Consider the following 56,753-nt stretch of genomic DNA (forward strand, 5'->3'; position numbering starts at 1 on the left):
TTCGAAGCCATCCTGTCCTATGCCGTCACCGATCGATTCAGCGTCGGCGTCGGTGGGCGCTATTGGTACTTCGCGACCAACAGCGCCAGTACGATCTTCCCCGGCGAGACGGCCGTCGCGCCGATGCAGTTCTATTCCGAGCGCTACGGCGGCTTCGTGCAGACCTCGTACAAGTTCGGCGATGTCGAGACGGCAGAGGCCGCCTCGCGCGGCATCGCCAAGGCGCCGCCGCAGACCGCGCCGGTGAATTGGACCGGACTCTACGTCGGCGCAAGCGTCGGCTCGGGCTGGGGCCGTACCACCTACGCCGATCCTTTTCCGACCGCTCCGACGGGCGATCGGGTCGACATGGGCGGTGCATTGCTCGGCGGCCAGATCGGCGCGAACTATCAGTTCGGCGATCTGGTCACCGGCGCCGAAGCCTCGGCGAACTGGGCGAACATCAGCGGCACCAATACGTGCTTCGGCGTGTATCCGGATCCGGTAACGGCCGGCTTCAACTGCGGCAGCAGGATCGATGCGATCGGCGCCTTCACGGCTCGCGGCGGCTACGCGTTCGATCGCACGCTGCTCTATGTCAAGGGCGGTGCGGCGTGGGACCGTCAGCAGGATCAGTTCAACACCATCGGCGTCGGCGGGTCGATCCTCACCAACACCAGAACCAATTGGGGCTGGACGGTCGGCGGCGGTCTCGAATACGCGCTGGCGCCGGCGTGGTCGATGGCGCTCGAATACAAGTACTTCGATTTCGGTGCGTCGTCGGTGTTCAGCACCTCGGCTCCGCCGGCATTGGCCGGCGTCAATCTCGCGCCGCAAAACAATCGGCTGCAGACCGTATCGCTCGGCGTCAATTACAAGCTGGGCGACTGGATGTCAGCGTTCCGCGACTAGAGCGGGCAGGCGACGCCCTGAGTTCGAGCGGGCCGCGCCGGCCGGTCCGCCGGTTGATCGGATCGAGGGGCGCGCGGAACGGGCGCGTCCGGCGCGGTTGTGGCGTGGCCGCCGAACCGCTACAACCGGGCCTCATCCGCGACGACGTCGATCTTCCCGAAGGACAATCCGATGCGTTTCGCTTTTCCCGCCGGCGCTCCGCTGGCTTTCGCCGTCGTCGCCGCTGTGTCGGTGGCCGTGGCTACCTTGCCGAGTACACCCGCCATGTCCGAACCCGCCAACATCGTCACCACGCCGTCGGGCCTCAAGGTCGAGGACACCAAGGTCGGCACCGGCGCAACGCCGACGCGCGGCCAGATCTGCGTGATGCACTACACCGGCTGGCTGTATCAGAACGGCGCCAAGGGCGCGAAATTCGACTCGTCGGTCGACCGCAACGAGCCGTTCGAATTCCCGATCGGCATGGGCCGCGTCATCAAGGGCTGGGACGAGGGTGTCGCCAGCATGAAGGTCGGCGGCAAGCGCACGCTGATCATCCCGCCGGAGCTCGGCTATGGCGCGCGCGGCGCCGGCGGCGTGATCCCGCCGAATGCGACGCTGATCTTCGAGGTCGAATTGCTCGGCGTGAAGGGCTGACGTGATTGATCGTCGATGCAGCCGCTCGCGCCTGCGGGCGGCTGCATCGACGCGTTCGGCTCACGGCCGTCCGCAATACACCAGGATGCTGCTGGCGGTGGTGCCGCAGGTGGCGGTGAGGGCGCCTTTCTCCACCCGCAGCGTATCGGCGAAGCGGCCCTTGGTGCCGCTGACGCAGATTGCCGACAGCAGCGTGTCGCCAGCCTCACACGACGTCGGACAGCCGTCCGCGGCGCAGCTCGACGAGGTGAGAGTCTTCACCGGGCTGACGGCGGCCTGAGCCACCACGCCCTCAGATGGATCGCCGGCGACGGTCTCCTCATGCTTCGAGTTCTTGGCGGCGAAAATGATCACGGCGGCAGCGACGAGCGCCACGGCCAAGGTCGGAATTTTCATGGGCAACCTCATTCCTCGAAATGGCGTCAGGCCGAAACAAATTCAGCATAGTCCGGCGTCGAGGAATTGGAACTGATCGCTATCAAACGCGCCACATCACAACGACTGAACTACCTAGCGGTAATATTGTCCGCGCTGCGCGCGATTGGCATCTGGACTCGCCGACGGTCGTCATGGTGTTGCGGGGTCGCTTCGTGTTGAATGCCTGCGAATCCGATGTTGCGAGATGAATAGTCAGCCCGATACCTCCGAAGTAAATTTACCTCACCATTTGTCGTTGGATCGCATCGCGCATGTGACGTTGCGCGTCGGGGCGATCCTGGCGCAGAGCGGCGCATCGGTGCGCGTGGTGCATGAGGGCGCGCAGATGATCGCCAGCGGCCTCGGCGTCGAGGTGATGGGGATGCGCTCGGGCTACGCCTCGTTCGAAATCACGCTGGAGCGCGGCCGCACCACGATCACGCGCATGATGCAGATCGGGCCGCACGGGGTGAACCACCGGCTCGACTTCGCAGTGCGCGATCTGGTGGTGCGCGCATCGCGCGGCGGCATGACGCCCGAGGACATCGAACGCGAACTCGACCGCCTGCTGCGCGACACGCCGCGGCATCCGTGGTGGCTGGTGGCGGTCGCGACCGGTGCGGCCTGCGCCGCGTTCGGGAGGCTGCTCGGCGCCGACTGGCCGTCCTTCGTGCCGATGCTGGCTGCGGCGAGCATCGGGCAGGGGCTGCGGCACTGGCTGCTCGGCCGCCGCACCAATGTGTTCGTCGTTGCGGCGATCATCGGCTGCGTCGCCGCTTCGCTGGGCGGTCTCGGTGCCCGGCTCGCCGGCAGTGGCACCGTGCAGCTCGCGATGATGGCCTCGATCCTGCTGCTGGTGCCTGGCGTGCCCTCGACCAATGCGCAGACCGACGTGCTCGACGGCTATCCGACCATGGGCAGCGCGCGCGCCGTGTGGGTGATCATGATCATGGTGTTCGCGGTGACCGGTCTGTGGCTCGCCGAATTCGTCTTGAGGATTCCGACGTGACCCAGGATCTCGCCGCGATGCTTCCGTATCTGGCGCATCAGGCCGCGTTCGGCGCGGTTGCCGCGGCCGGCTTCGGCGTGCTGTTCAATTTCGGCGGCCGGCCGCTGGTCTGGTGCGCGATCGCCGGCGCGCTGGCGCTCGCCATCCGCACCGTCAGCCAGAAATCCGGCGTGAGCCTGGAGGCGGCGACGTTTCTCGCCGCGGCCGGCACCTCCTGCGCGGCGATCCTGCTGCGGCGCTGGCTCGGCCCGGCCTGCAATGCGATTGCGCTGGCCGGATGCATCCCGATGGTGCCCGGCGCGTTCTTCGGTCAGGCGATGCTCGGCTACATGTCGGTCGCGGCCGACACCTCGGGGCACTCGATGAGCCAGCTTGTCGCGTCTGCGCAGGCGTTCATTCGCGTGGTGTCGATCGTCGGCGCGATCGGAGCGGGGCTGGCGATCCCGGCCTATTTGTTGCGGAGCCGGCAGTTCTGAGCAAGGGTGCGCCCCTGCCGCCGGGCCGGTTCCGAAAGTGAATTCATGAAGATTGCCTTCGCCATCGTCACCCTGTTTTCGGCCGGAGGTCTGCAGCGCGACTGCATGGCCCTGGCCGCGCGTCTGGCGGAACGCGGCCATGACGTGACGATCTTCGCCGAGCGCCAGAAGGGCGAGATCCCGGCCGGGCTGAAGGTCGAGCTGCTGCGCAATCTTGCGCTCAGCAATCACCGCCGCGATCTGAAATTCGCCGAGGCGGTGGTGCGGCGCTGCGCCGGGCAGTTCGACAGGCTGGTCGGCTTCGGCAAGCTGCTCGACCTCGATGTGATCTACTGCGCCGATCCGTGCCTTGCGGTGCGCCGCGTCGGCTGGCTGGCAGGCCTCGGTTCCCGCCGGCGGACGCAGCTGCGGCTCGAGGCGTCGAGCTTCAAGCAGGGGCAGAAAACCACCTGCCTGCTGCTGAGCGCCAACCAGGCGCGCGACTTCCGCGCCGCGTGGTCGACCGAGCCGCGGCGGATCGAAGTGTTGCCGCCGACCATCGATCGCGCCCGGCGGCATCCGGAGTTTCGCACCGATGGCACGCGCGAGCGGCTGCGCGACAGCCTCGGCATCGGCGAGGAGACCTTGCTATGGCTGGCGATCGCCAACCAGCCGAACGTGAAGGGGCTGGACCGTACGCTGGTTGCGATGAAGGGCATCCCGCAGGCCCGCCTCGCGATCGCCGGCATTCAGCCGAACAGCAAGCAGGCCGGGCAGGTGCGCGGCTGGGCGCGCGGCGTCGGCGTCGCGGATCGTGTCGAGATGCTCGGCTACCGCGCCGACATTCCCGAACTGATGGCCGCGGCCGATCTGCTCGTGCATCCGGCGCGCTACGACACCACGGGCACCGTGATCGTCGAGAGCCTGATCAACGGCCTGCCGGTGATCACCACGGCCGAATGCGGCTATGCGCCTCATGTAACCAAAGCCGATGCCGGCATGGTAATCCCGAGCCCGTTCGACCAGGAGGCGCTGACTGCGGCACTCGGCGCGGCGATGTCGGCGGGCAAGCGCAACCGCTGGAGCCGCAACGGCATCGCCTATGGCGCCGCCGAGCAACTCTACGACGGGCTCGATCGCGCCGCGGACCTCATCGAAAATCCGCGGCCCGCTGCAGCCACCTCATCATCCAGTTAGCAGCGGGGGCTCCCACCGCTGCGTCCAGAGCTTCAGCGCTAATCAGCCTGTTGCGGCCGCTGCGCACATATCTGCTCAGCTCAACTTGCGATACGTCACATGCGCGGTGGCGAAGGGCAGGCCGGCACGGCCGGCGCTGCCGCGCACCATGCAGCCCGTGGCGTCGATCCGATAGAACCAGTCGTCGAAATTCAGCTTGGTGGTCGATCCATCCTTCTGCGGCGTTTCACGCGTGTACTGCCAATGGAAGGCGCAGCCGGCCTGTTCGCCGCTGGCCTCACCGTCCAGTCGCGGCTCGGTGCCGCTGTATTTTCCGGGCCCGAGCTTGCGGATCGTCCATTGCAGCGTATCGACGTGGCCGTCGTCGAACCGATAGGTCTCGGTGAAATGCACCGCCTGGGTGGCGGCGTCCCATTTGCCTTCGGCCGTGATCGTGGCGCGCTTCTGCAGCCCGCCGATCAGGCTCTCCAGCACGCCCCAGCCTTCCAGACGGCCGTTGAAGAACTCTTCCGGCAGAAATTCCGGCGACGTGTTTTTGAAATCGTCGATCGACATGGTGGACTCCTTTGATCTGGAGGAGGAAGCCGCTGCAACCCGCGCTGTTCCGAACCGGAACGAAGAGATCAAGCGCGGCTTGCTGCCACGGGGACCGGCAAGCGCGCCGTCTCCCGCTGCCGATCTCTCACGCCGAATGAGGCCCCGATGTCCGAAGCCGTCGCTTACTTGCCGATCGATACCTTGAAGCCGGTGGCGGACGATGTGTGGATCGTCGACAGCGGTCCGCTCAGCGCGATGGGGCTGGAAGTGCCGGTGCGGATGACCGTGATCCGGCTGCGATCGGGAGCGATCTGGCTGCACTCGCCCACGACGTATTCGGATCGGCTGAAAGCCGAGATCGAGCGTCTCGGGCCGATCACGCATCTCGTCGCGCCCAACATCGCGCACTGGATGTACGTGAAGGACTGGAAGCAGCGCTGCCCGGGCGCCCGGACGTGGGCGGTCCCCGGCCTGAGGACACGCGCGCCGGTCATCAAATCGGGCGTGGTGCTGGACGAGGATCTGGCGTCGCCGCCGCCGGCCGCATGGGCGGCCGATGTGGAGCAGTTTCTGATCACCGGCGGCTTCGGCGTCAACGAGGCGGTGTTCTTTCATCGCGCGACGCAGACGCTGATCCTCACCGACTTCGTCGAGAACCTCGAGCCCGCGAAACTGGGGCCTATCGCGGGTCCGCTGGCGCGGCTGGCGGGCGCGACGGCGCCGGACGGCATGGCCCCGGCGCACTACCGGTTCGCGATGAACCGGCGGCGCGACGACGCCAAGGCGGCCGCGCGCCGGCTGCTGGCCTGGACGCCGCAGCGGGTGATCTTCGCCCATGGCAGCTGGTACGAGACAGACGGTACCGAGCGCCTGCGCCATTCGCTGCGCTGGCTGTTGGACTGACGCGTCCGCGGGAGAGGTCACCGCGACCTCGACTAACGACGGTCTCATCGCTGGAGGAGGCCGGGCGTGATGTGGACAACGCAAAAGACATTTGATCCTGCGTCTCAGACGCGGCTTCTGCCGTCGGCGAGGTCTTGAATTCCCTCTGAAAGGTTGCGCTCTGGGGCACCGTATATGGGGGACTAACGATGCGCCTATGGGTTGGCGCGGTTTCGGCCGCGTTGCTGCTGTCGGGCTGTGCGTCGGTGACGCGCGGCACCACGGAAAACATTTCGATCGCGACCACGCCCTCCGGCGCGCTGGCCAATGTCGCAGGAACCGATGCCCCGTTTTCCTGCGTCACGCCGTGCGCCGTCGAAGTCAGCCGCAGCGCGGACATCGTGGTCAGCCTCAGCAAGGCCGGCTACGAGCCGCAGGTCATCCCGCTCACCCGCGAAATCTCCGGCGGCGGCGGGGCCGGCTTTGCGGGCAACCTGCTGCTCGGCGGTGTCGTCGGCATGGGCGTCGACGCCGCCACGGGGGCGGCGATGGATCACAAGCCGAACCCGGTGGTGGTGACGCTGCAGCCGGTGCCTGCGGCGCCGGCGGTTGCTGCGCCGGCGGTGAGACATCGGAAGCCGAAGGTGCCGGTGAGCTGAAGCGGCGCTGGCTCGATCCTAATCTATCGAGCCGCGATTGCGAGCGAGGTCAAAGTCCGTCGGTTTTGCTGGCCTCAAAAGCGGGGTGAGCCTTTTTGTGTGACTTGAACGGTGGGCCAGCTGACTCGAAGAATCGCAAATTTTGCGAAGCGCGAAGAGAACTATGCCCCCTGATCTCGTCCGGCGTATATATCGGTCCCGATCATCTCGGAAAACTCCCTTACGAATTCGAAATCGTTGGTCGATGAGATGATGAACCGGCTTGCCATAAAGGCTTGGCCGGAGTTTTCACTCTGGACCATTTCGTCGGTCAGTGGGATTGACGACAGGCAACTGTCAAACTTTTTGATAGCCCTCCAATATCGGCGTTCGTGGCAGAACATGATGATGTCGGGTGCCAAAGGATAAACCGCATAGGTACCATCCGACACGAAACCTGCTTTAAGCCACATAGAATTGTCTTTGGTCCTGAAGGCGACCGGATTGTCAGATGTGATGAGCGGCGTTGAGGTATTGTTTCTTGCAAACATCCATATAGCGTTTTCGATGTGACGAGCGATGCCCTCAACGAGATCTAGATCCCACATGAGGTCCGTATGTAGATTTGCCTTTTCTTCTGCGGAGAGCGGCTTATCCGGATGTTCCGCATGGTACATGGCGCAGAGGATGTCGCGCGTATCGGAGGTCCTCAAGAACTGCACAGCCATAAAGCGAGCGATGATTTCTCGATTGGGTTTGGGAATTGGAATTTTTGCTCCAAGCTTAAGGCCGCGCAGCCAATCAAGCCACTGGTCGGTGATCAAAGACACTTGGCCTTCCATTTCCGCGAGCTGCTTTTCCATGACAAATGGGTCATGTCCCAGCCTTTCATATTTATGCAGCCTATAGAAATCGGTCTCTACGGCGATTGAATCTGGTGTCGATTGAAATATTCGATCGGTAGTCTTGTCCCAAATCCAAAGCCGCCCATTGGCATCAGCAAACCGTCTTTGATGGAATTGCGGCACATAATGGTGTCGGCGCGGATCGTTCATTTGCTACCTTGGTAGGAACAAGGACGTAGTATCGGGGTGCGGCGTTAAATTGTGGCGTGTGTTATTCTATATTCGCGACCTTAGGGATGGGGAGTATTTTCAATGCCGCGGCCAAATTATTCGAAAACCATTCTCTGCCTTGCCAATTCCCGCAGACCGGGTGGGGCTTGTTTTGCTGGCAAGGAATTAGAGGTCGGTAAATTGGGCCATTGGGTGCGGCCAATCGATGCTAAGCGTTCAAACGCCATCGCGGAGCGAGATGCCAAATATGCGGACGGTGTCTCAGCGGATCTCCTCGATATCGTGCGCATGCCGATGAGCGCTGCAGCTCCGAGCGATCATCAGACCGAGAACCATCAAATCGACCCCGGATTTTATTGGACCAAGAAGGGACGCGCCACCTGGGAGCAGATCATCGAAGCGACGGATAAGGTCGCGGGACCGTTATGGTCGGATGGCGATCACAGCTTTCACGGATTAAATGACAAAGTCAATGAAGAGACGGCGAAGACGCTTGACGGGTCTCTGCTTCTTATCAAGCCGTCACAGCTTGAACTCGTGGTTGGTGAAGAATCGAAGTTCGGCGGCGGAACGGCGCGAAAAGTGCGAGCCAAATTCAAGCTGAACGGAACCGATTACAACTTCGTCGTGACCGATCCTTGGATCGAGACAAAATATCTTGCAAAACCAGACGGTTCATACGCTGTGGACGGATCGCGTCTCTGTGTTAGTCTGGCTGAGATCCTCAACGGCTCGGCCACGAAACTGGTGGCAGCCGTCATCACACCCGACCGGATATAGGCTAAGCATGGTCGACGCGGTATATACGATTGGGCATTCGACCCACACGATCGAGAAGCTGATTGCCATGCTTAAGGAGCATGGCATCACGGCAATCGGCGATGTGCGTTCGCGGCCTTACAGCCGCATGAACCCTCAGTTCAACCGTGAGCCATTAAAGAAAGCCTTGCGCGAAACGGACATCGCCTATGTGTTTCTCGGCGCCGAGCTTGGGGCGCGCAGCGAAGACATGAGTTGCTACCGCAACGGCCAGGTCCAGTACGATCTCCTGGCGCGAACCGATCTGTTCAAGCGTGGCATCGAAAGAGTGAAGGATGGAGCCCATCGTTATCGATTGGCCTTGATGTGCGCCGAGAAAGAACCGTTGGATTGCCATCGCACCATTCTTGTGTCGCGGACGTTGTTCGAGGACGGGGTGCCGATCAAGCACATACTTGCGGATGGCGGCATTGAAGATCACGCGCGTACCGTTGATAGGTTGGTCGCGATGTTGCGGGTTCCTGGTAGCGATATGTTCCGCACCGATGACGTCGTCGTAAGCGAAGCATTTGCGCGGCAGGGAAAGGAAATCGCGTATCGTGAACAGTCGCCGGAGTCGTCGATGCCGGCAGGTGCCGAACAGAAATATGCGAGAGGCCCGTAATGAAGCTTTTCACAATTGGATTTACGAAAACTTCGGCTGAAGCATTCTTCACGAGGCTTTCGCGTGCGCATGTCAAAAAGCTGATCGATGTTCGCCTGAACAATGTTTCGCAGCTGGCAGGATTTGCGAAGAGGGATGATCTTTGCTTCTTCGCCAAGTCGATTTCAGGAATTGGATACGAGCACCTATCCGAATTGGCGCCGACGCAAGATTTGCTGGACCAATACAAAAAAGCCAAGGGGTCATGGGCTGCCTACGCAGAACGATTCCTCGATCTCATGGCCCGACGCAAGATCGAGAACATCGATCGCTCTCGACTGGATGGCGGTTGCTTGCTGTGCAGCGAAGACAAGCCGCACCATTGCCATCGCCGGCTCGTAGCCGAATACCTCAAAGAGAAATGGGGTGACGTAGAGGTCGAGCATCTTTAGAAGCGCTCCCCAGCCGCGCGGCACACTCGCGCCGGGTTGCTGTGGCCTCTTCGAGATGCTCCGAATGAAGCTAGAGTCTGGCCCTGGTGAGGACGGACTGATGAAGTGATCGAGGTTGACGGAAGATAATCTTCAACATCGTTACTGGCGATCCCAGCAGGATTCGAACCTGCAACCCGCGGAGTAGAAATCCGCTACTCTATCCAGTTGAGCTATGGGACCGTTGGGGAAGCTTCTAGCACCGCGGATACAAAAAATCCGCCCCTGAGACAACACCTCCCAGCCGTTTCCGAAATCCGGACCCATCCCCGAACCATTTGCCGCGCTGCCGCGTCCAAGAGGGGCGGCGCGTTGTGTTCGGCGCGCGGGCACGCGAAGATGCGAATCTGATGGATCGGCGATCGACATCGGGCCGTCACGGCCCTGCGCGCAGAGCGGTGCGCCCGGCCGGGGTCGGGCCGCGCCATCAGGACGTCATTTTACAGGCATTTGCTTTCGTCTCGGAACGCGGCGCTCGCGCGCGGCAGGGGAGTTCGACATGATCGGTTGGGTTCGCACCATTGCGCTGTGCACGGCGCTGGCGCTCGGCAGCGCCTCCGCTTTGGCCGCCGACAAGGCCTTCAAGCGGGACGACCTGGCGGATTCGGCGATCAAGCTGGAAGCCCAGATCAAGAGCGAGGCGGGGGCGGTCGCCAAGCCGGCGGCGAGCCTGCGCACCGATGCCGACGCCGCGCTGCGGCGCGGGGATTACCGCAGTGGACTGCAGATCATGGGGCAGATCGCGGCGGTCGATCCGGCCGACGGCAGCAATTGGCTGCGGCTCGCCAAGACCGTGTTCCAGATCAAGGCGCCGACCAGTTCCGAACAGACCTTCCTGCTGGAGCGCGCCTCGACCGCCGCCTACATCGCCTATCAGCGCGCCGGCAATGCCGGCGAGGAGGCCGACGCGCTCGCCGTGCTCGGCCGCTCGCTGGCCGATCGGCGGCTGTGGCGGCCGGCGCTCGATACGCTGCGGCTGTCGCTCGACCTGCGCGAGGTCGCGGACGTCCGCGGCCGCTACGAGAAGCTGCGCGACGATCATGGCTTCCGGCTGCTCGACTACACCGTGGATTCCGACTCGGCGTCGCCGCGGGCGTGCTTCCAGTTCTCCGAAGACCTCGCCAAGCGCACCGACTTCGCGCCGTATCTGGCGCTGGCCGGCACCGACAAGCCGGCGCTGACCTCGGAAGACAAGCAGCTCTGCGTCGAGGGGCTCAAGCACGGCGAGCGCTACAACATCAATCTGCGCGCCGGCCTGCCGTCGACCGTCAAGGAGACGCTGCCGAAATCGGCCGAGTTCAACATCTATGTCCGCGACCGCAAGCCGCTGGTGCGCTTCACCGGCCGCGCCTATGTGCTGCCGCGCACCGGCCAGCGCGGCATCCCGCTGGTCAGCGTCAACACTCCAACCGTCGCCGTGCAGGTGTTCCGAATCGGCGACCGCAACCTGATCAACACCGTGGTCGACAGCGACTTTCAGCGCACGCTGAGCCGCTACCAGCTCGACGATCTCGGCAGCCAGCGCGGCGCCAAGGTGTGGTCCGGCGAACTCGATACGGCGCCGGCGGCACTGAATGCCGACGTGACGACGGCCTTCGCAGTCGACCAGGTGCTCGGCGATCTGCAGCCGGGCGTCTATGTGATGACCGCCGCGCCGAAGGGCCCGGTGGCCAATACCGATGACGACGGCCAACTCGCGACGCAGTGGTTCATCGTCTCCGATCTCGGCGTCACTGCGTTCTCGGGCAATGACGGCATCCACGTCTTCGTCAATTCGCTGGCCTCGACCGATCCGGTCGGCAAAGCCGAGGTCCGGCTGATCGCGCGCAACAATGAGATCCTGGCGACCCGCAAGACCGACGACAGCGGCCATGTGCTGTTCGAGGCCGGGCTGGCGCGCGGCGAGGGCGGCATGTCGCCGGCGCTGCTGACGGTGACCGGCGAGAAGGCCGACTACGCCTTCCTCAGCCTGAAAACGAGCGCGTTCGACCTGTCCGACCGCGGCGTCTCCGGCCGCGCGGTGCCGGCCGGGGCCGACGCTTTCGTCTATGCCGAGCGCGGCGTCTATCGCTCCGGCGAGACCGTGCATCTCACCGCGCTGCTGCGCGATGGCCAGGGCAATGCGCTGGTCGGCGGCCCGATGACGCTGGTGGTCGAGCGGCCGGACGGCGTCGAGTATCGCCGCGCCGTGCTGTCCGATCAGGGCGCCGGCGGCCGCAGCCTCGACGTGGCGCTGAACTCGGCGGTGCCGACCGGCACCTGGCGGGTCCGCGCCTTCACCGATCCGAAGGGCGCCAGCATCGGCGACACCACCTTCATGGTCGAGGACTACGTCCCTGACCGGATCGAATTCGATATCTCCACCAAGGACAAGCAGATCAAAGCTGATGCTCCTGTGGAACTTAAGGTCGACGGCCGCTTCCTGTACGGCGCGCCGGCTTCCGGCCTAGCGCTGGAAGGCGACCTGCTGGTCGCGCCGGCGGATGGCCGCCCGGGCTATCCCGGCTATCAGTTCGGCGTCGCCGACGAGGAGACCACCAGCAACGAGCGCACGCCGCTGGAGAACTTGCCGGAAGCCGACGCCAACGGCAGCGCGACCTTCCCGTTGGTCCTGCCCAAGCCGCCGTCCTCGACCCGGCCGCAGGAAGCGCAGATCTTCATCCGGATGCGCGAGGCCGGCGGCCGCGCCGTCGAGCGCAAGCTGGTGCTGCCGGTTGCGCCGTCCGCGCCGATGATAGGCGTGAAGACGCTGTTCACCGAGAAGAACGTCGCCGAGGGCGACAACGCCAAGTTCGAGGTCGCCTTCGTGGCGCCGGACGGCACCGCGCTGGCGCGCTCCGGCCTGCGCTACGAGCTGCTGAAGATCGAGTCGCATTACCAGTGGTACCGGCAGAACTCGTCCTGGGATTACGAGCCGGTGAAGTCGACCAAGCGCGTCGCCGACGGCGATGTCTCGGTCGCGCCCGGCAAGCCCGGCCAGCTGTCGTTCCAGCCGGAGAGCGGCCGCTACCGGCTCGACGTCAAGACCGCCGATGCCGACGGCCCGATCACCTCGGTGCAGTTCGATGTCGGCTGGTATTCGGACGGCTCGGCCGACACGCCCGACCTGCTCGAGACCTCGGTCGACAAGCCCGAATACGCCTCGGGCGATACCATGACGGTGACCGTCAACGCGCGGACGGCCGGCCTTCTGACCGTCAACGTGCTCGGCGATCGCCTGCTGACCACGCAATCGGTGGCGGTGAGGCAGGGCTCGTCGCAGGTCAAGCTGCCGATCGGCAAGGACTGGGGCACAGGGGCCTATGTGGTGACGACGCTGCGCCGCCCGCTCGACGCCGCCGCGCAGCGGATGCCCGGCCGCGCCATCGGCGTGCAGTGGGTGTCGATCGACAAGAAGGCGCGCACGCTCGCGGTGACGCTGTCGCCGCCGGCGCTGGTGCGGCCGTCCACCACGATGAAGCTGCCGGTGAAGCTCGGCGGGCTGGCGCCCGGCGAGGACGCCAAGATCGTGGTCGCCGCAGTCGATGTCGGCATCCTCAATTTGACCGGGTACAAGCCGCCGGCGCCGGACGACTACTATCTCGGCCAGCGCCGCATGACGTCGGAGATCCGCGACCTCTACGGCCAGCTGATCGACGGCATGCAGGGCACCCGCGGCCAGATCCGCTCGGGCGGCGACTCCGCCGGCGCCGAGCTGCAGGGCAGCCCGCCCACGCAGAAGCCGCTGGCGCTGTATTCCGGTATCGTCACGGTCAGCGCCGACGGCTCTGCCGAGATCAGCTTCGACATCCCGGAATTCGCCGGTACCGCGCGGGTGATGGCGGTGGCGTGGACCGCCACCAAGGTCGGCCGCGCTAATGTCGACGTCACGGTGCGCGACCCGGTGGTGCTGACCACGACGCTGCCGCGCTTCCTGCGCAACGGCGATCGCGGCACCATGGCGTTCGATCTCGATAACGTCGAAGGCGCGCCGGGGGACTTCACCATCAAGGTCACCGCGACCGGTCCGGTGAAGCTGTCAGGTCCGGCCTCGACCACGATGAAGCTCGCCGCCAAGCAGCGCGGTTCGGCCCAACTGGCGATCGACGCCGGCGGCGCCGGCACCGCGGCGCTCGACGTCGCCATCAGCGGCCCGAACGGGCTGGCGCTGGCGCGGCACTACGCGCTCGACGTGCGCCCCGCCAACCAGACGCTGGCGCGGCGCGTCGTCCGGACGCTGGCCAAGCAGGAGAGCCTGACGCTGACCGGCGACATGTTTGCCGACCTGGTGCCGGGCACCGGCAGCGTGTCGCTGTCGGTCAGCCAGTCGCCCGCGCTCGATGCCGCCACCATCCTGAAGGCGCTCGATCGCTATCCGTTCGGCTGCTCCGAGCAGATCGCCAGCCGTGCGCTGCCGCTGCTCTACGTCAATGACCTCGCCGCCAGCGCCCATCTGGCGATGGATACGGCAGCCGACGAGCGCATTCGCAACTCGATCGACCGGCTGCTGGCTCGCCAAGGCTCGAACGGCTCGTTCGGGCTGTGGTCGACCGGCGGCGACGACGCCTGGCTCGACGCCTATGTCACCGACTTCCTGACGAGGGCGCGCGAGAAGAACTTCGTCGTGCCGGACGTCGCGTTCCGCAGCGCGCTCGACCGCATCCGCAACGCGGTGGTCAACGCCGAGGAGCCGGAGAAGGACGGCGGTCGCAACCTCGCTTACGGGCTGTACGTGCTGGCCCGCAACGGCGTCGCGCCGATCGGCGACCTGCGCTATCTGGCCGACACCAAGCTCGACAAGCTGGCGACGCCGATCGCCAAGTCGCAGCTGGCCGCGGCGCTGGCGCTGGTCGGCGATCGCGCCCGCGCCGAGCGGGTCTATGCGGCGGCGGCCGGCGACCTTGCGCCGAAGCCGGTGATCCAGTTCGGCCGCGTCGATTACGGCTCAGCGCTGCGCGACGCCGCCGCGCTGGTGTCCCTCGCCAGCGAGGGTAACGCGCCGAAGGCGACGCTGACCACGGCGGTGCAGCGCGTCGAAGCCGCGCGCGGCCTGACGCCCTACACCTCGACGCAGGAGAATGCGTGGCTGGTGCTGGCGGCGCGGGCGCTCGCCAAGGAGACGATGAGTCTCGACCTCAACGGCAGCGCGATCAAGACCGCGCTGTATCGCAGCTACAAGGCCGACGAGGTGAGGGCCGAGCCGGTCAAGATCGCCAATGCCGGCGATGCGCCGGTGCAGGCGGTGGTGACGGTCAGCGGTTCGCCGGTGATGCCGGAGCCGGCCGCCAGTAACGGCTTCAAGATCGAGCGCAACTACTTCACGCTCGCCGGCGAGCCGGCCGACATCACCAAGGCGAAGCAGAACGATCGCTTCGCGGTGGTGCTGACGATCACCGAGGCCAAGCCGGAATTCGCCCATGTGATGGTGGCGGACTATCTGCCCGCGGGCCTCGAGATCGACAATCCGCATCTGGTGTCGTCCGGCGACGCCGGCACGCTGGACTGGATCGAAAACGGACAGGAGCCGGTCAACACCGAATTCCGTGATGACCGTTTCACCGCCGCGATCGACCGCGGCACCGAGGACAAGGCGGTGTTCACCGTCGCCTATGTGGTCCGCGCGGTGTCGCCCGGCAAATACGTACTGCCGCAGGCGGTCGTCGAGGACATGTACAACCCGTCCCGCTACGGCCGCACCAACACCGGCACCGTCGAGGTACGGGCGGCGAAATGAGCGACGAAGGCACCACATCGCCTCCCTCATTGCGAGCGGAGCGAAGCAATCCAGCGCCGCGCGCGCTGCGTGGATTGCTTCATCGCTTCGCTCCTCGCCATGACGGGCGGCGGGGGCGGTCGCTCATCAAGAGGGCCGCAATTGCGGTCGCAGCCCTCGTCGTCGTTGCGATCGGCAGCCTTGCCGCCTACGTCGCGTCGCTCGGGCCGCTGCCGCTGGACGAAGCGCGCAAGACCTCGGTGACGGTGGTCGATCGGCACTGCAAGCTGTTGCGCGCCTATGCGATGGCGGATGGACGCTGGCGGCTGCCGGTCGATGCCACGACCGGCGTCGATCCGCGCTATCTGCAGCAACTGCTCGCCTATGAAGACAAGCGGTTCTGGTCGCATCACGGCGTGGACCCGCTTGCCGTCGGCCGAGCCGCGCTACAGCTCGTCACCCGTGGCCACATCGTGTCGGGCGGCTCCACCATCACCATGCAGCTCGCGCGGCTGATGGAGCCGCGGCGCGAGCGCTCGCTCACGGCGAAGCTGCACCAGATGGTGCGTGCCATCGAACTCGAACACCGGCTGAGCAAGCAGCAAATTCTCGATCTGTATCTGGCGCTGGCGCCGTATGGCGGCAATCTCGAAGGCATCCGTGCGGCGTCGATCGCTTACTTCGGCAAGGAGCCGAAACGGCTGTCGCTGTCCGAGTCCGCGCTGCTGGTGGCGCTGCCGCAATCGCCCGAGACCCGCCGGCTCGACCGCCATCCCGAAGCCGCGCAGGCGGCACGCAACCGCGTGCTGGCCCGGATGGTCGAGGACGGCGTGGTCAGCGCCGAGGATGCGGCGCAGGCGAGGGCGGTGCCGGTGCATCGCCAGCGCAGGCCGATGCCGATCCTGGCGCCGCACTCCGCCGACCAGGCGACCTCGGCGGTGAAGGATTCGCCGGTGATCCGGCTGACGCTCGACGCCGGCATCCAGCGCGCACTGGAGTCGCTGGCGCGCGACCGGGCGCTGGCGCTCGGCCCGGACATCTCGATCGGCATCATGGCGGTGGACAACGAGTCCGGCGACGTGCTCGCCCATGTCGGCTCGGCGGATTATTTCGACGACCGCCGCGCCGGGCAGGTCGACATGACCAGGGCGGTGCGCTCGCCGGGGTCGACGCTGAAGCCGTTCATCTACGGGCTCGCCTTCGAGGACGGCTTCGTCCACCCGGAGAGCCTGATCGACGATCGGCCGGTGCGGTTCGGCGTCTATGCGCCCGAGAATTTCGACATGACGTTCCAGGGTACCGTGCCGGTGCGCAAGGCGCTGCAGCTGTCGCTGAACGTGCCTGCGATCGAACTGCTGGATCGCGTCGGCTCAAGCAGGCTGGCCTCGCGGCTCAAGCAGGCGGGCGCCGGTCTGGTGCTGCCGAAGGACGAGGCGCCGGGGCTGGCGATGGGTCTCGGCGGCGTCGGTATCCGGCTGGTGGACCTCGTGCAGCTCTACAGCGGCGTCGCACGCCTCGGCAATGTCGTGCCGCTGCAGGAAATCGCCAGCGACTCCAAAGCTGAACGCGAGACTCTGCGTCTGATGGATAAAGTCGCGGCCTGGCAGGTCGGCAACGTCCTGCTGGGCACCCCGCCGCCGGAGAACGCGGTGCGCAACCAGATCGCCTTCAAGACCGGCACGAGCTACGGCTATCGCGACGCCTGGTCGGTCGGGTTCGACGGCAAGATCACGATCGGCGTCTGGGTCGGCCGGCCCGACGGGGCGCCGGTGCCCGGCCTGATCGGCCGCGTCGCCGCCGCGCCGGTGCTGTTCGACGCCTTCGCCCGCACCGGGCAACTGCGGGCGGCGCTGCCGAAGCCGCCGCGCGGCACCCTGATCGCCAGCAACGCCCAGCTTCCGCTGCCGCTGCGCCGGTTCCGGCCGGCCGGCGATCTGGTGCGCGCCGGCAGCGAGCAGGCGCTGCGAATCCAGTTCCCACTGAACGGATCGCGGATCGACTCGATCAGCCAGGCCTCGACCGGGGCGCTGCCCGTCAAGGTCGCCGGCGGCGTGCTGCCGATGACCGTGATGGTCAACGGCATCGCGGCTGGTGAGATCGACGGCCGGCGCCAACGGCTGGTTGCGCCGCCGGGGCCCGGCTTCGTCCGCGTCACCGTGATGGATGCGGTCGGCGCTGCAGACACAGTCGTGGTGAGAATCCAGTAGCGGCCCCTGCCAAGTGGTTGTCCGCCTATCGGTTTCAGCGTATGCGAAACCGATGATCCAAACCTCTGCATCAGCCCGTTTCGGTGCCCCTCGCGAGCCCAGGAAGGCCATGGACCCCGGTCGCGGGCTTGTGGCCGTGCTGGATTTCGTGTCCGTCAGCCACCTTCGCGCGGTGGTGTTTCTGGCGCTGGTCGGTCTGGTGTTCTTCCTGCCGGGGTTCTTCAACATCCCCCCGATCGATCGCGACGAGGCGCGCTTCGCGCAGGCCACCAAGCAGATGGTCGAGACCGGCGATCTGGTCGACATCCGCTTCCAGGAGGAGGTCCGCTACAAGAAACCGGTCGGCATCTATTGGCTACAGGCGGCGGTCGTGGAGACCGCATCCAAGATGGGCCTGCCGCGCGCCGAGGTGCGGATCTGGCTGTATCGCGTGCCATCGATGCTGGGGGCGATCGGCGCGGTGCTGATGACCTATTGGGCGGCGCTGGCTTTCATCGGGAGGCGAGGGGCCGTCGTCGCCGGGCTGTTGCTGTGTAGCTGCATCCTGCTCGGCGTCGAGGCCCGGCTGGCCAAGACCGACGCCTTCCTGCTGTTCACCGTCACCGCCGCGATGGGCGCGATGGCGCATGTCTATCTCGCCTGGCAGCGCGGCGACGACCGCTACAATTCCTGGGCGACACCGGCGATCTTCTGGACCGCGATCGCGGCCGGCATCCTGCTCAAGGGCCCGCTGATCCTGATGTTCATCGCCCTGACGGTGATCCCGCTGGCGATCATCGACCGGTCGGCCGCGTGGCTGTGGCGGCTCAAGCCGCTGGTCGGCGTGCCGTGGGTGCTGCTGCTCGTGCTGCCGTGGTTCATCGCGATCTTCCTGCGGGCCGGCGAGACGTTCTTCGCGGACTCCGTCGGCGGGGACATGCTGAGCAAGATCGCCAGCCCGAAGGAGTCGCACGGCGCACCGCCCGGCCTGTACTTCCTGCTGTTCTGGGTGACGTTCTGGCCGGGCGCGCCGCTCGCCGCGATGGCGGCGCCGGCGGTTTGGCGCGCGCGCCGCGAGCCGGGCGCGCAGTTCCTCCTCGCCTGGCTGATCCCGTCCTGGATCGTGTTCGAGATCGTCATCACCAAGCTGCCGCACTACGTTCTGCCGCTGTATCCGGCGATCGCCATCATGACGGCCGGAGCGATCGAGCGCAGCGTGCTGTCGCGCTCCTGGCTGACCAAGGGCGCGGCGTGGTGGTTCGCGATTCCGGTCGTGGTGCTGACGCTGGCGATCGTCGGCGCGATCATCCTGACCCGTCAGCCGGTGTTCCTGGCGTGGCCGTTCATCGCCGCCTCGCTGATCTTCGGGCTGTTCGCGTGGCGCTTGTTCGACGAGAATCGCGCCGAGGCGTCGCTGCTCAATGCGGCGCTGGCGTCGCTGTTTCTCATGACCGCGACGCTCGGCGTCGTGGTGCCGAAGCTGCGGCCGGTGTTCCCCAGCGTCGAGATCGCCCAGGCTTTGCGCAAGGTGGTGTGCGTCGGACCTCAGGCCGCCGCCGTTGGCTATCAGGAGCCGAGCCTCGTTTTCATGACAGGCACCGATACGCTGCTGACTGACGGCTCCGGCGCCGCCGACTTCCTGCTCGGCGGCAGCTGCCGGTTTGCCCTTGTCGAGGCACGTAGCGAGCGCGCCTTCGCGGCACGCGCCGAGGCGATCGGGTTGCGCTACAACGTCGCCACGCGGATCGAGGGCTACAACTTCTCGCAGGGCAAGCCGGTCTCGATCGCGATCTTCCGGTCGGAAGGCACGCAGTAGATGCCGCCGACCGAGCGCGGCGGGACGCGCAGCTATCCCGTGGAATTGGCGACGTTGATTGGCCAGTCGCTGGCGCGGCTGGTGCGCGAGCCGTCGCATTCGCGGCGCGCCGAAGCCGGGCGCCGGTGGGCGCGGCACACGCTGCTGATTTCCGCGGTGCTCGCCGTTGCGGTCGTCATCTTGATGGTCGCGATCGACTCGTTCGAAATCGGGCTGATGCCGGCGCGCGGCACGGCCAGCCTGTGGCCGCTCAAGATCCTCACCGATTTCGGCAAATCGGCTTACGTGCTGTGGACGCTGGTGGCGCTGCTGGTGATCGTGGCGTTGCTGCTGCCGCTGACCAAAGGCGTGCAACGCGTCGTGATGATCGGGATCGGCACGCGGCTGCAATACGTTTTCTTGTCTGTGCTTGTGGCGGTGTCGGCGACCGAGGTGCTCAAGGGCATGATCGGCCGTGGCCGCCCGTTCGTCGGCGACTCCGCCAACCCGTTCAACTTCTCGACCTTCGCCTGGGGCGAGCCCTATGCCAGCCTGCCGTCCGGGCATGCGACGACTGCGTTCGCGCTGGCGATCGCCGTCGTGGCGCTGTTCCCGCGGCTCCGGGGCCTGATGTTGGCCTATGCGGTGATCATCTGCCTGACCCGGCTGGTGCTGTTGGCCCATCACGCCAGCGACGTGGTCGCCGGCGCCATGGTGGGGACGATCGGCGCGATGGCGGTGCGCTACTGGTTCGCGGCGCGGCGGCTGGCCTTCACCATCCGCCCCGATGGCACCATCGAACCGCTGCCGGGCCCGTCCTGGGATCGACTTAAAAAGGTTGCCCAGGGCCGCGCAGCCCCATAAGAAGCGGTCGCGCCTGCGCGCGCCCGGCCGCGAGTTCCTGTCGGCCCCGGATTGTTCCGAACCATGCCTGAATCCATCTCAGACTCCGGTGCGCCGCTTGCGGTGTCCATTGTGGTGCCGGTGCGCAACGAGGCCGACAACGTTGCGCCGCTGATCGCCGAGATCGCCGCCGCGCTCGACGGCCGCTGGCGCTATGAGATCATCTATGTCGACGACGGCTCGACCGATGCCACCCCGCAGCGTCTCGCCGACCTGCGGCGCGAACGGGCCAATCTGCGCCAGATCCGCCATGCCAAATCCTGCGGGCAGTCCGCGGCCGTCCGCACCGGGGTTCGTGCCGCGCGCGGCACCATCGTCGCGACGCTGGATGGCGACGGCCAGAACAACCCGGCCTTCATCCCGGACCTGATCCGCGCGATCGAACAGGGCGGCGACCGGTTCGGGCTCGCCGCGGGCCAGCGTGTCGGCCGCAAGGACACCGGATTCAAAAAGCTGCAATCCAAGGTCGCCAACAAGGTGCGCGACGCCATCCTGAAGGACGGTACCCGCGACTCCGGCTGTGGCCTGAAGGCATTCCGCCGCGACGTGTTCTTGGCGCTGCCGTATTTCGATGGCTTGCATCGTTTCCTGCCAGCGCTGGTTCGCCGCGAAGGCTACGACGTCGCCTATGTGGACGTCGCCGACCGGCCGCGGCTCTCGGGCGTTTCCAATTACGGCTTCTTCGACCGGCTGTGGGTCGGGCTGATGGATCTCGCCGGCGTGTGGTGGCTGATCCGCCGCAAGAAGGCCGTGCCGGCCGCCACCGAGGTGATTTGATGCTGATTTCTTACGGCCAGGCGCTCGGCGACTACATGTACGACGTGTTTGTCGCCAAATTCGATTTCTGGCTTGCCTTCGGCCTCGTCGCGCAATTGCTGTTCACCGCGCGCTTCCTGGTGCAGTGGATCTCCAGCGAGCGCGCCGGCAAAAGCGTCGTGCCGATGGCGTTCTGGTTCTTCTCGATGGGCGGCGGCCTGATGACGCTGGTCTACGGCATCGCCAAGCGCGAACCGGTGATCATTCTCGGCCAGGCGATGGCCACGGTGATCTACATCCGCAACATCATGCTGATCATCAAGAACCACTCCCGCGGCTCGGAGAGCCTGCCGAACTGAGCGGCTCGGCGGCAACGTCGTCAGCTCGGACGCCCGATGGAGCTGGCGACGGAACGAAGAAATTCAACGTCATTGCGAGCGAAGCGAAGCAATCCAGCTCAGTGCACCGAGCTGGATTGCTTCGTCGCTTCGCTCCTCGCAATGACGGAGCGGCGGAGACGGGCGGCGTCAACTGGCCCTCAGATCACCGCGCCGCGTTGAACGCCGCGAAGCCGCGCTCGAGATCGGCCTTCAGATCGTCGGTGCTTTCCAGCCCGATATGCAGCCGCAGGGTCGGGCCGCCGGGATTCCATTTGGTCGCGCTGCGATAGGTCGCGCAGTCGAACGGAATCACCAGGCTTTCGAATCCGCCCCACGAATAGCCCATGCCGAACAGCTTGACGGTATCGAGCAGGGCGTCGACCGCCTTCTGCGGCGCGTGTTGCAGCACGATCGAGAACAGGCCGGACGCACCGGTGAAGTCGCGCTTCCAGATCGCATGGCCCGGGTCGCTCTCCAGCGCGGGATGCAGCACGCGCTGCACTTCGGGCCGCTCCGCCAGCCAGCGCGCCATGTCGAGGCCCGACCGCTGATGCTGCGCCAGCCGCACCGACAGCGTGCGCAGGCCGCGCAGCGCCAGGAACACGTCGTCAGGCCCGGCGCAGACGCCGAGCTGGCGAATGCCCTCGGCGATCTTCGGCCACGCGGCCTGATTGGCCGCGACGGTGCCGAACATGATGTCGGAATGGCCGCCGATATATTTGGTGCCGGCCTGGATCGAGATGTCGACGCCTTGCTCCAGCGAGCGGTGATACAGCGGCGTGGCCCAGGTGTTGTCATCGATCACCAGCGCGCCGCGGGCATGCGCCACCGCGGCGATCGCTGGAATGTCGGTCATCTCGAAAGACTGCGAGCCGGGCGCCTCGACCATCACGGCGGCGGTGTTCGGCTTGAACAGGCTCTCGATGCCGGCGCCGATCAAGGGATCGAAATAGCTGGTCTCGATGCCGAAACGCTTGAGCGTCTGCTCGCAGAACAGCCGCGTCGGCCGATAGGCATTGTCACATACCAGCAGGTGATCGCCGGCTTTCAGCACAGAGAGCAGGGCGGTCGAGATCGCCGACACGCCGGACGGCGTCAGTCCGACACCGGCACAGTGCGGGCCTTCGAGGGCCATCAGCGCCTGCTGCAGGGCCTTGGTGGTCGGCGTGCCGTGGCGTCCGTAAGAATACTCGCCGCGATGGGCGTGCAGATCCTCTGCGGTCGGATACAGCACGGTGGAGCCGCGCACCACCGGTGGATTGACGAAGCCCTTCTGCGCTGTGGTGTCGCGCCCGGAGGTGACCAAAAGTGTCTGCGGGCTGAGCGACGAGGCGATGTCGCTGTGGTCGGAAGAATCCATGTCGGGCTCGCTGATGAGGGACCGCGGTCGCTGCGCACGGGTCGGCGCTGCGGCTGGCGAACGATATGTCTAATAGCAGTCTTGGGAAGTTGGCCGTCAACCCCTTGACACGGCGGGCAACTCGTTCTGTGATGCAACCAAGCTGTCTGGACGCCGTGCGGAGGGACTCGCGCCGATGTCGACCCGGGGTCAACCCGCACGGAACCGCAGCGATGGCCATGCGGGCGTGAAGCGCCGATCCAACGGCTGCTCTGCCGCAGGCCTCAACCAGCACACATCATTCATTGCCGACTGACCCGGCAAGTCATCGCTCGAAAGGCCTCTTCATGAAACGCGTATCCCTTGTCGCCGCTGCCTTCGCCGCCTGCTTCGCGGCCCAGAGCGCGGACGCGCAGACCCTCAAGACCGTCAAGGATCGCGGGATGTTGTCGTGCGGCGTCAGCCAGGGACTGCCGGGCTTCTCATCGCCGGACGACAAGGGCAACTGGACCGGCCTCGACGTCGACGTCTGCCGCGCCGTCGCCGCGGCGATCTTCGACGATCCGAGCAAGGTGAAGTTCGTGCCGCTGTCGGCCAAGGACCGCTTTACGGCGCTCCAGTCCGGCGAGATCGACGTGCTGTCGCGCAACACCACCTGGACGCTGTCGCGCGACACCTCGCTCGGCGTCAACTTCGTCGGCGTGAGCTATTACGACGGCCAGGGATTCCTGGTGAAGAAGGCGCTGAAGGTCAACTCCGCGCTGGAGCTCAACAGCGCCTCGATCTGCGTGCAGACCGGCACCACCAACGAGCAGAACGTTGCCGATTACTTCAAGGGCAACAACATGAAGTACGAGGTGATCGCCTTCGCCAACGCCGACGAGGCGATCAAGGCTTACGAGTCCGGCCGCTGCGACGTGTTCACCTCCGACGTCTCGCAGCTTTACGCGATGCGGCTGAAGCTGACGACGCCGGCCGACCACATCGTGCTCCCAGAAGTAATTTCGAAGGAGCCGCTCGGCCCGCTGGTCCGCCACGGCGACGATCAGTGGTTCGATATCGTCAAGTGGACGCTGTTCGCGATGGTCAATGCCGAAGAACTCGGCATCACTCAGGGCAACGTTGCCGAGCAGGCGAAGTCTGACAAGCCGGAGCTGAAGCGGGTGTTCGGCACCGACGGCAATCTCGGCGAACAGCTTGGCCTGACCAAGGACTGGGTCGCGCGTATCGTCAAGGCGACCGGCAATTACGGCGAATCCTTCGAGCGCAACGTCGGCACCGGCTCCAAGCTCGAAATCGCGCGCGGTCTGAACAAGCTCTGGAACAAGGGCGGCATCATGTACGCGCCGCCGATCCGCTGAGGCACGGATCGCAGCCGTGGCGATCGAGCCCCGACGTCCGCCGGCGCAGCTCGGCGCCAAGCTGCGCCATGCGCTCGGTGGACGATCCGGCTGGAAAGGGCTGATCGCGCAGGTACTGTTCGTCGCCGCGTTGTGCTGGATCGGCTACGCGATCGTCGATAATGCCCGCGAGAACCTGGCCAACCAGCGCATCGCCTCCGGCTTCGGCTTCATGTCGCAAACCGCGGGGTTTGGTGTCAGCCAGACGCTGATCCCGTATGCGGAGTCCGACAGCTACACGCGGGTGTTTCTGGTGGGCCTCGCCAACACCCTGCTGGTGTCGGTGGTCGGCATCTTCTTCGCGACGGTGCTCGGCTTTCTCGTTGCCCTCGGACGGCTGTCGCCGAACTGGCTGATCTCGCGGATCTCGGGCGGCTATGTCGAACTGGTCCGCAATCTGCCGCTGCTGTTCCAGATCCTGTTCTGGTATCTGGCCGTGCTTGGCGCGCTGCCTGGACCGCGCCAGAGCGTGTCGGTGTTCGACAGCGTGTTCCTGTCCAACCGCGGCATCGTCGTGCCGCGGCCGGTCGGCGAAGCCGGGCTCGACGGCTTTCTGGTCGCGCTGCTGATCGGCGTGATCGTCGCGATCGTGCTGCCGATCTTCGCGCGGCGGCGGCTGTTCGCGACCGGCAAGCCGATGAAGGTGTGGCCGTGGATCGTCGGTGCACTGATCGGCCTGCCGCTGGTCGCGGTGCTGATTTTCGGCAAGCCGTTCGGCTTCGAGATCCCGGTGCTGAAAGGCTTCAACTTCGCGGGCGGTTCGCGGCTGGCACCGGAATTCGTCGCGCTGACGCTGGCGTTGTCGACCTACACGGCCGCCTTCATCGCCGAGATCGTGCGCGCCGGCATCCTATCGGTGCACAAGGGCCAGATGGAAGCGGGCGCCTCGCTGGGCCTGTCGCGCGGCGCGACGTTGAGGCTGATCGTGATCCCGCAGGCGATGCGCGTGATCCTGCCGCCGCTGACCAACCAGTATCTCAACCTGACCAAGAACTCCTCGCTCGCGGTGGCGATCGGCTATCCCGATCTGTTCTCGGTGTTCGCCGGCACCACGCTAAGTCAGACCGGGCAGGCGATCGAGGTCATCGCCATCACCATGAGCGTCTATCTGGTGATCTCGCTGATCACCAGCGGGCTGATGAGCCTGTACAGTTGGCGGATCAACCGGAGCATGGGCGCATGAGCGAGCTCGGATCCGTGGCGCCCGCGTTCGTCCGCGATCAGGAGGTTCAACCGCGTCCCGCGCCGGTTCGCACCACCGGCTTCGTCGCGCTGGTCCGCGCGCGGCTGTTCAATTCGCCGACCAACATTATCCTGACGCTGATCGGCGTGCTGCTGCTGTATTTCATCATCGTGCCGCTGGTGAAGTTCCTGCTGGTCGACGCGGTGTGGACCGGCAGCAATCGCACCGACTGTCTGGCTGAGACGTTGCATCGTAACGTCGGCGCGTGCTGGCCGTTCGTGCAGGCGAAGGCCTCGCAATTCGTCTACGGCTTCTACCCGCAGCCCGAACGCTGGCGCGTCGATCTGACCTTCGCGATCGCCGCGCTGCTGCTGCTGCCTCTGCTGATCCCGCGCGCGCCGGCAAAGACGTTGAATGCCGGGCTGTTCTTCGTGGCGTTTCCGGTCGTGGCGTTCTTCCTGCTGCACGGTGGCGGGCTGAACGGTTTCGCGGTGTCCTGGATGACCGACCTGCTGTCGGGCCTGATCGGCAGCCTCGCCGAAGCCGGCAGCAAGCTCGCAAAGGGGGGCGCGGTCGCGGTGAGTATCGGCAAGCCGGTGCTCGGGCTCGCGACTGCCTTGTCCTGGCTGATCGCGCCGCTGATCTGGCTCCGCGACTGGATCGCCGCGAGCGGTCAGCCGGTGTGGATCGATCTCGGACTGACCGCCGTGATCGCGCTTGCGCTGGTGATCGCGCTGAGCGGCGGGCTGCGCAACGGCGTGCGGCCACTGATCGTGATGATCGGGCTTTTCCTCGGCATCGCGCTGGTGATCGCGGTGCTGCGGCTCGACCGCGGCGGGCTGCCGATCGTCGGCACCCGGCAATGGGGCGGCCTGCTGATCACGCTGGTCGTCTCGGTCACCGGCATTGTCGGTTCGATGCCGATCGGCATCGCGCTCGCGCTCGGGCGGCGTTCGTCGATCCCGCTGATCCGGGTGTTCTCGGTCGCCTTCATCGAGTTCTGGCGCGGCGTGCCGCTGATCACCGTGCTGTTCTTCGCCACCTATATGCTGCCGCTGTTCCTGCCCGGCAATTTCACCGTCGACGGGCTGGTGCGCGTGCTGATCGGCATCGCGCTGTTCGCCGGTGCCTATAACGCCGAAGTCATTCGCGGCGGCCTCAACGCGATTCCGCGCGGGCAGGCGGAAGCGGCGAGCGCGCTCGGGCTGTCGTACTGGAAGACGACCGGGCTGATCGTGCTGCCGCAGGCGCTGCGCCACGTCATTCCGGGCCTCGTCAACAGCTTCATCGCGCTGTTCAAGGACACCTCGCTGGTGTCGATCGTCGCGCTGTTCGATCTGCTCGGCCAGCTCCGCGCCGCCTTCGCCGATCCGAACTGGTCGACGCCGACCACGCTGTTTACCGGCTTCGCCTTCACCGGGCTGATCTACTTCGTGTTCTGCTTCGCCATGTCGCGCTACTCGCTGTTCGTCGAGCACCGGCTCAACGCGCACCGGCGCACCTGACAGAGGAATTTCAATGGCCGAGAAACCGATCGTCTCGATCGCGGGGCTCAACAAGTGGTACGGCGAGTTTCACGTATTGCGCGACATCAGCCTGGACGTCGGCCGCGGCGAGCGTATCGTGATCTGCGGGCCCTCAGGCTCGGGCAAGTCGACGCTGATCCGCTGCATCAACGCGCTCGAGGAATTTCAGGAGGGCGAGATCGTGGTCGACGGCATCGATCTCGGCCCGAGCCTGAAGCACGTCGACGACATCCGCCGCGAAGTCGGCATGGTGTTTCAGAGCTTCAACCTGTTTCCGCATCTCACCGTGCTGGAGAACTGCACGCTGGCGCCGATCTGGGTGCGCAACATCCCGAAGAAAGACGCCGAAGCCACCGCGATGAAGTTCCTCGAGCGGGTGCGGATTCCCGACAAGGCGAACAAATATCCCGGGCAGATCTCCGGTGGCCAGCAGCAGCGCGTCGCGATCGCGCGGGCGCTGTCGATGAATCCGAAGGTGATGCTGTTCGACGAGCCGACCTCGGCGCTCGATCCCGAGATGGTCAAGGAAGTGCTCGACACCATGGTCGATCTCGCCGAGGAGGGCATGACCATGCTGGTCGTGACCCACGAGATGGGCTTTGCCCGCGAGGTCGCCAACCGCGTCGTGTTCATGGACGCCGGGCAGATCATCGAGGCCAACGCCCCCGAAGAGTTCTTCGCCCATCCGCAGCATGCACGGACCAAGCTGTTTCTCAGCCAGATCCTGCGATGAGCTTGACCGAGGCTGGTCGCGCTCCGGTCGTTCAGATGGTGCTGGACGCCGACGAATAGCGCTTGAGGCGGTTTGCGTCGTTCGTGGAGAACTGGCCGAACACCCGTCGGATGCGGTCCGCCGGAGTCACGTTGTCGCTGAAGCTGCGCTGCTGCTGGGCGCTCGCGGCCGCAAACCGCGGCGCATACGAGGCGCTGTTGTAGATCGCGTCATTGAAACGCGGCGGGCCTTCTCCGAACACCGCGTCGATGATCACCAGCACCGCCAGCAGGGCGGGACCGACGCAGACGAAGTATCTGAAGACGGGCATGACGCGCTCCTTGTCGCGACAAGGAAACGTCGGCAGCGATGAAGGGCAGGTTGACGGCGCCGCAGGTCTTGCAGCTTCGGTTCCCGTTCGGTTAACCGGATCACGAGAATGCGCCGATTTCCGGCGATGCGTTGGTCATTCCGCGAGGTGCGCAGCGCGAATCCGGAATGACCAATGAGAGGTCTTCAACGATCAGCAGCCTCGACGAGTGAGCTGCTGCGTCCACCGTTGCAGGCTCACTCGGCCTCGAACGGCACCGCGATCTTGCTCTGCGTCTCCATCCACTCCGGCACCGGCAGGTTCTTGCTGCGCATGAAGTCCGGGTTGAACAGCTTCGACTGATAGCGGCTGCCGTAGTCGCACAGGATGGTCACGATGGTGTGGCCGGGCCCGAGGTCCTTGGCGAGCCGGATCGCGCCGGCGATGTTGATGCCGCTCGAGCCGCCGAGGCAGAGACCTTCGTGTTCGAGCAGGTCGTAGACGATGCCGACGGCTTCCTCGTCGGGGATCTGGTAGGCGTCGTCGATCTGCGCGCCGTCGAGATTGGCGGTGACGCGGCCCTGGCCGATGCCTTCGGTGATCGAGGAGCCTTCCGACTTCAGCGCGCCGTGCTTGTAGTAATTGTACAGCGCCGAGCCCATCGGGTCGGCGAGCGCGACGCGGATCTTGGGATCGAGCTGCTTCAGCCCGATCGAGACGCCGGCGAGCGTGCCGCCGGAGCCGACCGCGCAGATGAAGCCGTCGATCTTGCCGTCGGTCTGCTTCCAGATTTCCGGCGCCGTGGTGTCGATATGAGCCTGGCGGTTAGCGACGTTGTCGAACTGATTGGCCCAGATCGCGCCGTTCGGCTCGGTCTTGGCGAGCTGCTCGGCGAGGCGGCCGGACAGCTTCACGTAGTTGTTGGGATTGGCGTAGGGCACCGCCGGCACTTCGATCAGCTCGGCGCCGCACAGCCGCAGCATGTCCTTCTTTTCCTGGCTCTGCGTATTCGGGATCACGATCACGGTGCGAAAGCCGAGCGCGTTGGCGACCAGCGCCAGCCCGATGCCGGTATTGCCCGCGGTGCCTTCGACCACCACACCGCCGGGGCGCAGCGCGCCGCGGCCGACCGCGTCGCGAATGATGCCGAGCGCCGCGCGGTCCTTCACCGACTGGCCGGGGTTCATGAATTCGGCCTTGCCCAGCATGGTGCAGCCGGTCTGTTCCGACGCGCGCTTCAGCTTGATGAGGGGCGTGTTGCCGATCGCGTCGACGACGTCGTTCTTGATGATCATGATGTCCGAGAGCGTGGAAGGTCGGTTGCGGGACCACAACCTAAGAGACGAGGCGGCGTCCGACAAGGCAGGCTGCCGAATTGACGTGCAAAGCGAACGCGTGTGGTGAACGGCGCAATCAGTTCGCTTTTGCGAACACGACCTGCCGGACGTCGATGTTCCCCGACAGGAAGCCGGCCTCGCAATAGGCGAGGTAGTACTCCCAAAGCCGGCGGAAGCGATCGTCGAAGCCCTGTGAGGTCAGGTTCGGCCACGCGGCGCGGAAATTGTCTCTCCAGGTCGCGAGCGTCTTGGCATAATCTTCCCCGAAAATGCGCTCGCGGATGACAGGGACGCCAAATTTCTCGCCGAGAGATTTCAGGACCCCAGGCGACGGCAGCATGCCGCCGGGGAAGACGTAGCGCTGGATGAAATCGACCTCGCGGCGGTAGGCCTGGAAGAAGCGATCCTGAATGGTGATCGCCTGGATGCCGACCAGCCCGCCGGGCCGCAGCCGGTCGCGCAGTTGTGAAAAATATCGCGGCCAGAACTGCTCGCCCACAGCCTCGATCATCTCGATCGAGGCAATCCGGTCGTATCGCCCGCGCTCGTCGCGGTAGTCCTGCAGGCGGATCTCGACCTTGTCGGAGAGCCCGGCGCGCTGCATCCGCGCCTGCGCGAAGTCGCGCTGTTCCTTGCTGATGGTCAGGCCGACCAGACGCACGTCGAAGGTCTTGGCGGCATATTCGGCGAAGCCGCCCCAGCCGCAGCCGATTTCCAGCACGGTCTGCCCCGGCCGCAGATCGATCGCCTCGGCCAGCCGCTGATATTTGTTGATCTGCGCCGCCGTGAGGTCGTGAGTGTGGTCCTCGAACAGCGCCGAGGAGTAGGTCATGCTCGGATCGAGCCAGGCCGAATAGAACGCGTTGCCGATGTCGTAATGGGCGTAGATGTTCTTTCGCGCCTGCCGCTTGGTGTTGCGGTTGAACCAGTGCCGGACGATCTGGACGAACCGCATCAGCGGATTGTCGCCGAGCATCGCCTGGATCAGCTCGTGGTTGACGCAGAACAGATACAGGAATTGCGTCAGGTCCGGCGTGTCCCAATCGCCGTTGAGATAGGCTTCGGCGATGCCGATGTCGCCGCCGTTGATCAGCCGGCTCGCGAACGCATAGTTGTGCAGCCGCATCTCGGCGGCGGGCCCGGGCTCGGCGCCACCCATACGGAAGCGGCGGCCGTCGGGCAGGGTGACGTCGAGCGTGCCGCGGCGCAGCCGCGCCCCGAAGGCGAGCGCCATCCGAACCACGCGGGGCAGCCCCACGAGCTTGGCGTCGACGTTTTCGGGGGTCAGTGTCACTAACTCGCGCATTTCAGTTCCATCACAGGGGCCCAGGCCGCACGGATGGAAACGCCGGGCTCACAGGTTATGGAGTATAAGCATCGCGCGGTCCGGCTGCAAAGCCGGTCGATGGCGGCGCAGGCGGACGCGGCACCAGCCGCGCCCCCTTGATCCACAGCCGCAACGCTTCCCAATGGATCGCCGCCATCACCTTCAACGTCATCAGTGGCAGCGCGACGAAGGCCCGCAGCAGCGACGCCGTCGACAAAGGTCTGCGCCGGCCGTTGAAGGTGGCGGCGAGCAGCGGCCCGGTGGCGTCGGTCTCGAGGATGCGCAGCTTCACCACGTCGTCCGGCGGCGTGATGCGGAAGTGATAGCGCATCGCCATCTCGATGAAGGGTGAGACGTAGAACAGCTTGTCCTGCGCCTGCCGCAGCCCGGCGGCGGTGAGTTCGCCCGGGCGGACCGGCAGTACATAGGGGTGAATGTCGCCGAAGGTGTTGCGGACCTCGTACACCACCAGCGCCAGTGCGCCGTTGGCCGCGTAGCCAAAATACACCGACAGCGGATTGAACGTGTAGCCGAGCAGCCGCGGATACGTCAGCAGCAGGACGCGCCCGCCGGTGAGATCGACCCCATTGGCGCTCGCGCAGCGCTCGATATAGGCGCGCAGCGACGCCCCGTCGCGTTCGCCATGGTCTTTTTCGTAGAAGCTGTACAGCGCGCGGCGATTGACGCCGAACAGCGGCGTCATCCGGCCGGCTTCGGCGAGCCGGTCGAGATCGATCAGCAGCGACATCACCCGGTAGTTGAAGCGATGTCCCATCGGCTTCAGCCGCGCATGCATGACGTCGCCGACATACAGCGCGGCCGGCGGATCCCCGGCCGTCGCTGCAATCCTGTCTGCGCCAGATGTGGCCATGCTTATTCCGCCGCCTGGCTGAACTCGGTGGGTGGTCCGCGCCACGGCACCGGCGCGCCGAGGTTTTCCGCCACCGCGAGGCCGGATCGCAGCCCGTCCTCGTGGAAGCCGTAGCCGGTCCAGGCGCCGCAGAACCAGGTGCGGCGCTGGCCCTGAATTTCGCCGATCCGGCGCTGCGCGGCGAACGCCTTGGCGGTGTACTGCGGATGATCGCAATCGTAGCGGCCGAAGGTCAGGGCCGGATCGGGCGCGAATGGCGGGTTGAGGCTGACGAACAGCGGCTTGTCCGGGTCGATGCCCTGCAGCCGGTTCATCCAGTAGGTGACGGCGACGTCGTTGACCGGCGAGTGCGCACGCTGCCAGCGCAGGAAATTCCACGACGCCCAGGCGCGCTTGCGTTTCGGCATCAGCCGCGGGTCGCGATGCAGATAGACGAGGTTGGGCGCGTAGCCGATGCTGCCGAGGATCTCGCGCTCGTCGTCGCTCGGGTCGCTGAGCATCTCCAGCGCCTGATTGCTGTGTGCGCCGATCACGACGTGGTCGTACACGTCGGTGTGGCCGAGGCTGTCGCGGACGATGACACCCTTCGGCGTGCGCTCGATGCCGGTCACCGCCGCGCCGAGCCGCAGCCGGTCGCCGAACGCCGCGGTCAGCTTCTCGACATAGCGGGCGCTGCCGCCTTTGACGGTGCGCCAGATCGGACGTTCGTAATGCAGCAGGCGATGGTTGTTGAAGAAGGCGACGAAGTTCTCGGCGGGGAAGTCGAGGATTTCGTGCGCCGGCGCCGACCAGATCGCCGCGCCCATCGGGGCGAGATAGTCGGTGAGCAGCCGCGGTGCGAATTTGCGACTGGTGAAATATTCGCCGAGCGACAGACCTACGAGGGCGCCGGATTTGAAGTCGGCGACGCTCTGCTCGTTGAATGTCAGGATGTGTCGCAGCATCTTGAGGTAGGACGGCGACAGCAGGTTGCTCGGCTGCGCGAACAGGCCGCGTGCGGTCTCCAGCCAGTTCGAGCCGCCGCCCTTCCATTCGAATCGGCCCGAATCGGCAGACACGGCGAAGCTCATGCAGCTCTCCACCGTCTCGACGCCGAGATGGGCGAATAGCGCGGTGAGGTCCGGGTAATTGAGCTGGTTGTAGACGATGAAGCCGATGTCGACGGGAATCGGGGTGCCGTCATAATCGACGGTGATGGTGTGGCTGTGACCGCCAGGGCGCAATTCGCGCTCATAGACAGTCACCGGGTATCGCGACGACAACGCCCAAGCGGCGGCATTGCCTGCGATTCCCGTTCCAACAATAGCGACGTGCATTCCTGGCCCCCTCAGCCCACCACTGGTTCCCGAGCTACGACGGGCCTCCGCCCGAGGTTTCAACACGGAACGTGTTGGGACTCGGCGAGCGGGCAGGGTCGATCCACAACGGCAACGAAACAGATGAAATCTTTGTAAGCTTTGCCTCATCTTGGAACACGGTCAAGATGGGGAAAACCCCACAAAACAAGGCGATACCGGCAATCGCGCAAAATGCGGCGCGCGAAGCGGAAACATTCTGTCACCGGCGCGGTGCCGGACGGGCCTGTGCGCCGCCCGTTCGGACCGCTAGAGTGCGTCGGGGCTTGAGAAAGCGTTTTCCGAGAGCATGTTGCGAGTGACTGGCAGAGAGCATCGTCCGCCGTTCGGTCAGGCGCGGGGTGCGTGGCGATCCGCCGCGCCCTGCGACGGGTCGTGTCCCGCATGAATCCGTTGTTGCGCAGTTTTGGCCAGTCACTGCGGATGATGGCGGCGTCAGCCCTCGTCGTCTCGGCGGGCGGCTGCATTCTGACCCAGGACCTGCCGGACCCGGCGCTCGACCTGCCGCCTCGGTATAAGGCCGCATCAACCACCGCGCTCGACCGGCCGCCGGCCATCGACTGGTGGCGCGGTTTCCGCTCGGCGGAACTGACGCAGCTGATGGAAGAGGCGCAGACGGTCAATCTCGACATCGCCGCCGCGACCGCGCGAATCCTGCAGGCCGACGCGCAGGCCCGCATCACCGGCGCGGCGCTGCTGCCGTCGCTCACCGGCAATGGCAGCGGCTCACAGAACAAGACGTCGGGCAGCAATATCCAGAACACCACGATCGCCGGCCGGCGCTATGCGACCTATTCGGCGTCGCTGAGCGCCAGCTACGAGATCGATTTCTGGGGGAAGAATCACGACGCGGCGCTGGCGGCCGAAGAGACCTCGACCGCGAACCGGTTCGACCGCGACACCGTGGCGCTGACCACGATGGCGAGCGTCGCCAACGCGTATTTCCAGGTGCTGGCGTCGCAGGACCGGATCCGCACTGCGCGCGAGAATATCGCCAGCGCCCAGCGCATTCTCGACGCGATCAAGCAACGGCTGGCCGCCGGCACCGGCAGCGATCTCGATGTGGCGCAGCAGGAGAGCGTGTTGGCCAATCAGCGCGCCGCGGTGCCGCCGCTGCAACTGACGCTGGCGCAGAACCTCAACACGCTGGCGACGCTGCTGGCGCGACCGCCGGAAAGCGTGAAGATCGTCGGCGGCTCGCTCAACAGCCTGGGCTCGCCGCGGGTGACGCCCGGACTGCCGTCGGAGTTGTTGACGCAGCGTCCGGATATCCGCCGTCAGGAGGCGCAGCTCGCGTCGGCGACCGCCAATGTCGGCAACGCTCGCGCGCAGTTCTTCCCGAGTATTACGCTGACCGGGCAGGGCGGTTATCAGAGCGCGGTGCTGGCGTCGCTGTTCACGCCGCAGGCCACGTTTTCCAACCTCGCCGCCGGGCTGACCCAGCCGATCTTCGACGGCGGCAGGATCCAGGGCAATTTCGATCTGACCAAGGCGCAGCAGGACGAACTGCTGCAGACCTATCGCAAGACCGTGGTGTCCGCCTTCGCCGATGTGGACAATGCGCTGGAGTCGATCAAGCAGAACACGATCCGGCTGCGGCTGCAGCGCGACGCCGTGGCGTCGTCACGGCGCGCCTTCAACCTCGCCGAACAGCAACTACGCGCCGGCACGGCGGACATCGTGACTGTTCTCAACACGCAACTGACACTATTTACGGCTGAGGATACGCTGATCCAGACGCAGCTGGCGCGCTATCTGGCGATCGTCAGCCTGTTTCAGGCACTCGGGGGCGGCTGGGAGCCGAGGATGGAAAGGCCGGTCAATGCTCTTTAAGCCGGACTCGAACGACGCGTCCGGTGTGGACGCCGAGGCCAGAAGCAGCCTCGGATCGCGGATGCGGCGGCGGCTGGTGTCGCTGCTGGTAACCGCCGTGATTCTGGGCGGGCTCGGCTACATCGCCTGGAGCGCGTTCCAGACCAAGCCCGCGCAGATGGGCCGCGGCAATGGCGGTCCGGGCGGACGCCCCGACATGTCTGTGCCGGTGCTGGCGGCGACGCCGAAGATCGAGGACGTGCCGGTGTATCTCGACGGCGTCGGCTCGGTGCGGGCGCTCAACACCGTGACCGTGCGGGCGCAAGTCGACGGCAAGCTGATCTCGGTCAATTTCATCGAGGGCCAGGACGTCAAGGCGGGCGACGTGATCGCCGAGATCGATCCGGCGATCTATCAGGCGCAATACGATCAGGCGGTGGCCAAGAAGGCGCAGGACGAGGCGCAGCTCGCCAATGCGCGGATCGACCTGACCCGCTATCAGCAACTCGCCGCCTCCAACGCCGGCTCCAAGCAGCAGGCCGATACCCAGAAGGCGACGGTGGCGCAGCTCGAGGCGCAGGTGCGCTCCGACCAGGCCGCGATCGACAACGCCGCCGCGACGCTGAGCTACACCAAGGTCGTGGCGCCGATCTCCGGTCGCGCCGGCCTGCGCCAGGTCGACAAGGGCAACATCGTCCACGCCTCCGACACCACCGGCATCGTCGTGCTGACGCAGTTGCAGCCGATCGCGGTGTGGTTCAGCCTGCCGCAGCAACAGATCGTCCGCGTCAACGCCGCGGCCGGGCAGCGCACGCTGCCGGTCGACGTCTTCGGCAATGACGGCGTCACTGTGGTCGACACCGGCACGCTGAAGGGCGTCGACAACCAGGTTGATTCCACCACCGGCACGGTGAAGCTGAAGGCGGAGTTTCCGAACGCGAAACATCAGCTCTGGCCTGGCCAGTTCGTCAATGTGCGGCTGAAGGTCGAGACCTTGGATCAGGTCGTGGTGATCCCGACCTCGGCGGTGCAGCGCGGACCGGCCGGCACGTTCAGCTACGTGATCGATCAGGACAACGTCGTCCACGCGCGTCCGGTCAAGGTGACGCAGCAGAACGAGACCGAAGCGGTCATCGCCAGCGGGTTGTCGCCGGCCGACCGTGTCGTCACCACCGGTTTCGCCAACCTGTCCGAAGGCGCCAAGGTCAGCATCGGCGACGCCAGCCGGGTGCCGACCGCCGATCTCGCGCCGCAGAAGCGCCGCCGTGGGCCGCCCGGCGCAGAAGGCCAGAAGGGGCAGGGCAGCGACAATGCTTCGGGCGAGCAGGGCAAACGCCGCCGCGGGGAGGGCGGAACGGGCGCGCAGGGGGCTGCGCCGTCCGGCAATGAATCGTCGGGGTCGGCGAAGGCGCCCTGAGCGCCCGCCGTATCCGGCAGAAGCTGAACCCGCAGCCATGAGGTTGCATCCATGAGCGTGTCCGAGCCGTTTATCCGGCGCCCGATCGCGACCTCGCTGCTCGGCGTGGCGCTGCTGATCGGCGGCCTGCTCGGCTATCTGTCGCTGCCGGTGTCGGCGCTGCCGCAGGTCGATTTTCCGACCGTGCAGGTGACGACGCAACTGCCGGGCGCGAGCCCCGACGTGGTCGCCTCGCTGATCACCGCGCCGCTGGAGCGGCAGCTCGGCCAGATCCCGTCGCTGACCTCGATGAATTCGACCTCGTCGTTCGGCGTCAGCCAGGTCCAGCTGCAGTTCGACCTCAACCGCGACATCGACGGCGCCACACAGGACGTGCAGGCGGCGATCAACGCCGCTGCCGGCATCCTGCCGAAGAATCTGCCGTACCCGCCGGTCTACGCCAAGGTGAACCCCGCCGACGCGGCGGTGATGACGCTGGCGCTGACCTCGAGCACGGTGTCGCTGCGCGGCATGAGCGACGTCGCCGACACCATCCTGGCGCAGCGGCTCGCGCAGATCACCGGCGTCGGCCGCGTCTCGGTGCTGGGCGGACTGAAGCCGGCGGTGCGGGTGCAGGCCGATCTGGCCCGGCTCGCCGCCTACGGCATTTCGATGGAGGATCTGCGCACGGCGATCGCCGGCGCCAACGTGTCCGGCCCCAAGGGCTCGCTCGACGGCGCGCAGCAGGCCTACACGATCGCGGCCAACGACCAGATTGCGGCGGCCGACGCGTACAAGCCGATCATCGTCGCCTATCGGAACGGCTCGCCGGTCACGATCGGGGACATCGCTCATATCATCGACGGGCTGGAGAACAAGCTCACCGGCGCCTGGTATCAGGGCGAACCGGCGGTGATCCTCGACATCCAGCGCCAGCCCGGCGCCAACGTCATCGAGGTGGTGCGCGGCATCCGGGCCGAAATTCCAAAACTGCAGCGCGTGGTGCCGGCCGGGATCAAGCTGACCGTCGTCAGCGACCGGACCGAAACGATCCGGGCCTCCGTCAACGACGTTCAGTTCACGCTGCTGCTCAGCGTCGGGCTGGTGACGCTGGTGGTGCTGTTGTTCCTGCGCTCGATGCGGGCGACGATCATCGCCGGCGTGGCGCTGCCGCTGTCGCTGATCACCAGCTTCGGCGTGATGTATTTCGCCGGCTTCAGCCTCGACAACCTGTCGCTGATGGCGCTGACGATCGGCACCGGCTTCGTCGTCGACGATGCCATCGTGATGATCGAGAACATCGTCCGCCACATGGAGGAGGGCGAGAGCCCGATGCAGGCGGCGCTGTCCGGCGCCAAGGAAATCGGCTTCACGGTGATCTCGCTGACGATGTCGCTGATCGCGGTGTTCATCCCGCTGCTGTTCATGTCCGGCCTGGTCGGACGGATGTTCCGCGAATTCGCGCTGACGCTGACGATCGCGGTCGTCACGTCGGCGATCGTGTCGCTGACGCTGACGCCGATGATGTGCTCGCGGCTGCTCAAGCACGCCCACGAGGAACGGCAGATCCCCGGCCTCGCCGCCATCACCCGCTGGATCGACCGCGGCGCCGAGGCCTATCACCGCAGCCTGCTGTGGGTGCTGAAGCATCAGCCGGCGACGCTGGTGGTGACATTCCTGACCATCGTGGCGACGCTGGTGCTGTACGCCGTGGCCCCGAAAGGCTTCCTGCCGCTGCAGGATACGGCCTCGATCACCGCGGTGACACAGGCCGGACAGGACGTCTCCTTCGCCGAGATGCAGGCGCGGCAGACCGAGGCGGCCAACGCCATCAAGGCCGATCCCGACGTCGTCGGCGTGGTGTCGGTGGTCGGCGCCGGCTCGGTCAATCCGACGCCGAATGTCGGCCGGCTGGTCATGACGCTGAAGCCGCGCGGCCAGCGCAAGGCGGACGTCGGCGAGGTGATCGAGCGGCTGAAGCAGCGGGTGGCGGCGATCCCCGGCATGACCGTGTACTTCCAGGCGGTGCAGGACGTCCAGATTTCGACCCAGTCGAGCCGCTCGCAATATCAGTACACGCTGACCGCGACCGACTCGGCGCTGCTGTCGGAATGGGCCGCCAAGCTCGTCGCCGAGCTGCGCAACGATCCGCTGTTCCGGGATGTCTCGTCGGAGGCCCAGGAGGGCGGGCTGCGGGCCGCGCTCGACATCAACCGGCAGCGCGCCGGCCAACTCGGCGTCAGCATCCAGGCGATCAACGATACGCTCAACGACGCCTTCGCGCAGCGGCAGATCTCGACGATCTACGGCCAGGCCAACCAGTACCGCGTGGTGCTGGAGGCGATGCCGATCTACCAGAGGGATCCGTCGATCCTGTCCAAGCTCTACGTGCCCGGCACCAACGACGCTCAGGTGCCGATCTCGGCGGTGGCCGAGCTGAAGCGGACCACGGCGCCGCTGTCGATCTCGCACCAGGCGCAATTCCCCTCGGTCGCGCTCAGCTTCAACCTCGCGCGCGATGCGTCGCTGGGCGAGGCGGTGAGCGAGATCAAGGTGATTGAAGAGCGCATCGGGATGCCCGGCAGCATCGCCGGCGTGTTCTACGGCGATGCCGCGGAGTTCTCGAAGTCGCTCGCCGGCCAGCCCTGGCTGATCCTCGCCGCGCTGGTGACGATCTATATCGTGCTCGGCGTCTTGTACGAGAGCTTCATCCACCCGATCACCATCCTGTCGACGCTGCCATCCGCCGGCGTCGGTGCCATTCTGGCGCTGATGCTGTTCGGGCAGGACCTGTCGGTGATCGGACTGATCGGCATCATCCTGCTGATGGGCATCGTCAAGAAGAACGCCATCATGATGATCGACTTCGCGCTCGAGGCCGAGCGCAAGGAGGGCATGTCGTCCTACGACGCGATCGTGCAGGCCTGTCTGCTGCGCTTCCGTCCGATCATGATGACGACATTGGCGGCGCTGTTCGGCGCGCTGCCGCTCGCGGTCGAAAGCGGCACTGGCTCCGAGCTGCGGTTTCCGCTCGGCATCTCGATCATCGGCGGCCTGCTGCTCAGCCAGTTGCTGACGCTGTACACCACGCCGGTGATCTATCTGGCGCTCGACCGCTTCAACCGCCGGTTCGAGCGCGCGGTGCCGCCGGCCACTCCGTCGCCGCCGCTGGCCGGCGCGGCGGGGGAGGCGCCGTAATGGCCTCGATGTCCGAGCCGTTCATCCGGCGGCCGGTCGGCACCACGCTGCTGGCGATCGGGCTGTTCCTGCTCGGCGTCGTCGCCTACGCCTTCCTGCCCGTGGCGTCGGTGCCCAACGTGGACTTCCCGATGGTGATGGTGTCGGCGTCGCGCCCCGGCGCTGCGCCGTCGGTGATGGCCGCGACCGTCGCCGCGCCGCTGGAGCGGCGGCTCGGCGAAATCGCCGGCCTGTCGCAGATCACCTCGACCAGCTCGCTCGGCACCACGCGCATCCAGCTTCAGTTTTCGCTCGGCCGCAGCCTCGACAAGGCGGCGCGCGACGTCCAGGCGGCGATCAATGCGGCGGTCAGCGATCTGCCGACCGATCTGCCGACGCTGCCGACCTTCCGCAAGTTCAACTCCGCGGCGGCGCCGGTGTACATCCTGGCGATGACGTCGAAGACGATGCCGGCGAGTGCGCTGTACGACGTCGCCGACACCGTGCTGGCGCAGCGGATTTCGCAGGTGCCGGGCGTCGGCGATGTCACCGTTTCGGGCGCCGATCAGCCGGCCGTGCGCATCGCGCTCAATCCGGTGGCCTTGTCGAATGCCGGGATCGCGACCGACGACGTCCGCAACGCCATCATCAACGCCAACCCGCTCGGGCCCGTCGGCATGTTCGACGGCGGCCGGCAGAGCGAGACGATCTCGACCAACCGGCAGATGCGGACCGCGGCGGAATTCCGCGACATCATCATCAAGAGCACGTCCGGCAACTCGCTGCGGCTGTCCGATGTCGCCACGGTCTCGGATGCCACCCGCAATCGTCGCCAGATCGCCTGGTACAACAAGCAGCCGGCGGTGCTGATCCAGATCACCAAGCAGGGCGACGCCAACGTCATCGAGACGGTCGACCGGGTGAAGGCACTGCTGCCCGAACTGAAGAAGTGGATTCCAGCCTCGGTCGACATTTCGGTCGTGACCGACCGCACCGGCACGATCCGCGCCAGCGTCGACGACATGCTGTGGACGCTGCTCGCCACCGCCGTGCTGGTGATGGTGGTGGTGCTGACGTTCCTGCGGCGGCTGACGCCGACGATCGCGGCGGGCATCTCGGTGCCGCTGGCGCTCGCCGGCACCTGCGCGGGGATGTGGCTGGTCGGGTTCTCGATCAACAATCTGTCGCTGATGGCGCTCGCGATCGCGGTCGGCTTCGTCGTCGACGATGCGATCGTGATGATCGAGAACATGTATCGCAATCTCGAACACGGCATGGAGCCGATGCGTGCCGCGATCGAAGGCGCCAGGCAGATCGGCTTCACCGTGCTGTCGATCAGCCTGTCGCTGGTCGCGGCGTTCGCGCCGCTGATCTTCATGGACGGCATCGTCGGCCGGCTGCTGCGCGAATTCTCGCTGACGCTGACCTTCGCGATCGCGGTCTCGACCGTGGTGTCACTGACGGTCACCCCGATGATCTGCGCGCATTTCATCAAGCCCGAGACAGCGCCGCGTCAGCCGCGCTGGTACGACCGCGTCGTCGAGGGCACGCTTAGCCGGATCGTCCATTTCTACGCCTGGACGCTGCGCGCGGTGCTGGGTTTTCCCGGGCTGACGATGCTGGTGTTTCTCGCCACCATCGCGCTTACGGTGACGCACTATATAAAGGTGCCGAAGGGCTATTTTCCGATCGACGATTCCGGCTTCGTGATCGGCGCGACGCGCGCGTCGGCCGACGTTTCGTTCCAGTCCATGCGCAAGATGCAGGAGCAGCTCGCCGACATCGTGATGGCCGATCCGGCGGTGGCCGGCGTCGGCTCGGTGCTGGGCGGCGGCGGCGGCCCGGGCGGCGGCGGCTCCAACCGCGGCACGATGTTCATCAACCTCAAGCCGCCGGCCGAGCGCGGGGAGCTCTCCACCCAGCAGGTGATCGACCGGCTGCGCCGCAATCTCAGCCAGGTCGCTGGCATCCGGCTGTTCATGTTCGCCGCGCAGGATCTCCGCGCCGGCGGGCGGCAGAGCGACTCCGACTATCAGTACACGATCTCCAGCACCGACCTCGACCTCCTGCAGAAATGGGCGCCGATCGTCGCCAAGCGGATGCAGACCGTCGAGGGCATCACCGACATTTCCAGCGACCGCGACGATGGCGGGCTCGAACTGACGCTGACGATCGATCGCAACATGGCGTCCCGGCTCGGCGTCGCCGTGCAGGATATCGACAACGCGCTCAACAACGCGTTTTCGCAAAGGCAGATCGGGACGATCTACACCCAGCGCAATCAGTATCAGGTAGTGCTGGAGATCGACCCCAAATTCCAGAACGATCCGACCGACCTCGAGCGTATCTTCGTCGCCGGCGACAACGGCGCGCAGGTGCCGCTGTCGGCGGTGGTGCACGCCAAGCGCGGACTGTCGCCGCTCGCGGTGTTCCACTCGCAGTCGATCCCGTCGACAACCGTCTCGTTCAATCTGTTGCCGGACGTGCCGCTGCAGGTCGCGACCGCCAATATCCAGCGCGCGGTCGACGAACTGCACATGCCGGAGGGCATCCGCGGCTCGTTCGACGGCAATGCAGGCGATTTCAGCGCGACCTCGAGCAAGCAGCCGCTGCTGATCCTGGCGGCGCTGATTGCGATGTACATCGTGCTCGGCGTGCTCTACGAGAGCCTGGCGCACCCGCTGACCATCATTTCGACGCTGCCTTCGGCGGGGCTCGGCGCGTTGCTCGCGCTGCAGGTCACCGGAACGCAACTGACGGTGATCGCATTCGTCGGCATCATCATGCTGATCGGCATCGTCAAAAAGAACGGAATCATGATGGTGGACTTTGCGCTGGAGGCCGAACGCGTGCGCGGCATGTCGTCCGCCGACGCGATCTACGAGGCCTGCATCGTCCGCTTCCGGCCGATCCTGATGACCACGATGGCGGCGCTGTTCGCCGCGATCCCGCTGGTCGTGGCGGTCGGGCCGGGGACCGAACTGCGCCGGCCACTCGGCATCACCATCATCGGCGGGCTGTTCGTATCGCAGATCCTGACGCTCTATACGACGCCGGTGATCTATCTGTTGATCGACCGGATGCGGCGGCGGCGCGGGCCTGCGCCGGTCGCGATGCCGGCGGAGTAAACGCGATGGCGATCGATCCCGTGTCCGATGCGGCGCCGCTCGGCGAAGTGATTCCGGAATGCACCCGCTGCGGCAAGGCACTGCCGCTGTGCATCTGCGACAGCATCGAGCCGCTCAAGAGCCGCATCCAGCTCCTGATCCTGCAGCATCCGCAGGAGCAGGATCGGGCGCTCGGCACCGCGCGGCTGACCGCGCTGCATTTCAAGGATGCGGTGGTCAAGGTCGGCCTGTCGTGGCCGAGCCTGTCCAAGGCGCTCGGTCACCCGGTGCACGATCCGTCGCGCTGGGCCGTGCTGTATCTCGGCTCGGCCCGGGCCGCGGAGCTGTTGCAAGGCCGCGAGATCGTGGCGATCGACCGCAAGGGCGAGGCCGAACCTCACCAGGATGCGATCCTGCGCGACATCGAAGGCGTGATCCTGCTCGACGGCACCTGGAGCCAGGCCAAGGCACTGTGGTGGCGCAACGCGTGGATGCTGAAATGCCAGCGCGTGATCCTCGATCCGGCGGCGCCGTCGCGCTACGGCAAGCTGCGCAAGGAGCCGCGTCGCGATGGCCTGTCGACGCTCGAGGCCGCGGCCATGTTGCTCGGCCGGCTGCAGAAGCGCCCCGACATCGAGACCACGCTGCTGGCCGCCTTCGACCGCATGCTGGCGCGCTTCCGCGAGGTGCAGGCCGAACTGCCGGAGTTGGCGCCCAAGCCAAAGAAGAAGGATTGGCGGCGGAAGAAGCGGGGGTAGGGCGCGGGGCCCTCGCTGCCATCGGACTTGATCCGACGCTCTCCTGGCAGCGCGTCAGCGCGGTGCGTCGATGAAGTCGACCGGCGTGCCCTTGCCGACCAGCCCGGCGATGCGCTGCGCGTCCCAGTTGGTCAGGCGCACGCAGCCATGCGATTCGGCCTTGGACACGCGATCCGGCTCCGGCGTGCCGTGGATGCCGTAGCCTTCCGCTGACAGGCCGATCCACATGTTGCCGACCGGATTGTTCGGGCCCGGCTTTATCTCGAACCGCTTGCGCGATTTGACGCCCTTGAATTTGTAATCCGGATTGTAGCCGTAGGTCGGATTGGGGCTGACCTCGGTCACCTTCAGCGTGCCGCTCGGCGAGGGTTTTTCCTCGCTGCCGACCGTGGCCGGATAGAACGCGATCAGTTGATTGTTGTCGCCGAACGCCTTCACCGTCTGCCGCGTCTTGTCGACCTCGATCCGCTGCGCTTTCATCGTCTCGGCGGCAGCGGGCGCGGTGTCGACGACGGTGATCATCTCGCCGGCCCGCTTGAAGCGCTGTCCGGGATTCAGCGTCGCCAGCAGCTGCTTGCTCATGTGGAATTTCTCGGCGAGCGCCTCCTGCACGCTGGTGTAGCCGAGCTGCTTCAGCCCCTTCATCTCTTCCATCTTCGCCGGCAGCTTTTTCAGGAACGGGCCGTCGACGTCCTTCGCCGTCAGCTTGTACTGCGTCAGCACCGGCCGGGAATCGGCGGTCAGCTTGGCCCACAACTCATCGGAGACGGTGTCGCTACCCGGCAATTGCTGCGCTTCGGCATAAGCCTGCAGGGCCTTCTTGGCGTTTTCGCCGAGTCGGCCGTCGATCTCGCCCGGCGAGAAATGGGCGCGATCGAGCAGCACCTGAAGGCGAACGCCGAGCGGACTCGGGTCTTCCCCGGCGATCTTGGTGCCGTCCGGTTTGGCGGCGGCGATGGCGTCCGGCGTGAGCTTGGCGGCGGCGGAGGCGGCGGTGGCAAGGCAGCTGAAAACCAAGACCGCGCCCAGGCGCAATCCAAAAGCGAACGTCATGCAGGCCAAACCTCTCCGTGCCATCCCGGCAGCGGTTCTCAACCCGAAGGTGCGCGGTCTGTTCCGTGGGAGGTGAACGCGGGTAACGAGCCGACAGCGGCAGCGCGACGCCCAATGGCCCGGCGCGTGCGGACGCGACTCAGGGGCGACGTCCGGTTGTTCGATGGTCTGCAGTGGGGGAAAGACGCGGATCGCGGGGATGGTTGGAGGCCACGACCAGAATTGAACTGGTGTACACGGTTTTGCAGACCGTTGCGTAACCACTCCGCCACGTGGCCCCAACGGGCGAACTTCTATAGGCGATCAATCGGTGAGGCAACAGGCTTTGGCCGCCCGACGGTCTGAACCGGCGACCCCGATCAGGAGGCGTGCCAGCCCGACGGGAAGGGAATCAGCGGCCACTCGATCTGATTGTCGTTAGCGGCGCGGCGCATCGACAGCATCTGGGCTGGCTGCCGCCGATTGTCCTGGACGCCTTCGGCGCAGGCCAGGCTGACTTCGACGAGCAGACGGTTGTATTCGGCTTCACTCATGAAACGGCTCCCTGTCGAGCCGCACTGTGCCGAACACCGTTTGGTTTGAGGTTGAGCCGATCGTTCGAATTTTATCGATCGCCGACTTTCTGAGCCGCCACTTGAGGCATTGTGGCTCAGTCGGTCGATCGTCAGGGTTGATCGTTCGTTAAGTCTGCCGCTGCTGTCCACCGGGCAGCAAAAAGCCGCCCCGTGGGGGGCGGCTCTCGCGGACCGGTCACCAATACGCAACGCGCGACCGGCCGGATCGATATGGCTTACTGGCAGAGATGCATCAGGCCGTCTTCGCCGCGGAACGTGGTGCCCGGCTGGCAGACGAAGCCGTTGCGCTGCGCGTACGACTGCTGATTCCATCCATACGGCTGCTGGTTCCAGCCATAGGGCTCATTCCAGCCGTACTGGGCGTCGTAACCGGCGCGCAGCGGCGCGGTGGCGATGGCGCCCGCGGCGCCGATCGCGCCACCGACGACACCGGCGGCCACGTCGGCCGGCCAGAACGCGGCGTTGCTGTCGCGCCAGCCGGTGTTGCCCCACTGGTCGCGATCGGTGTAGCGGGCCTGGCTGTCGTAACGGCAGTTCGGGTCCATCTGCGAGCAGACCGTTTGGTTCTTCATGTGCTTGACGCGCTGCTGCGCGGACGCCGGGGCGGCGGCGGACAGGGCGACGGTGGCCGCAACGGCGGCAAGTGCGATGCTACGGATCATCGGATGATTTCTCCTTGTTGAGATCTCGCGAAGCGCGAATTCGATGACCACGAAACGTGGTCCAAGAAGAGTTGTTCCGGCGTTGCACATCGCTGTATCACAGCGGCGTGAGGGATGTAGTTGCAGCCCATCGGTGTCTGCAACGTTGGCGAGACAAATCGAATCGATATGGATCGATCGAACGACACTTGCGGGCGCGGTCAAAGAAAAGGCCGCCTCGCAGCGGCCTTGAGTCATCGGAAGCTGTGGGAGATCGGCCAATTGCAGCGCCTGCTACCATCAGCCGAGTCCCATGACGATGTTGGTGCTGACCCGCTGACAATTCGCTGACACGCGGACTACGCACGTGATGCCGCGAATGAATTGCGGCACGCGGAGTCGGGACGTAGCAGCCGCCGTCGATCGGCCGTTGTGAACATGCTCTCGCGTGATGCTGCGAGCCAAGCCGATCACGGCGTGGAGCCGATGCTGTCATCGGACGGATCGATGCGCCGTTTCGAACCAGCTCGGGTTCCTTCGCAACCCGCTGGACAACCGGCGTATGAGCATCGATCGCGGCACGAAAAAGCCGCGATAGTCCGGCAGGGCAGTTCCAATTCGGCAAAGCCAAGGCGGCCGCTGCGCAATCGCGATCCGGGACTCTCCGATTTTTCGGGGTGTGTGCTACAGGGCCGCCGTGGAGAATTGGATCTGATGCGACGTCTGTGGATTTTGGCGAGCTGCGCTATGGCTGCGCTGGCTTGTCTCGCGAGCGGCCCGGTCGAGGCCGGCGGCTGGGATACCGTGCATCGATACGTGCGCAAGACCGGCAAATGCAGCGTCGGTACTGAAGTCCTTGCGTCGATGTATTCGATCGGAACACGGACGGCCAGCGGCGAGCCGCTCACCCGTGACGGCTTGACCGCGGCGTCGCACGATTATCCGCTCGGGACCACCGTTCTGGTCACCAATCCGTCCAACGGTCGCACCTGCGGCATTCGCGTCAACGACCGTGGCCCCTATGGCAAGTCTCGGCAGGTGGGCGTGAAGATCGACTTCGCGATGGGCGCAGCGCGGTGCCTCGGCATGCACAGCACTCAATACGTTTGCCTCGGTGGCCAGGAGATCGAAGTTGTCGGCGTTCCGCAGATCATCGATGGCGACACGATCGAGATCAGCGGCGCGAAGATTCGGCTTAAGGGCATCGACGCACCTGAAGTCGAGCAGCTTTGCTTTGACGCGAAGGGCGACCGCTGGAGCTGCGGCCTGGCCGCGCGCGACGAGCTCGCCCGCCGGTTTGGCGACAAACCATGGACCTGCAAGGTTGCGGGGTCCGACGAAGATGGCAGGTCGCTGGGGACCTGTGTGGTCGAATCGGAGAGCGTGCAGGAGTGGATGACGGGCTCCGGCTGGGCTCTGGCCGTCACGCGCGCGGCGCCCGGCTATGAGAAGCCGGAAGCGGTCGCTCGGCAGGCGCAGTCCGGGCTTTGGGCCGGCGCATTCATCCCGCCGTGGGATTGGCGCAGCCGGACCCGTGAGACGACGATTCTCGGGGCCGTCATCGTGCCGAACGAAGCCCGGGAGATCCTGCTCGGACCGGCGCAGGTCGCCGAGGCTCCTGCACCGGCATGCGGTCCCAAAGGCCGTGCCGACCGTCGCGGCAAATGTCGTGTCTCGGCCCTGCCGAAATCACGGTCGCCGGGCTCGGTGAAGCAGCCCTGATCGCAAGGGCGCTTGAGGTCTGCGGCCAACGATCTGTTTGAGATTAGCGGACCCGCCGGTCGATGTTGCGGACCATGAAACGAGCGAGGTGTCAGCCGTTGGCACACAACTTCGCGCCGTCACCGGCCGAGAACGCTTGCTGTGATGGAGATCGCAGGGGCCGGTGGTAACGGCCGAAAATGAAATGGCTCCCCGGGCCGGATTCGAACCAGCGACCAACCGGTTAACAGCCGGTTGCTCTACCACTGAGCTACCAGGGAACGAGCCGAAGCAAGCTTCGCGGGCTGCGTATAACAAAGCCGTCCGGGCTTGGAAAGCAGAAATCCACGGTTCGTGAATGTCCTGCGACAGCTTTGTTGGTCCGCGGCCGCGACCGCTTCGTGGCGCTGATGTAGCGATCTCGAGCCGCTTGGGGAAGGGGGCAGGAACGCGTTCTCCCCGGTTTCGCATGATGTTGCCTTTTCCACCGCGTTGCATCATGGATGGCTCCGGCTTCACTCCACCAGGGAACACCGATGTCGGATTTCGCGCGCGCTCGCCTGAATATGGTCGACAATCAAATTCGGCCTCACAGCGTGACCGATTGGCGAATCATCGACGCGATGCGGCTGGTTCCGCGCGAGGTGTTCGTGGACGAGGCGCAGCAGTCGCTGGCCTATCTGGACCAGGACATCGACCTCGACGGCAAGGGCGAATTCCGCCACGTCATTCTCAATCCGACGGTGACGGCGCGCATGCTGCAGGAAGCCGACATCGCGCACGGCAACCGCGTGCTGATCGTTGGCGGCTCGACAGGCTATATGGCGGCGCTCGCGGCCAAGCTCGGCGCCTCCGTCGTCACCACGACCGACGATTCGGCAGTGGCGGAGTGGGCGCGTGCCACGCTCGGCGCGCTCGGGCTCGGTGACATCGCGGTTCGGGTGGCTGACAACACCGATGGCGCCCCGACCGACGGCCCGTTCGACGTCATCGTGCTCAACGGCGCGACCGAGATCGAGCCGACGAAGCTTTACGAGCAGCTCAAGATGGGCGGCCGCCTCGTCGGCGTGTTCGCGACCAGCCGGCCGCAGCGGGCTACCGTGGTGACGCGCTCGCCCGGCGATTTCGGGGCGCGTATCCTGTTCGATACCTCGGTCCCGTTGCTGCCCGGCTTGCAGCGGGCGCCTGCCTTCGTATTCTAGCGCCGCAGGCTCGCGGCCCGACCTAGATGAAACTGCCGCTCCGGTCCCGCCGGAGCCGGCGGAAAGTTGCGCGCTGACGCCGTTTTCCTGTTTCATATCAGAAGTGTGGCTTATTCGCCCCAACTCCCAAGTTTCGTTCATACAGCGTTAGCCAGAGGTTCCTTCGCTGAACGCCGTGTCATATGGTGAGCAGGGACTCACGTCGGCCCTCGGCCTCGCGTGGTATTGCGCGGGCCGTCGAGTCGTGCGGTCAAGTGAAACGCAGATTGGATCGCCAGTATGAATCGGATGAAGCGCATCACCGGCCTTGCCACCGCCGGCTTCGTTCTGGCGTGTCTCGGCCCGGTTCCGGTGCTGGCCGATACGATCGAAGCGGCGCTGATCCGCGCCTATAAAACCAACCCGCAACTCAACGCGCAGCGCGCTTCGGTGCGCTCGACCGACGAGTCGGTGCCGCAGGCGCTGTCGGGCTATCGCCCGAAGGTGTCGGTCACCGCGAGCGGCGGTTATCAATACACCGACGTCAATTCCGTCGTCGCGGGCAACAACGTCCATCTGAGCGGCAGCAACTATCCGCGCGCTATCGGCGTGACCGCGACCCAGACGCTGTTCAACGGCAACCAGACCGCCAACCGCACCCGCGCCGCCGAGAGCCAGGTGTCGTCGGCGCGCGAAGGCCTGCGCGTGCTGGAACAGTCGGTGCTGCTTTCGGCCGCGACGATCTACATGGACTATCTGCGCGACTCCGCCACCGTCGAGGTGCAGAAGTCCAACGTCCGCGTGCTCGAACAGACGCTGAAGCAGACCAACGACCGCTTCAACGTCGGCGAAGTGACGCGCACTGACGTCGCCCAGTCGCAGGCGCAGCTTGCCGCCGGCAACACCCAGCTGCTGACCGCCGAATCGAACCTCACCACCACCCGCGCGAACTATCGCCGCATCATCGGCAGCGAGCCGACCGGGCTGGCGCCGGGCTCGCCGGTCGATCGCTTCCTGCCCTCGACGCTGGCGCAGGCGGTCGAGCTCGGCCTGACCGAGAATCCGAACGTCACCGCGGCGATGTTCGGCATCGATGTCAGCTTCCTCAACGTCAAGATCAATGAAGGTGCGCTGTTCCCGACCGTGACGCTGCAGGCGAACGCCCAGCAGGGCTACGAGCAGTCGATCACCACGCCGAAGCAGTTCACCGCCTCGGCCTTGGCCCAGGTCTCGATCCCGATCTACCAGGGCGGCGCCGAATATTCGCTGATCCGCCAGTCGAAGGAATCGCTGGCGCAGCAGCGCCTCAACCTCGAACAGGTGCGCGATCAGACCCGCGCCACCATCGTGCAGGCCTGGGGGCAGTTGCAGGCCGGTCGTGCGCAGGTCGCCTCGGCGCAGGCCCAGGTCAAGGCCTCCGAGATCGCGCTGAACGGCGTGCGCGAAGAGGCGCGCGCCGGGCAGCGGACCACCCTCGACGTGTTGAATGCGCAGCAGGCCCTGGTAAATGCCCGAGTGTCGCTGGTGACCGCGCAGCACGACCGCGTGGTCGCGTCCTATTCGGTGCTCAGCGCCATCGGCCGGCTCGCGCCGCAGGTGCTCGGCCTGAAGACCGACGTCTACGATCCGAGCGTTCACTATCAGCAGGTCCGCGACTCCTGGATCGGCGTGCGTACGCCGGACGGTCGCTGATCTCTCGCGCCGGCAGCCTCTGAACACGCGGATCTGCCGGCGATTACTTGCAATCAGTTTGATGCGTACCGTAGCGTAACGCGGATGACGATGGCGATTCGGTTCGCTATTGCTGTCTGCGCGCGGCGTTGCGCTTTGCGATGCGCCGGATTGCGCCCGTCCAACACGCCGTACTTCTGCTGGGGACAAGTCCGGCTTGGTCGGTGAAAGTCGGGGCGCTTCGATCCGGAACCGGGCCATCCTGCAGAGCTTTGGTGTACAACGCCGATAAGGGCGTGATGATGTGGAGTCGGAGATGACGCAGCCTGCCAGGGCCCAAGAGCCTTCGATGGAGGAGATTCTCGCGTCGATTCGCCGTATCATCGCGGATGATGAAGCCAAGCCCGCGGCGGCTCCGGCCAAGCCGGTTGCCGCTGTCGCTCCGAAGCCCGAGCCGCCCAAGCCGGCTCCCCAGCCGAGCAAGCCCGCGGCCATGACCCCACCGCCCGCACCGAGCCCGCCGCCGCAAGCTGCCGCGCCGAAACCCGCAGCGCCGCCGAAGCCGGCGCCCGCGCCGCCGCCGCCAGCTGCCGAGAGCAACAGCCAGGACGATATCGACGCGCTGCTGGCCGGCCTCGACGCGGCGACCGTCGAGGAAGAGGTTCGGCCGCCGCAGCCGGATGGCGACGTGCTGGAACTGACCGACGAGATGGCGCTGCCGGAGCCTGAGCCGGCCCCGGCTCCTGCGCCGACCCCGCTGCCGCATGCCGCATTCCAGAAGCCGATCGAGGACGATCTGGAGTTCGCCGAGGCGCCCAAGCCTCGCGCGCCCGAGCCGCGCGCTCCGGAACCGCCGCGATTGCCGCCGCAGGCCTCTTGGTCGGAGGAGCCGCAGGCGCCGATCATGTCCCACGCGACGATGTCGGCCGTCGAATCCGCATTCAATTCGCTGGCCAATACGGTGCTCAGCAACAACGCCCGCACCCTCGAAGACCTGGTCAAGGAGATGCTGCGGCCGATGCTGAAATCCTGGCTCGACGACAATCTGCCGACCCTGGTCGAGCGGATCGTGCGCCAGGAGATCGAGCGAGTCTCCCGCGGCCGCTAGGCGAGGGGGGGCCCGCCGCCCGCCCGGCCACCTTATCGTCGACCGATGCGACTGACCTGCGCGGCCGACTTGCCGGTTTGCCTTGCCCCGTCTGCATTGCCCGCTTGACTTGCGCCGTTGACTTGCGGCGCTCCGGAAGGTTTCTAGCCGCTACCAGATGCGCGTCCGCCGCCGGCACGCGCCATTTTTGATTGCATGGTCATGATCGAGAAAACCTACCAGCCCGCCGAGATCGAAGGCCGCATCGCGCGCGCCTGGGACGAAGCCGACGCCTTCAAGGCCGGCCGCCCCGACCGCCGCAACGCCGAACCCTATTCGATCGTGATCCCGCCGCCGAACGTCACCGGCTCGCTGCACATGGGTCACGCGCTCAACAACACGCTGCAGGACATCCTGTGCCGGTTCGAGCGGATGCGCGGACGCGACGTGCTGTGGCAGCCTGGCACCGACCATGCCGGCATCGCCACCCAGATGGTGGTCGAGCGTCAGCTGATGGAGCGTCAGGAGCCCGGCCGCCGCGACATGGGCCGCGCCAAATTCCTCGAGCGGGTCTGGCAGTGGAAGGCCGAGAGCGGCGGCGTCATCGTCAACCAGCTCAAGCGCCTCGGCGCGTCGTGCGACTGGTCGCGCGAGCGCTTCACCATGGACGAGGGCCTGTCGCGCGCCGTCGTCAAGGTGTTCGTCGAACTGCACCGCCAGGGCCTGATCTACAAGGACAAGCGGCTGGTCAATTGGGACCCGAAGCTGCTGACCGCGATCTCCGATCTCGAAGTGCAGCAGATCGAGGTCAAGGGTAACCTCTGGCACCTGCGCTATCCGATCGAGGGCAAGAGCTTCGATCCGGCCGATCCGTCGACCTTCATCGTCGTCGCCACGACGCGGCCCGAGACGATGCTGGGCGACACCGCGGTCGCGGTGAACCCGGAGGACGAGCGCTACACCCATCTGGTCGGCAAGCACGTCATCCTGCCGCTGGTCGGCCGGCGAATTCCGATCGTCGCCGACGACTATTCCGATCCCGAGAAGGGCTCCGGCGCGGTGAAGATCACCCCGGCGCACGACTTCAACGACTTCGAGGTCGGCAAGCGTCATCACCTGCCGCAGATCAATGTGCTCGACATCGAGGGCCGGATCTCGATCGCCGACAACAGCGCCTATCTCGAAGGCCTGCCGGAAGGCTCCCGCGAATTCGCCGAGGAGATGCACGGCACCGACCGCTTCGCCGCGCGAAAAATCATCGTGCAGCGGCTCGACGATTTCGGCTTCCTGGAGAAGATCGAGCCCAACGTCCACATGGTGCCGCACGGCGACCGTTCGGGCGTGGTGATCGAGCCGTTCCTGACCGACCAGTGGTACGTCGACGCCAAGACCATGGCGCAGCCGGCGATCGCTGCGGTGCGCTCGGGCGCGACGACGTTTGTGCCGAAGAACTGGGAGAAGACCTACTTCGAGTGGATGGAGAACATCCAGCCGTGGTGCATCTCGCGCCAGCTGTGGTGGGGCCATCAGATCCCGGCCTGGTACGGACCGGACGGCAAGGTGTTCGTCGCCGAGACCGAGGAAGAGGCGATCGGCAAAGCGCTCGGCTACTATGTCGAGCAGGAAGTGCTGACGCCCGAGCAGGCGCACGACATGGCGGAAGATCCCGTCAAGCGCGAGGGCTTCATCACGCGTGATGAAGACGTGCTCGACACCTGGTTCTCGTCGGCGCTGTGGCCGTTCTCGACGCTCGGCTGGCCGGATGAAGCGCCGGAGATCGCGCGCTACTATCCGACCAATGTGCTCGTCACCGGCTTCGACATCATCTTCTTCTGGGTCGCCCGGATGATGATGATGGGCCTGCACTTCATGGACGACGTGCCGTTCCCGACCGTCTACATCCACGCCCTCGTCCGCGACGAGAAGGGCGCCAAGATGTCGAAGTCGAAGGGCAACGTCATCGATCCTTTGAACCTGATCGATCAGTACGGTGCCGACGCGCTGCGCTTCACGCTGGCGGCGATGGCGGCGCAGGGCCGCGACATCAAGCTCGCCTCATCCCGCGTCGAAGGCTATCGCAACTTCGCCACCAAGCTGTGGAACGCCTGCCGCTTCGCCGAGATGAACGGCTGCGCGGCGCCTGCCGGTTTCGACTACACTTCGGCCAAGGAAACACTGAACCGCTGGATCGCGCACGAGACGGTGCGGGCGACGCGCGAGGTCACCGAGGCGATCGAGACCTATCGGTTCAACGACGCGGCGGGCTCGGCCTATCGCTTCGTCTGGAACGTGTATTGCGACTGGTATCTCGAACTCGCCAAGCCGGTGCTGATGGGCGAGGAGAGTGCAGCCAAGGCCGAGACCCGCGCCATGGTGGCGTGGGCCCGCGACGAGATCCTCAAGCTGCTGCATCCGTTCATGCCGTTCATCACCGAGGAGCTGTGGGCCGTCACCGCGACGCGCGACAACCTGCTGGTGCTGGCGCCGTGGTCGCGCAAGGCGGGGATCACCGAGGAGCAGCTCGCGGTGATGACCGCGTCGGCGGCGAGCGATCCGATGGTCGCGCCGGCGCTGCTCAACATCCCGACCGAACAGCCGGACTTCACCGACGATGCGGCCGAGGCCGAGATCGGCTGGGTGGTCGATCTCGTCACCGCGATCCGCTCGGTGCGCGCCGAGATGAACATCGCGCCGTCGACGCTGACGCCGCTGGTGCTGGCCGGCGTGCCGGCCGAGACGCACGTTCGCGCCGAGCGCTGGAGCGACGTCATCAAGCGGCTCGCGCGCGTGGGCGAGATCTCCTTCGCCGACGCCGCGCCGCAAGGCGCCGTGCAGCTGCTGGTCCGCGGCGACGTCGCGGCGCTGCCGCTCAAGGGCGTGATCGACTTCGCGGTTGAGCAGGCGCGGCTGGAGAAGGAGCTCGGCAAGGCCGAGGACGACATCAAGCGGGCCGAGGCCAAGCTGGCGAACGAAAAGTTCGTCGCCAACGCCGCCGAAGAGGTGGTCGAGGAAGAGCGCGAAAAGCGCGAAGCCGCGCTGGCCCGCAAGATGAAGATCCTCGAAGCGCTGCTGCGGATCAAGAACGCGAGCTGAGCGCGGCTCGGCGTTTCTCAGGCCTCGCCCAATTAACAAACGTCACCCTCCGCGAAAGCGGAGGGCCCAGTATCGCAGAGCGTTCATTGGAGCAATCAGCGCTCTGGGATACTGGGTCGCCCGCTTTCGCGGGCGATGACGCCGTGAGTGTGGGAACGCCGCGCTCAATCTTCCTGCTCAGTCTTCATCGCGGAAACGGCTTGCTCAAGAATTTTGACCCTCTCAGCCCGAACCGCCACGGATAGTCCGCCGCTTTGGTGATGCCGATGCGCGGGCCGGTGACGATGTCCGGTTCGGCGCGGCGACGGTGGATCGCGAATGGCGCGAGGTCGAGCGGCAGACCGTTGGCGGCGATGGTGATGCCGAGGGCGTGGGTCAGCTTACCGGGGCCGGAACAGAGCAGGCGCGCGTCGTCGAGGCCGCGACGGGCGCGCATCGCATCCACCCCGTGCGTCGGCTCCAATGCGCGGATCAGCACGGCGCTGGCCGATCCCTCAGCCTCGCAGACGACGTTGACGCACCAATGGATGCCGTAGGAGCGATACACATAGGCAAAGCCGGGTGGGCCGAACATCACCGCGTTGCGCGGCGTCTGGCCGCCATAGGAATGCGCCGCCGGGTCGGTGTGGTGATAGGCCTCGACCTCCACGATCACCCCGCCGACGCCCTCGAACAACAGCGTCGCCCCGATGAGCTCCGGCGCGACGGCGTGGACGCTGCGGGCGAAGAAGCGCCGAGTCAGCAGCGGGCCGAGACGGGCGGCTGCCGGGTCGGGCGCGGCGGGAACGCGGGGGCGGGCCATGATGCTGGGATTCAAGCGTTCGGTGGAGCGCGCAAGCGCCGGGATTGCCGAGAATTCGAGCATTATTCCAAGGGATAAGCGCCGGCAAGCGGCCCGGGTTGCGGGACGCGGGTTGCCGGATTAGGTAGGGTTCTCGCATTCAATCGGGGCCAGCATGGTCGTTCTCGTCGATACAGTGTCCGCCAATCCTGTCCGTCCCCGGCATCCGGAGAAGGCGGCGCGGCCGGATGCGCTGTCGCCGAAGAAGCCGGACTGGATCCGCGTCCGCGCCCCGACCACCCGCGGCTACGGCGAGACGCGTAGCATCGTCAAGGAAAATGGCCTCGTCACGGTGTGCGAGGAGGCCGGCTGCCCGAACATCGGCGAGTGCTGGGACAAGAAGCACGCCACCTTCATGATCATGGGGGACACCTGCACCCGGGCCTGCGCGTTCTGCAACGTCAAGACCGGCATGCCGGGCGCGCTGGATGCCAACGAGCCCGCTTACGTCGCCGAGGCGACCCGCAAGCTCGGCCTGCAGCATCTGGTCATCACCTCGGTCGATCGCGACGATCTCGCCGACGGCGGCGCGGCGCATTTCGCCGCCACGATCCGCGCGGTGCGCGAAGCCTGCCCGACCACGACCATCGAAATCCTGACGCCGGACTTTTTGCGCAAGGACGGCGCGCTCGAAGTGGTCGTGGCCGCCAAGCCCGACGTGTTCAACCACAATCTCGAAACCGTGCCGTCGCGCTATCTGTCGGTGCGGCCGGGCGCGCGCTATTTCCACTCGATCCGGCTGCTGCAGCGGGTCAAGGAACTCGACCCGACCATTTTTACCAAGTCCGGCATCATGGTCGGGCTCGGCGAGGAGCGCCACGAGGTGCTGCAGGTGATGGACGATCTGCGCTCCGCCGACGTCGATTTCCTGACCATCGGCCAGTATCTGCAGCCGACCCGCAAGCATCATGCGGTGATGCGCTATGTCACGCCCGACGAATTCGCCGGCTATCAGACGACCGCCTATGCCAAGGGCTTCCTGATGGTGTCGGCGTCGCCGATGACGCGCTCGTCGCATCATGCCGGCGAGGACTTCGCGAAGCTGAAGGCGGCCCGCGCCGCGCTGGCGCGCTGAGTCCGCGACGATGCCGCAGTTTTCCAGCAAGCGCCGCGTGCCGCACAGCGCCCAGCAGATGTTCGACCTCGTCGCCGACGTCGAGCGCTATCCGCAATTCGTGCCGCTGTGCAAGGCGCTGAAGATCCGCGAGCGCACGCCGCAGCCGGACGGCACCGAAGTCGTGATCGCCGACATGACGGTGTCGTTCAAGCTGGTGCAGGAGACCTTCACCAGCCGCGTCACGCTCGACCGCGCCAACATGAAAATTCTCGTCGAGTATTTGCGGGGCCCGTTCTCCAATTTGGAGAACCGTTGGACCTTCGTGCCGAAGACGGAGCGCGCCTGCGAGGTCGGCTTCTTCCTCGCTTACGAATTCAAGAGCCGGATGCTGGCGACGCTGATGGGCGCGATGTTCGACACCGCCTTCCACCGCTTCGCCGCCGCCTTCGAAACCCGCGCCGATCAGGTCTACGGCGGCGCGCCGAAGCTGTCGCGGGCGTAGCTGGCTTCTCGCCGTCGCCATCCCCGCCGTTCCTTCCGCCGTCATTGCGAGCGCAGCGAAGCAATCCAGCCCCGTGCTCGGCGCTGGATTGCTTCGTCGCTACGCTCCTCGCAATGACGGTGAAGTAATAAGTTACGTATCAACGCCGTCATGCCCGGGCTTGCCCCGGGCATCCACGTTTTGGGCCTCGCCGCGTGGCAAGACGTGGATGGCCGGGACAAGCCCGGCCATGACGAGAAAAAGCGGACGTAGGGTATGGCGTCGGATGGGGACTAATTAGTCCTGCTCCTCACTCCGCGGCCATCGCCCGGCTTGACCGGGCGACCCAGTATTCCAGAGCGGCTGCGGCAAGCAACAAGCGCTCTGGGATACCGGGCCCTCCGCTTTCGCGGAGGGGG

Annotated in this window: 45 protein-coding genes and 3 tRNA genes (1 of these 48 cut by a window edge); 32 read left to right on the top strand and 16 right to left on the bottom strand. The window is 65.9% G+C overall.

Features of this window, described 5'->3' with window-relative positions; translation table 11 throughout:
- Positions 1 to 891: the 3' end of an outer membrane protein gene (locus ACFFJ6_RS19945; protein WP_378392223.1), read on the top strand. 2,121 nt of this gene lie to the left of the window's left edge; only the last 891 of its 3,012 coding nucleotides appear in the window; the start codon falls outside the window, past its left edge; the stop codon is at positions 889 to 891.
- A 171-nt stretch (positions 892 to 1,062) separates the two neighbouring features.
- Complete coding sequence (locus tag ACFFJ6_RS19950; RefSeq protein WP_378391069.1) at positions 1,063 to 1,527, top strand: FKBP-type peptidyl-prolyl cis-trans isomerase; 465 nt, start codon at positions 1,063 to 1,065, stop codon at positions 1,525 to 1,527.
- 60 nt (positions 1,528 to 1,587) lie between these two features.
- Here the strand turns inward: ACFFJ6_RS19950 and ACFFJ6_RS19955 are convergent, their stop codons facing one another.
- Positions 1,588 to 1,923: a hypothetical protein gene (locus ACFFJ6_RS19955; RefSeq protein WP_378391071.1), complete on the bottom strand. Its 336-nt coding sequence runs from the start codon at positions 1,921 to 1,923 to the stop codon at positions 1,588 to 1,590.
- 226 nt (positions 1,924 to 2,149) lie between these two features.
- On the opposite strand from ACFFJ6_RS19955, the gene ACFFJ6_RS19960 reads away from it, so the two are divergent.
- The 3 genes from ACFFJ6_RS19960 to ACFFJ6_RS19970 are packed head-to-tail and all read left to right on the top strand — an operon-like array spanning position 2,150 to position 4,605.
- Positions 2,150 to 2,953 (top strand): threonine/serine exporter family protein, encoded by an 804-nt coding sequence (locus ACFFJ6_RS19960; RefSeq protein WP_378391073.1) that lies wholly within the window; start codon positions 2,150 to 2,152, stop codon positions 2,951 to 2,953.
- A 17-nt stretch (positions 2,954 to 2,970) separates the two neighbouring features.
- Positions 2,971 to 3,429 (top strand): threonine/serine exporter family protein, encoded by a 459-nt coding sequence (locus ACFFJ6_RS19965; protein ID WP_378392225.1) that lies wholly within the window; start codon positions 2,971 to 2,973, stop codon positions 3,427 to 3,429.
- Positions 3,430 to 3,474: 45 nt separating this feature from the next.
- Positions 3,475 to 4,605 (top strand): glycosyltransferase family 4 protein, encoded by a 1,131-nt coding sequence (locus tag ACFFJ6_RS19970; RefSeq protein ID WP_378391075.1) that lies wholly within the window; start codon positions 3,475 to 3,477, stop codon positions 4,603 to 4,605.
- Positions 4,606 to 4,680: 75 nt separating this feature from the next.
- On the opposite strand, the gene ACFFJ6_RS19975 is transcribed toward ACFFJ6_RS19970, so the two are convergent.
- Positions 4,681 to 5,160: a DUF3833 family protein gene (locus tag ACFFJ6_RS19975; RefSeq protein WP_378391077.1), complete on the bottom strand. Its 480-nt coding sequence runs from the start codon at positions 5,158 to 5,160 to the stop codon at positions 4,681 to 4,683.
- Between the two features lie 147 nt (positions 5,161 to 5,307).
- Between ACFFJ6_RS19975 and ACFFJ6_RS19980 the strand changes: the two genes are divergently transcribed.
- A complete protein-coding gene (locus ACFFJ6_RS19980) occupies positions 5,308 to 6,045 on the top strand; it encodes a DUF4336 domain-containing protein (protein ID WP_378391079.1) in 738 nt (245 codons plus the stop codon).
- A 188-nt stretch (positions 6,046 to 6,233) separates the two neighbouring features.
- Entirely contained in the window at positions 6,234 to 6,683 is a 450-nt protein-coding gene (locus tag ACFFJ6_RS19985; RefSeq protein ID WP_378391081.1) for a translation initiation factor 2, read from the top strand.
- 161 nt (positions 6,684 to 6,844) lie between these two features.
- Here the strand turns inward: ACFFJ6_RS19985 and ACFFJ6_RS19990 are convergent, their stop codons facing one another.
- Positions 6,845 to 7,717, bottom strand: a complete 873-nt coding sequence (locus ACFFJ6_RS19990) for a DUF4238 domain-containing protein (RefSeq protein WP_378391083.1) — start codon at positions 7,715 to 7,717, stop codon at positions 6,845 to 6,847.
- Positions 7,718 to 7,819: 102 nt separating this feature from the next.
- Here ACFFJ6_RS19990 and ACFFJ6_RS19995 point away from each other — a divergent pair, with 102 nt between their 5' ends.
- Genes ACFFJ6_RS19995 through ACFFJ6_RS20005 form a run of 3 tightly spaced genes read left to right on the top strand, consistent with a single transcriptional unit; the run spans position 7,820 to position 9,592 of the window.
- A complete protein-coding gene (locus ACFFJ6_RS19995) occupies positions 7,820 to 8,518 on the top strand; it encodes a dual OB domain-containing protein (protein ID WP_378391085.1) in 699 nt (232 codons plus the stop codon).
- Positions 8,519 to 8,525: 7 nt separating this feature from the next.
- On the top strand, positions 8,526 to 9,161 hold the full coding sequence (locus tag ACFFJ6_RS20000; protein WP_378391087.1) for a DUF488 domain-containing protein: 636 nt from the start codon (positions 8,526 to 8,528) through the stop codon (positions 9,159 to 9,161).
- Complete coding sequence (locus tag ACFFJ6_RS20005) at positions 9,161 to 9,592, top strand: DUF488 domain-containing protein (protein ID WP_378391089.1); 432 nt, start codon at positions 9,161 to 9,163, stop codon at positions 9,590 to 9,592. The genes ACFFJ6_RS20000 and ACFFJ6_RS20005 overlap by 1 nt, the downstream gene beginning before the upstream one ends.
- 145 nt (positions 9,593 to 9,737) lie before the next feature.
- Here the strand turns inward: ACFFJ6_RS20005 and ACFFJ6_RS20010 are convergent.
- Positions 9,738 to 9,814 (bottom strand) — tRNA-Arg (locus ACFFJ6_RS20010).
- A gap of 316 nt (positions 9,815 to 10,130) precedes the next feature.
- Here ACFFJ6_RS20010 and ACFFJ6_RS20015 point away from each other — a divergent pair.
- From ACFFJ6_RS20015 to ACFFJ6_RS20040, 6 genes are all read left to right on the top strand, one after another.
- A complete protein-coding gene (locus tag ACFFJ6_RS20015; protein WP_378391091.1) occupies positions 10,131 to 15,344 on the top strand; it encodes an alpha-2-macroglobulin family protein in 5,214 nt (1,737 codons plus the stop codon).
- Positions 15,341 to 17,530: a penicillin-binding protein 1C gene (pbpC, locus tag ACFFJ6_RS20020; protein ID WP_378391093.1), complete on the top strand. Its 2,190-nt coding sequence runs from the start codon at positions 15,341 to 15,343 to the stop codon at positions 17,528 to 17,530. Before ACFFJ6_RS20015 ends, pbpC begins: the two co-directional genes overlap by 4 nt.
- A 52-nt stretch (positions 17,531 to 17,582) precedes the next feature.
- Positions 17,583 to 19,325 (top strand): ArnT family glycosyltransferase, encoded by a 1,743-nt coding sequence (locus ACFFJ6_RS20025; RefSeq protein ID WP_378391095.1) that lies wholly within the window; start codon positions 17,583 to 17,585, stop codon positions 19,323 to 19,325.
- Entirely contained in the window at positions 19,326 to 20,168 is an 843-nt protein-coding gene (locus ACFFJ6_RS20030) for a phosphatase PAP2 family protein (RefSeq protein ID WP_378391097.1), read from the top strand.
- A gap of 63 nt (positions 20,169 to 20,231) precedes the next feature.
- The gene (locus ACFFJ6_RS20035) at positions 20,232 to 20,984 is read left to right on the top strand and encodes a glycosyltransferase family 2 protein (RefSeq protein ID WP_378391099.1); all 753 of its coding nucleotides are present in this window, start codon (positions 20,232 to 20,234) and stop codon (positions 20,982 to 20,984) included.
- Positions 20,984 to 21,322, top strand: coding sequence for a lipid-A-disaccharide synthase N-terminal domain-containing protein (locus ACFFJ6_RS20040; RefSeq protein ID WP_238732831.1), 339 nt, complete (start codon positions 20,984 to 20,986; stop codon positions 21,320 to 21,322). The genes ACFFJ6_RS20035 and ACFFJ6_RS20040 overlap by 1 nt, the downstream gene beginning before the upstream one ends.
- Before the next feature lie 184 nt (positions 21,323 to 21,506).
- On the opposite strand, the gene metC is transcribed toward ACFFJ6_RS20040, so the two are convergent.
- Positions 21,507 to 22,703 carry a cystathionine beta-lyase gene (gene metC, locus ACFFJ6_RS20045; protein WP_378391102.1) on the bottom strand — a complete coding sequence of 399 codons (1,197 nt, stop codon included), beginning with the start codon at positions 22,701 to 22,703 and terminating at the stop codon, positions 21,507 to 21,509.
- 326 nt (positions 22,704 to 23,029) lie between these two features.
- On the opposite strand from metC, the gene ACFFJ6_RS20050 reads away from it, so the two are divergent.
- The 4 genes from ACFFJ6_RS20050 to ACFFJ6_RS20065 are packed head-to-tail and all read left to right on the top strand — an operon-like array spanning position 23,030 to position 27,524.
- Entirely contained in the window at positions 23,030 to 24,043 is a 1,014-nt protein-coding gene (locus ACFFJ6_RS20050) for an amino acid ABC transporter substrate-binding protein (RefSeq protein ID WP_378391104.1), read from the top strand.
- 16 nt (positions 24,044 to 24,059) lie between these two features.
- Positions 24,060 to 25,265, top strand: coding sequence for an amino acid ABC transporter permease (locus ACFFJ6_RS20055; RefSeq protein ID WP_378391106.1), 1,206 nt, complete (start codon positions 24,060 to 24,062; stop codon positions 25,263 to 25,265).
- Positions 25,262 to 26,770: an amino acid ABC transporter permease gene (locus ACFFJ6_RS20060; protein ID WP_378391108.1), complete on the top strand. Its 1,509-nt coding sequence runs from the start codon at positions 25,262 to 25,264 to the stop codon at positions 26,768 to 26,770. Before ACFFJ6_RS20055 ends, ACFFJ6_RS20060 begins: the two co-directional genes overlap by 4 nt.
- Positions 26,771 to 26,783: 13 nt before the next feature.
- Positions 26,784 to 27,524 carry an amino acid ABC transporter ATP-binding protein gene (locus ACFFJ6_RS20065; protein ID WP_378391110.1) on the top strand — a complete coding sequence of 247 codons (741 nt, stop codon included), beginning with the start codon at positions 26,784 to 26,786 and terminating at the stop codon, positions 27,522 to 27,524.
- A 31-nt stretch (positions 27,525 to 27,555) separates the two neighbouring features.
- Here the strand turns inward: ACFFJ6_RS20065 and ACFFJ6_RS20070 are convergent, their stop codons facing one another.
- The 5 genes from ACFFJ6_RS20070 to ACFFJ6_RS20090 form a co-directional block, all read right to left on the bottom strand.
- Positions 27,556 to 27,834 (bottom strand): hypothetical protein, encoded by a 279-nt coding sequence (locus ACFFJ6_RS20070; protein ID WP_378391112.1) that lies wholly within the window; start codon positions 27,832 to 27,834, stop codon positions 27,556 to 27,558.
- A gap of 236 nt (positions 27,835 to 28,070) precedes the next feature.
- Positions 28,071 to 29,108 (bottom strand): cysteine synthase A, encoded by a 1,038-nt coding sequence (locus ACFFJ6_RS20075; RefSeq protein WP_378391114.1) that lies wholly within the window; start codon positions 29,106 to 29,108, stop codon positions 28,071 to 28,073.
- Between the two features lie 118 nt (positions 29,109 to 29,226).
- The gene (locus tag ACFFJ6_RS20080) at positions 29,227 to 30,456 is read right to left on the bottom strand and encodes a class I SAM-dependent methyltransferase (RefSeq protein ID WP_378391116.1); all 1,230 of its coding nucleotides are present in this window, start codon (positions 30,454 to 30,456) and stop codon (positions 29,227 to 29,229) included.
- 55 nt (positions 30,457 to 30,511) lie between these two features.
- On the bottom strand, positions 30,512 to 31,348 hold the full coding sequence (locus ACFFJ6_RS20085) for a DUF1365 domain-containing protein (protein ID WP_378391118.1): 837 nt from the start codon (positions 31,346 to 31,348) through the stop codon (positions 30,512 to 30,514).
- A gap of 2 nt (positions 31,349 to 31,350) precedes the next feature.
- Positions 31,351 to 32,664, bottom strand: coding sequence for an NAD(P)/FAD-dependent oxidoreductase (locus ACFFJ6_RS20090; protein WP_378391120.1), 1,314 nt, complete (start codon positions 32,662 to 32,664; stop codon positions 31,351 to 31,353).
- A gap of 423 nt (positions 32,665 to 33,087) precedes the next feature.
- Here ACFFJ6_RS20090 and ACFFJ6_RS20095 point away from each other — a divergent pair, with 423 nt between their 5' ends.
- The 5 genes from ACFFJ6_RS20095 to ACFFJ6_RS20115 are packed head-to-tail and all read left to right on the top strand — an operon-like array spanning position 33,088 to position 42,953.
- Positions 33,088 to 34,536: an efflux transporter outer membrane subunit gene (locus ACFFJ6_RS20095; protein ID WP_378391122.1), complete on the top strand. Its 1,449-nt coding sequence runs from the start codon at positions 33,088 to 33,090 to the stop codon at positions 34,534 to 34,536.
- Complete coding sequence (locus ACFFJ6_RS20100; protein WP_378391124.1) at positions 34,526 to 35,932, top strand: efflux RND transporter periplasmic adaptor subunit; 1,407 nt, start codon at positions 34,526 to 34,528, stop codon at positions 35,930 to 35,932. The genes ACFFJ6_RS20095 and ACFFJ6_RS20100 overlap by 11 nt, the downstream gene beginning before the upstream one ends.
- 51 nt (positions 35,933 to 35,983) lie before the next feature.
- Positions 35,984 to 39,109 (top strand): efflux RND transporter permease subunit, encoded by a 3,126-nt coding sequence (locus ACFFJ6_RS20105; RefSeq protein ID WP_378391126.1) that lies wholly within the window; start codon positions 35,984 to 35,986, stop codon positions 39,107 to 39,109.
- Positions 39,109 to 42,216, top strand: a complete 3,108-nt coding sequence (locus tag ACFFJ6_RS20110) for an efflux RND transporter permease subunit (protein ID WP_378391128.1) — start codon at positions 39,109 to 39,111, stop codon at positions 42,214 to 42,216. The genes ACFFJ6_RS20105 and ACFFJ6_RS20110 overlap by 1 nt, the downstream gene beginning before the upstream one ends.
- 5 nt (positions 42,217 to 42,221) lie before the next feature.
- Complete coding sequence (locus ACFFJ6_RS20115; protein WP_378391130.1) at positions 42,222 to 42,953, top strand: tRNA-uridine aminocarboxypropyltransferase; 732 nt, start codon at positions 42,222 to 42,224, stop codon at positions 42,951 to 42,953.
- 54 nt (positions 42,954 to 43,007) lie between these two features.
- On the opposite strand, the gene ACFFJ6_RS20120 is transcribed toward ACFFJ6_RS20115, so the two are convergent.
- From ACFFJ6_RS20120 to ACFFJ6_RS20135, 4 genes are all read right to left on the bottom strand, one after another.
- A complete protein-coding gene (locus ACFFJ6_RS20120) occupies positions 43,008 to 44,006 on the bottom strand; it encodes a L,D-transpeptidase family protein (protein ID WP_378391132.1) in 999 nt (332 codons plus the stop codon).
- A gap of 204 nt (positions 44,007 to 44,210) precedes the next feature.
- Positions 44,211 to 44,284: transfer RNA gene (locus ACFFJ6_RS20125), tRNA-Cys, on the bottom strand.
- An 81-nt stretch (positions 44,285 to 44,365) separates the two neighbouring features.
- Positions 44,366 to 44,539 carry a hypothetical protein gene (locus ACFFJ6_RS20130; protein WP_378391134.1) on the bottom strand — a complete coding sequence of 58 codons (174 nt, stop codon included), beginning with the start codon at positions 44,537 to 44,539 and terminating at the stop codon, positions 44,366 to 44,368.
- A gap of 257 nt (positions 44,540 to 44,796) precedes the next feature.
- Complete coding sequence (locus tag ACFFJ6_RS20135; protein ID WP_378391136.1) at positions 44,797 to 45,294, bottom strand: hypothetical protein; 498 nt, start codon at positions 45,292 to 45,294, stop codon at positions 44,797 to 44,799.
- Between the two features lie 675 nt (positions 45,295 to 45,969).
- Between ACFFJ6_RS20135 and ACFFJ6_RS20140 the strand changes: the two genes are divergently transcribed.
- Positions 45,970 to 46,944 (top strand): thermonuclease family protein, encoded by a 975-nt coding sequence (locus tag ACFFJ6_RS20140; protein ID WP_378391138.1) that lies wholly within the window; start codon positions 45,970 to 45,972, stop codon positions 46,942 to 46,944.
- A 185-nt stretch (positions 46,945 to 47,129) separates the two neighbouring features.
- On the opposite strand, the gene ACFFJ6_RS20145 is transcribed toward ACFFJ6_RS20140, so the two are convergent.
- Positions 47,130 to 47,204 (bottom strand) — tRNA-Asn (locus tag ACFFJ6_RS20145).
- 255 nt (positions 47,205 to 47,459) lie between these two features.
- On the opposite strand from ACFFJ6_RS20145, the gene ACFFJ6_RS20150 reads away from it, so the two are divergent.
- From ACFFJ6_RS20150 to ACFFJ6_RS20165, 4 genes are all read left to right on the top strand, one after another.
- Positions 47,460 to 48,125: a protein-L-isoaspartate O-methyltransferase family protein gene (locus tag ACFFJ6_RS20150; RefSeq protein ID WP_378391140.1), complete on the top strand. Its 666-nt coding sequence runs from the start codon at positions 47,460 to 47,462 to the stop codon at positions 48,123 to 48,125.
- Between the two features lie 288 nt (positions 48,126 to 48,413).
- A complete protein-coding gene (locus ACFFJ6_RS20155; RefSeq protein ID WP_378392227.1) occupies positions 48,414 to 49,796 on the top strand; it encodes a TolC family outer membrane protein in 1,383 nt (460 codons plus the stop codon).
- A 295-nt stretch (positions 49,797 to 50,091) separates the two neighbouring features.
- Positions 50,092 to 50,883, top strand: a complete 792-nt coding sequence (locus ACFFJ6_RS20160; protein ID WP_378391142.1) for a PopZ family protein — start codon at positions 50,092 to 50,094, stop codon at positions 50,881 to 50,883.
- A gap of 201 nt (positions 50,884 to 51,084) precedes the next feature.
- Positions 51,085 to 53,955, top strand: a complete 2,871-nt coding sequence (locus ACFFJ6_RS20165; RefSeq protein ID WP_378391144.1) for a valine--tRNA ligase — start codon at positions 51,085 to 51,087, stop codon at positions 53,953 to 53,955.
- A 184-nt stretch (positions 53,956 to 54,139) separates the two neighbouring features.
- Here ACFFJ6_RS20165 and ACFFJ6_RS20170 read toward each other — a convergent pair whose 3' ends face one another.
- Positions 54,140 to 54,757, bottom strand: coding sequence for a DNA-3-methyladenine glycosylase (locus tag ACFFJ6_RS20170; protein WP_378391146.1), 618 nt, complete (start codon positions 54,755 to 54,757; stop codon positions 54,140 to 54,142).
- Between the two features lie 154 nt (positions 54,758 to 54,911).
- On the opposite strand from ACFFJ6_RS20170, the gene lipA reads away from it, so the two are divergent.
- A complete protein-coding gene (gene lipA / locus ACFFJ6_RS20175; RefSeq protein WP_378391151.1) occupies positions 54,912 to 55,871 on the top strand; it encodes a lipoyl synthase in 960 nt (319 codons plus the stop codon).
- 10 nt (positions 55,872 to 55,881) lie between these two features.
- Positions 55,882 to 56,355, top strand: coding sequence for a type II toxin-antitoxin system RatA family toxin (locus tag ACFFJ6_RS20180; protein WP_378391153.1), 474 nt, complete (start codon positions 55,882 to 55,884; stop codon positions 56,353 to 56,355).
- The last annotated feature ends 398 nt before the right edge of the window (positions 56,356 to 56,753 follow it).

The organism is Rhodopseudomonas telluris (assembly GCF_042432815.1).
GTDB lineage: Bacteria > Pseudomonadota > Alphaproteobacteria > Rhizobiales > Xanthobacteraceae > Rhodopseudomonas > Rhodopseudomonas telluris.

Excerpts from the sequence above, each read along its gene's own strand:
- ACFFJ6_RS19950 (WP_378391069.1), top strand. The coding sequence starts at position 1,063 with ATGCGTTTCGCTTTTCCCGCCGGCGCTCCGCTGGCTTTCGCCGTCGTC.
- ACFFJ6_RS19955 (WP_378391071.1), bottom strand. The coding sequence starts at position 1,923 with ATGAAAATTCCGACCTTGGCCGTGGCGCTCGTCGCTGCCGCCGTGATC.
- ACFFJ6_RS19960 (WP_378391073.1), top strand. The coding sequence starts at position 2,150 with ATGAATAGTCAGCCCGATACCTCCGAAGTAAATTTACCTCACCATTTG.
- ACFFJ6_RS19965 (WP_378392225.1), top strand. The coding sequence starts at position 2,971 with ATGCTTCCGTATCTGGCGCATCAGGCCGCGTTCGGCGCGGTTGCCGCG.
- ACFFJ6_RS19970 (WP_378391075.1), top strand. The coding sequence starts at position 3,475 with ATGAAGATTGCCTTCGCCATCGTCACCCTGTTTTCGGCCGGAGGTCTG.
- ACFFJ6_RS19975 (WP_378391077.1), bottom strand. The coding sequence starts at position 5,160 with ATGTCGATCGACGATTTCAAAAACACGTCGCCGGAATTTCTGCCGGAA.
- ACFFJ6_RS19980 (WP_378391079.1), top strand. The coding sequence starts at position 5,308 with ATGTCCGAAGCCGTCGCTTACTTGCCGATCGATACCTTGAAGCCGGTG.
- ACFFJ6_RS19985 (WP_378391081.1), top strand. The coding sequence starts at position 6,234 with ATGCGCCTATGGGTTGGCGCGGTTTCGGCCGCGTTGCTGCTGTCGGGC.
- ACFFJ6_RS19990 (WP_378391083.1), bottom strand. The coding sequence starts at position 7,717 with ATGAACGATCCGCGCCGACACCATTATGTGCCGCAATTCCATCAAAGA.
- ACFFJ6_RS19995 (WP_378391085.1), top strand. The coding sequence starts at position 7,820 with ATGCCGCGGCCAAATTATTCGAAAACCATTCTCTGCCTTGCCAATTCC.
- ACFFJ6_RS20000 (WP_378391087.1), top strand. The coding sequence starts at position 8,526 with ATGGTCGACGCGGTATATACGATTGGGCATTCGACCCACACGATCGAG.
- ACFFJ6_RS20005 (WP_378391089.1), top strand. The coding sequence starts at position 9,161 with ATGAAGCTTTTCACAATTGGATTTACGAAAACTTCGGCTGAAGCATTC.
- ACFFJ6_RS20015 (WP_378391091.1), top strand. The coding sequence starts at position 10,131 with ATGATCGGTTGGGTTCGCACCATTGCGCTGTGCACGGCGCTGGCGCTC.
- pbpC (WP_378391093.1), top strand. The coding sequence starts at position 15,341 with ATGAGCGACGAAGGCACCACATCGCCTCCCTCATTGCGAGCGGAGCGA.
- ACFFJ6_RS20025 (WP_378391095.1), top strand. The coding sequence starts at position 17,583 with ATGATCCAAACCTCTGCATCAGCCCGTTTCGGTGCCCCTCGCGAGCCC.
- ACFFJ6_RS20030 (WP_378391097.1), top strand. The coding sequence starts at position 19,326 with ATGCCGCCGACCGAGCGCGGCGGGACGCGCAGCTATCCCGTGGAATTG.
- ACFFJ6_RS20035 (WP_378391099.1), top strand. The coding sequence starts at position 20,232 with ATGCCTGAATCCATCTCAGACTCCGGTGCGCCGCTTGCGGTGTCCATT.
- ACFFJ6_RS20040 (WP_238732831.1), top strand. The coding sequence starts at position 20,984 with ATGCTGATTTCTTACGGCCAGGCGCTCGGCGACTACATGTACGACGTG.
- metC (WP_378391102.1), bottom strand. The coding sequence starts at position 22,703 with ATGGATTCTTCCGACCACAGCGACATCGCCTCGTCGCTCAGCCCGCAG.
- ACFFJ6_RS20050 (WP_378391104.1), top strand. The coding sequence starts at position 23,030 with ATGAAACGCGTATCCCTTGTCGCCGCTGCCTTCGCCGCCTGCTTCGCG.
- ACFFJ6_RS20060 (WP_378391108.1), top strand. The coding sequence starts at position 25,262 with ATGAGCGAGCTCGGATCCGTGGCGCCCGCGTTCGTCCGCGATCAGGAG.
- ACFFJ6_RS20065 (WP_378391110.1), top strand. The coding sequence starts at position 26,784 with ATGGCCGAGAAACCGATCGTCTCGATCGCGGGGCTCAACAAGTGGTAC.
- ACFFJ6_RS20070 (WP_378391112.1), bottom strand. The coding sequence starts at position 27,834 with ATGCCCGTCTTCAGATACTTCGTCTGCGTCGGTCCCGCCCTGCTGGCG.
- ACFFJ6_RS20075 (WP_378391114.1), bottom strand. The coding sequence starts at position 29,108 with ATGATCATCAAGAACGACGTCGTCGACGCGATCGGCAACACGCCCCTC.
- ACFFJ6_RS20080 (WP_378391116.1), bottom strand. The coding sequence starts at position 30,456 with ATGCGCGAGTTAGTGACACTGACCCCCGAAAACGTCGACGCCAAGCTC.
- ACFFJ6_RS20085 (WP_378391118.1), bottom strand. The coding sequence starts at position 31,348 with ATGGCCACATCTGGCGCAGACAGGATTGCAGCGACGGCCGGGGATCCG.
- ACFFJ6_RS20090 (WP_378391120.1), bottom strand. The coding sequence starts at position 32,664 with ATGCACGTCGCTATTGTTGGAACGGGAATCGCAGGCAATGCCGCCGCT.
- ACFFJ6_RS20095 (WP_378391122.1), top strand. The coding sequence starts at position 33,088 with ATGAATCCGTTGTTGCGCAGTTTTGGCCAGTCACTGCGGATGATGGCG.
- ACFFJ6_RS20100 (WP_378391124.1), top strand. The coding sequence starts at position 34,526 with ATGCTCTTTAAGCCGGACTCGAACGACGCGTCCGGTGTGGACGCCGAG.
- ACFFJ6_RS20105 (WP_378391126.1), top strand. The coding sequence starts at position 35,984 with ATGAGCGTGTCCGAGCCGTTTATCCGGCGCCCGATCGCGACCTCGCTG.
- ACFFJ6_RS20110 (WP_378391128.1), top strand. The coding sequence starts at position 39,109 with ATGGCCTCGATGTCCGAGCCGTTCATCCGGCGGCCGGTCGGCACCACG.
- ACFFJ6_RS20115 (WP_378391130.1), top strand. The coding sequence starts at position 42,222 with ATGGCGATCGATCCCGTGTCCGATGCGGCGCCGCTCGGCGAAGTGATT.
- ACFFJ6_RS20120 (WP_378391132.1), bottom strand. The coding sequence starts at position 44,006 with ATGACGTTCGCTTTTGGATTGCGCCTGGGCGCGGTCTTGGTTTTCAGC.
- ACFFJ6_RS20130 (WP_378391134.1), bottom strand. The coding sequence starts at position 44,539 with ATGAGTGAAGCCGAATACAACCGTCTGCTCGTCGAAGTCAGCCTGGCC.
- ACFFJ6_RS20140 (WP_378391138.1), top strand. The coding sequence starts at position 45,970 with ATGGCTGCGCTGGCTTGTCTCGCGAGCGGCCCGGTCGAGGCCGGCGGC.
- ACFFJ6_RS20150 (WP_378391140.1), top strand. The coding sequence starts at position 47,460 with ATGTCGGATTTCGCGCGCGCTCGCCTGAATATGGTCGACAATCAAATT.
- ACFFJ6_RS20155 (WP_378392227.1), top strand. The coding sequence starts at position 48,414 with ATGAAGCGCATCACCGGCCTTGCCACCGCCGGCTTCGTTCTGGCGTGT.
- ACFFJ6_RS20160 (WP_378391142.1), top strand. The coding sequence starts at position 50,092 with ATGACGCAGCCTGCCAGGGCCCAAGAGCCTTCGATGGAGGAGATTCTC.
- ACFFJ6_RS20165 (WP_378391144.1), top strand. The coding sequence starts at position 51,085 with ATGATCGAGAAAACCTACCAGCCCGCCGAGATCGAAGGCCGCATCGCG.
- ACFFJ6_RS20170 (WP_378391146.1), bottom strand. The coding sequence starts at position 54,757 with ATGGCCCGCCCCCGCGTTCCCGCCGCGCCCGACCCGGCAGCCGCCCGT.
- lipA (WP_378391151.1), top strand. The coding sequence starts at position 54,912 with ATGGTCGTTCTCGTCGATACAGTGTCCGCCAATCCTGTCCGTCCCCGG.
- ACFFJ6_RS20180 (WP_378391153.1), top strand. The coding sequence starts at position 55,882 with ATGCCGCAGTTTTCCAGCAAGCGCCGCGTGCCGCACAGCGCCCAGCAG.